Here is a 51026-nt window from a genome sequence, read left to right on the forward strand (position 1 = left end):
GCTCGCCGCACCACTGCTCGCCGGGTGCGGCAGCAAGGGAGCCGCCGCGCCCGCGCAGTTCCGGGGCCTCGGCCGGCTCGTCGCCGCCGAGGGCGGCGACGAGGTCGGGCGGGAGGGGGGCGGCTGGGCCGGGCGTCGGGAGGTCGTAGGCGCTGAGGAAGTCCCCGATGCCGGGGGCCTTGCCGCCGCCGAGGCGGTAGTGCAGGTAGGCGACGGGGGCGCCGTCGGAGGTGTGGGTGTAGACGGCGCCGACCGGGACGTAGTACCGGCCGACGCCGGGGTGCTGGTCGGCGTGGAGGCCGGCCAGGCGTTCGGCGCGGTCGCGGTCGGTCTCGTGGCCGGTGCGGCCGACGGTGAGCGCGTTGACGCCGCGCACCACGAGGGCGGCGGCGACGGACACGCACAGGACCAGCCCGACGGCGACGGTGCGCCGCAGGACCGGACGGCCGTGCAGGGCGGGCCAGGAGTCCGTCACCATGCGCTCGGGCGGGATGCCGTCCACGGTTGCTCGCTCCCCATCGATCAGGACGTTCGATCCGGACATTCGATCAGGACGTCACACTGTGCTCGACGTGGGACCGTATCCGAGAGTTCCTCAGCCCAGGTAGGCGGGGGCCACGGCGGCCTTGGTGACCGTCCGGGGGCTGCCCGAACCGTCCGCCGGGATGGTCCACAGGTCGGCGCCGTAGTCGCCGGGCAGGGCGTAGACCAGGGTGCCGTCGCCGGACCAGAGCGCCTGGTCGTCGATCTCGCGCTGCTCGGCGGTGGCGGTCTCGGTCATGGTGGCGAGGTCGAGCACGTACAGCCGCCACGGTGCGTCGGCGGGGAGGCCGGGGACGCGCTTCTTGTAGGCGATCCGGGTGCCGTCCGGGGAGAGCGAGGGGCACTCGACGTTGTCGTGCAGGGCGGTGAGGGTGCGGGCGGTGAGGTCGCCGCGGACGAGGTGGGTCTGTCCGGCGCTGGCGACGGTGGCGTAGAAGGTGTTGTCGTCGGCGAAGGTGACGCCCCAGATGTTGATGTCGTGGGCCTGGTACGGGTGGCCGTCCAGGATCACCGCGAAGTCCTCCAGGTTCTCCCGGAGGTTCCAGTCCCGGACGTCCACGATCGAGGTGCGGGTGGAGAAGTCGCTGCCCGCGTACGAGTCGCCGCTGACGAAGACCGTCCAGGCGGCGAGGTGCCCGGACGGCGAGACCCGGGAGCGGGTGGGGATGCCGGCGGCCGGGAAGGAGCGCCGTTCGCGCAAGTGGTCGTCGAGGATGACGGCCCGGTAGGTGTCATCCAGCGCACCGTGCTGGGCCTGGAGGCAGATGCCGGTGCCGGCGGCGGCGTGGAAGCGCAGGCACTGGACGCCGGAGGCGGTGCGGGGGCCGTCGGGCCGGTCGGCGGGGACGGCGGTGATCTCGTCCCGGTGCGGGCCCCAGGCCATGTTGCGGAACAGCAGCTGCCGTCCGCTGTCCGGCGTCCGGAGGGACACGGTGCCGGATGCGACGGGGGGCCCGCCGGGCTGGACCTGGTCCCGGCGGGCGGTGCGGTCGGCGGCGTACAGGACGGCACCGGTACCGACCGTGCCGAGCAGCACGACGGCGACCAGCAGGATGATCACCCTGGTCCGGTTCTGCAGGTTCACGGGCTCTCCTCGGCGGCCGCGGGTGCGGCACCGCCCTCGGGGTCGGGTACGGCAAGGGGTGCGGCGCCGGGCACGGCCAGGGGTTCGGACGGGCGCAGCACCGCCGCCGCCCCGAGCACGCACAGCGCCAGCGCCCCGGCCGACCAGCCAAGCGCCGACGGGCCGCCGACCGCGCCCCACAGTGCGCCGAACAGCAGCGAGCAGGCGAACCGGGCCGACGCCTGCCCGGTCCCGACCAGGGCGAGCCCGGCGCCGCGCTGCTCGGCCGGTACGGCGTCGGCGGCCGCGGCGGCGAGCACGCCGTCGGTGGCCGCGTAGAACGCGCCGTGCAGCACCAGCACGCAGACCACCGCCGGCAGCCCGCGCAGCGGCGAGAGCAGCACCCCGTACCCGAGCAGCAGCACGCCGTGCCCGGCGAGGAACAGCCGGTGGCGGCCGATCCGGTCGGCGAGCGCGCCGAGCGGGACGGCGAGCAGCAGGAAGGCGGCGGCCGTGCCGAGGGGCAGCAGCGGGAAGAGGTTCACGGACAGGCCCAGCCGGCGCTGGACGAGCAGGTACAGGAAGGAGTCGCTGACGGTGGTCAGCCCGAGCAGGACGGCGCAGAGGGTGAGCCGCCGGAGTCCGGGCAGGCGCAGCAGGGTGAGGCTGTCGCGCAGCGTGGGGGCGGGAGCGGACGGGTCGTCGGGCCGCTGCCGGTTCGGCACGAACAGCAGCAGGATCAGTACGCCCAAGGCGGCGACGCACGCGCTGACCGTGAACACCGCGTCGTAGCCGTGGTGTTCGCCGCCGTCGGCAAGCATCGGACCGCCCGCCAGGCGCAGCACCAGGAAGGCGGTGAGCGGGCCGAGCAGGGCGCCGGCCGTGTCCATCGCCCGGTGCACGCCGAACGCCCGTCCGCGGTGGGCGGGTTCGGTGGCGAGCGAGATCATCGCGTCCCGGGGGGCGGTGCGCAGGCCCTTGCCGGTGCGGTCGACGGCGATCACCGCGCCGATCAGCGGCACGGTGTGGACGAGCAGCAGCAGCGGCCGGCAGAGCGCGGAGAGCCCGTACCCGACGGCCGCGACGGTCTTGTGCCGGGCGGCGCCGTCGCGGCCGCGCCGGTCGGCGAGGTGGCCTCCGGCCAGGCGCACGAGGGCGCTGAAGCCGTTCTGGATGCCGTCGAGCAGGCCGAATCCGAGCGGGGAGAGGCCGAGCCCGGTGAGCAGGTAGAGGGGGAGGACGGCGGTGACCATCTCGGAGGAGACGTCGGTGACCAGGCTGACGGCGCCGAGGGCGAGCACCGTCCCGGGTACGACGCCCCGCCGCACCGGTCCGGTGACCGGTGCGGCGGGTGGCTTCGATGTGCGGGAGTCCGCGACGTACACGGGCGTCAGTTCCAGATGCCGGTGATGTCGGTGGCGCCGGCCGAGTTGCCCGCGTGGGCGGTCAGGCCGGCCAGGTCCTCCAGGGTGTGCAGCACGTCGTAGTGGTTGTAGCTGGTGGCGGTGCTGCTGCCCGGGGCGACGTGGGCGCCGTAGACCAGGGTCGGGATCCGGTTGCCGGACAGGCTGTCGTCCTCGTCGAAGGTGACGACGAGGAGGCTGTTGTGGCTCTTGGCCCACTGCGCGTAGCCGTCGAGGTTGCTCTGCAGCCAGGAGTCGCCGGTGCCGACGGAGCAGTCGTGCATGTCGTCGCAGAGGTCCGGGGTGACGAAGGAGACCTTGGGCAGGGTGCTGAAGTCGGTCGGGAACGCGTCCATGGTGTTCGCGCTGTCGGTGGGCACGTTGCCGAAGCCGAACCACGGGTTGTGCTTCTGCGCGTAGTTGTCGACGCGGCAGTCGGTGGCGCCCTGGGCGGGCAGGCCCTCGTTGTAGCTGGCCCAGCTCTGGCCGGCGGCGAGCAGTTCGGAGGCCAGGTTGGGCGCCTGCAGCGCGCCGACGTCCACGCAGCTGTCGTCGACGATGCCCTGGGTGCTGCCGGAGAACAGCGCGTAGTAGTTGGGCTGGCTGGGGTGGGTGAGCGCGTGGGACTGGGTCAGGTGCGCGCCGCCGGCCACCAGGGTGCCGTTGATGTACGGGGCGTCGGGGCTGCCGATGACCTGGGAGTAGGCGTGGTTCTCCAGCACGACGACGACCACGTGGTCCGGCGCGGGCAGGCCGCCGGCGGTGTCGGCGGCCGCGTTGCCGCCGGCGGCCCAGAGGCCGAGCGAGCCGGCGACCAGGCCGAGGCCGGTGGCGAGGGCGGTCAGCGGGCGGAGCCTGCGGCGGCGGGCGGGCGCGGGGGTGCGGGTGGCCGGGGCGGGCGTGGAGGCGGGGGTGGGGGCGCCGGGGGTGCGCGGTCGCATGAAGGCCATGGGGTCCTCCGGAGGTCGGGGCTGCCGGGGCGGGAGCGCCGAAAACAGTAGGAGCGCGGCGGTGTCGTGTACGGCACAAGACAAGTGAAGAACAGACGAACAGCTGCCGCGAGCGGGCCATCCGGTTCGTGGACGTGCGGCGTCCCGCTCCCCGGACGCCGCGGTTCCACCGACCCGGCGCCCCGCCCGCACGGCCCGGGCCCGCGCTCGGCCCCCGGCGTCGGACGTCACACCCACCGCGATTGACCCCCTCCGGCCGCCCGTGGTGGGATCGCGGAGGCCCGCTGCAGCAGGGCCGGGAACGGCGAGGAGCGCGGTACGTGATCGGACTGGTGGCCGTCGACGGGCCGGGCCGTCCGCTCGCCGAGGAACTGCACGCGCGCTGGCCGGAGAGCAGCCACGTCCACCGGGCCTCGCGCGGCAACTGCTCGCAGCCCACCGACGTCCTGCACTTCGCCCTCCACCGGTACCGGTCCGTGGTCGCCGTCGCCCCGCTTCCGGCCGTCGTCTCCCTGCTGACCGGCGGCCTCGTCACGCTGCCGCGCGGCACGGCCCTGCTCTGCCTGGACCCGCAGCGGCGCTGGGTGATCCCGATGGCCGGCGGGGACGCCGCGGAGGCACTGTCGGTCGAGGTCGCGGCCGCGCTCGGCGTCACCCCGGTCCCCACCGGCCACGCGCCGGTGCCCGGGCACCCGCCGGGCCCCGGACACCTGCGGCGGGCGGCGGAGTCCGGCACCCCCGAGGACGCCCCGGTGCTGCGGATCACCGACCGGGAGGACCCGGGCCACGGCGACGTGCTGGTGCTCCCGCGCACCCTCGTCGTCGGGATCGGCGCCGCCGGCGGTGCCGGACCGGCCGAGGCGGTGCGACTGCTGGAGGAGACGCTGGAGGAGGCCGGGCTGCCCCGCTCCGCGGTGGCCCGGCTGGCCACCGTGGCCGGCAAGGCGGACCACCCGGCGGTGCGCTGGGCCGCGTTCTGCCTCGGTGGGGTGCCGGTGGACGAGCACCCGGCGCAGGCCCTGGCGGGCGTACCGGTGCCGAACCCGTCCGCGCTGGTCGGGGCGGCCGTCGGCACGGCGAGCGTCGCCGAGGCCGCGGCGCTGACGAGCGCGCCGGACGGTCGGCTCGTGGTCGCCAAGCGCAAGTCGGCGACGGTGACGGTGGCGGTCGCCCGGGCGGCGCTGCGTGGACGGATCACGCTGATCGGCCTCGGCGCCGCCGAGGCCGGCCGGCCGGCGCCGCGCCTACCGGTCGAACTGCGGGATGCCTCCGCCGTGGTGGGCACGCCCGAGGCCCTCGACGCGCTCGACGTCCTCGCCACGGCCGAGACGCTCGACGCCGCCGAGGCGCTCGCAGCGGCCGAGCCGGCCGAGACGGCGGCCGGGCCGCTCCGGCCGACCACGCGGCGGATCGCGGTCGACGTCGCCGCCGGGACGACGACGGACGGCGCCGGAGCACCGCTGGACCCGGTCGGAGCCGCCGCGCACCTCGCCGCCCACGGACACGCCGTCGCCCTGGTCGCCCTCGGCGACGGCGCCGCTCTCGCCGTGCCGCCCGGCCCGTACGAGGTCCACCACGTGTCCGCACCGCCCGCCGCCCATCACCAGGGAGACCCCGCGTGACCACCCCCGAACCCGACCTGCGCCACCACGGCGACGCCGAGGTCCGCGCCGACGGGCTCGGCCTGGTCGACCTCGCCGTCAACGTCCGCACCGGCACTCCGCCGGCCTGGCTGCGGGAGCGCCTCGCGGCCACCCTGGGCGACCTCGCCGCCTACCCCGATCAGGGTGCCGCCCGCGCCGCGGTGGCCGCCCGGCACGCCCGGCCGGTCGAGGAGGTCCTGCTCACCTCGGGTGCGGCAGAGGCCTTCGTCCTGCTCGCCCGCACTCTGACGCCACGTCACATCGTCGTGGTGCACCCGCAGTTCACCGAGCCGGAGGCGGCCCTTCGGGACGCCGGGCACCGGGTGCACCGGGTGCTGCTCGCCCCCGAGGACGGGTTCCGGCTGGGCGCCGTCCCCGAGGAGGCGGACCTGGTCGTCCTCGGCAACCCGACCAACCCCACGTCCGTGCTGCACCCCGCCGAGGCCGTGGCCGCGCTCGCCCGGCCGGGTCGCACCCTGGTGGTGGACGAGGCCTTCATGGACACCGTGCCGGGCGAGCGGGAGTCGCTCGCCTCCGCCCGGGACCTGCCCGGCCGGGTCGTCGTCCTGCGCAGCCTCACCAAGACCTGGGGGCTGGCCGGGCTGCGCATCGGCTACGTGCTCGGCCCCGCACCACTGATCGCCGAACTCTCCGCCGCCCAGCCGCTCTGGCCGGTCTCCACCCCGGCGCTGGCCGCCGCCGAGGCCTGCAGCGGGCCGGCGGCACTCGCCGAGGCGGACCGGGCGGCCGCCGAGATCGCCGCCCGGCGCGCGCACCTGGTCGCGGGCCTGGCGTCCTTCCCGTCGGTGCGGCTGTACGGCGAACCGGCCGCGTCCTTCGTCCTGGTGCGGCTGCCCGGAGCGGCGGTCGTCCGGGAGCGGCTGCGCGAGCACGGCTTCGCCGTCCGGCGCGGGGACACCTTCCCGGGACTGGGTGCGGAGTGGCTGCGGATCGCCGTGCGGGACGAGGAGACCACCGACCGCTTCCTCAAGGCCCTGGAGGCCGTGCTCACCGCACCCTGAGCTCGTCGCCCGTCCGGATCCTCCCGGCCGCCAGCACCTGCGCGTACACGCCCGCACAGGGCAGCGCCGGCATGCCCTCCAGCGGGACCACCCGGTTCCGCTCGGCCGGGATGCGCAGGGCGTCCGGGCGGCGGGGCAACGGGCCGTGCCGCAGGGTGGGGACGGCGCAGCGCGGGGTGGGCGCCACGACCCGCAGGCGCAGCGTGGGGCCGATGGCCAACTCGCGGCCCACCCAGGCGTTCTCGACGAAGCCCTCGCCCTCGGTGCGGATCACCAGGTTCGGCCGGTAGCGCTCGGCCTCGGAGCCGGTGGCGCGCAGCGTCGCGGTGGTGATCAGGTGCAGCGGGGCGTAGTCGAAGAAGCCGCCGTCGGGCGCGGCCCGGCCCAATTCGCTGACGGTGAAGTCGACTTCGGCCGCGATGCCGTGCGCCAGTACCTCCTCCGGCACGGCCCGCTCGACCGTCGCACCGGGCGGGCGCTCGGCGACCAGTACGAGCGTGCGGCCGAGCGCCTCGGACAGCTCCGCCTCGCCCACGTCCCGCCCGTCCGGGCCGGTGATCTCCACGCCGCCGTCCGCCGTGGCCGCCGCCGCGTACCCGAGCAGGCCCGCCCAGAGCCGGGGGTGCTTGGCACTGGCCACCCGCCCGGTCGACAGGTCGAGCAGTGCCCGCGACCGGTCACCGGCCAGTCCCCGACCGGTGACCGCGACCTCGGCCAGTTCCTCCCCCAGCAGGGACTTCACCGGGTAGCGCCGCAGCCGCTCGACCGTACCCGCGCCGGCCCCGTCGTCGGGGGATCCGCCGCCGCCGGCTCCGGGGGCGCTCACCGCTCCTCCTCCGCCCAGTCCCGGAGCGCCTCGAAGTGCAGTTCCCGCAGGCCGAACCGGGGATCGACCCAGAGCGCCACGGCCGGGCCCGGGTGGTTCGCCTCGATCCACTCGATGTCCTGCGGGCCGAGCTCGTCGTCCACCCAGACGAACGGGCGCCCGGCCGCCCAGGCGACCAGGTCCCGGGTCTTCCAGTGCAGCCCCTCGGGGTCGGTGCCGAACACCTCCGTCCAACGGATGTACGGGAGTTCGGGCAGCCCGATGTTCGGACCTATCAAGGCGTTCGCCTCGTCCATCCAGGTGGTCGCCCACACCAGCTCGTACGGCAGCGCCAGCAACCCCGGCCCGTGCGCCGGGTTCAGCCACACCCGCAGCGGCTCCACCTGCTCGCCCGGCTGCGGCGCCTGGCGGGCCACCCACGACTCGGGGAGCAGCCGGTGGGTCCGGTAGCCCTCCGGGCAGCGCGCCCCGGGCGCGGCGTAGGGGTTGAGCGGTCCGTCCACGTCGAGGAGGAGCAGCGGCTGACCGGTCACGCGGCGGCCGCCCATTCCCGCAGGGTCGCGAAGTCGTCCGCCAGCAGGCCTGTTCGGGGATTGACGTGCAGGGTGAGCGCCGGTCCGGGGTGGTTCGCCTCGATCCACTCGGCGTCCTGCGGGCCGAGCTCGTCGTCCACCCAGACGAAGGGCCGACCGGCCGCCCAGGCGACCACGTCGCGGGTCTTCCAGTGCAGCCCGTCCGGGTCGTCGCCGAACATCTCCGTCCAACGGATGTACGGGAGTTCGGGCAGCCCGATGTTCGGACCGATGTGGGTGTTCGCCTCGCTCATCCACCCGGTGGCCCACACCAGCTCGTACGGCAGGGCCAGCAACTCCGGCCCGTGCGCCGGGTTCAGCCACACCCGCAGCGGTTTGACCCGGCCCGCCGGGCGCTTCGCGTGCTTGGCGCGCGTCGCCAGCCTGGCCTGGGCCGCCGCCAGCCGTTCCTGCTTCGCGACCCACCAGGTGGGCAGCAGCCGGTAGGTGCCGTAGCCGTCCGGCCGCCGCTTCGGCGCTGCGTAGGGATTGAGCGGTCCGTCCACGTCGAGGAGGAGCAGGGGCTGCTGGGTCATGCCGTGAATTCTCGTTCCGGCAGGGGCGGTTGACCAGCGAATTGCGGACCACGATCGGACTCCGCAACCGACACCCGACCGCACCTCCACCGCCCGGCCGCCGGCGGCTGCCGACCGGCGCCGCCGTGCAGCAGCCCGACGCCGGCCCACAGCCCGGGTGCACCTCCGGCCGCTGCGTCGAGCCGCCGTGCAGCGCGAGCACCCGCAGCTTCGTCCCGCCGACCGGGCCCGGCGCCGGACCGCCCGCCGGTTCACCCCGGCACCTGGGCCGTTCGGACGCGCACGGTTGTCCGCCGGGGCGCCGCCGCCGAACGTGGAGGCAGGCGGTCCCGCACCGCCCCCACCCCGTGCACCGACCGAGGAAGTCCCATGCGCTTGCGACGGATCCTCGCCCCCGCGGCAGCCGCGGCCCTGGCCCTGGGCGCGGTGGCGCTCACCGCCCCCGCCTCCCACGCCCAGGACGTGGCGGCCTACACGTGCGACGTGTTCCTGCCCCCGAACCTGTACCGGGGCCACTGCGTCGCCTCCGGGGGCGCGCCCGCGCAAGGCCCCTTCACCGATGCCTACGTCGTGGACCGGCGCACCGGCCACAGCGTGTTCTGCGACCGTGGATTCGCGCAGACCCCGGCCCAGGTCAGCTGTTAGCGGCCGGGCGATCCGGCCGGTACCCGAACGCCCGCAGGCCCCTCCCCGGTACGGGAAGGGGCCTGCGGGCGTTGCGCACACACCACGCGGGGCGTCGGATCAGACCTGGCCGGCCTTCTCCAGGGCCTCGCAGCAGGTGTTGATCAGCAGGCGGGTGACGACGTAGGGGTCGATGTTGGCGTTCGGGCGACGGTCCTCGATGTAGCCCTTCTGCTCCACCTCGACCTGCCACGGGATGCGGACGGAGGCACCGCGGTTGGAGACGCCGTAGCTGTAGACGTTCCACGGGGCGGTCTCGTGCTTGCCGGTCAGGCGGGACTGGATGTCGTCGCCGTACTGGCTGACGTGCTCCAGCACCTTCTCCTGGGAGGCACCGAGCGACTCGCAGGCGGTGATGATGGCGTCGTAGCCCTCGCGCATCGCCTTGGTGGAGAAGTTGGTGTGGGCACCCGCGCCGTTCCAGTCGCCCCGGGCCGGCTTGGCGTCCAGGGTGGCGTCGATGCCGAACTCCTCGGCGGTGCGGTAGAGCAGGTAGCGGGCGATCCACATGTCGTCCGAGACGGTCAGCGCGTCGACCGGGCCGATCTGGAACTCCCACTGGCCGGGCATGACCTCGGCGTTGATGCCGCAGATCGCCAGGCCGGCGTCGATGCAGCGGTCCAGGTGCAGCTCGACGATCTCGCGGCCGAAGACCTCCTCGGCACCGACACCGCAGTAGTAGCCGCCCTGCGGGGCCGGGAAGCCGCCCTCGGGGAAGCCGAGCGGGCGGGAGCCCTTGAAGAAGGTGTACTCCTGCTCGATGCCGAAGATCGACTCCTGGGCGGCGTACTTCTCGGCGACCTCACGCAGCAGGGAGCGGGTGTTGGACTCGTGGGGGGTGCCGTTCGTCTCCAGGACCTCGCAGAGGACCAGGATGTTGTCACCGCCGCGGATCGGGTCCGGCGTGACCTTCACCGGCTCCAGCACGCGGTCCGAGGCGTGGCCCTCGGCCTGGTTGGTCGAGGAACCGTCGAAGCCCCAGGTGGGGATCTTGTCAGCGTTGGGCAGGACGCGAGTCTTGGAACGGAGCTTCGCGGTCGGCTTGGTGCCGTCGATCCAGATGTACTCGGCCTTGATTGCCACGGCTTGTCCCTCGCGTTGCTGGGTGGTGGGTGCCCGCGTAGCGTCGCAAGCCGCCGTTTCCCGGTTGTTCCTCTCATGTAACGCGCATGTGAACCAACCGTCCGCATTGGCACGGTCACGGTGCGGGAGTGCCGGGGTCGGCACTCCCGCGTCACGCGGTGCCACCGGTGCGCGCCGGTCGACGCCGGCGGGCGCGCGGCCCGCCGGCACCGGCGGCCGGGTTGCCGCTCAGGACCGACGGGCGTGCGCGGCCCGGCGGCGCCGGGTGGCCCACAGTGCGGCCGCCCCGCCCGCGACGAGGGCGGCGGCGCCGGCGGCCAGCGGCCCGGTGGCGCTGCTGCCGCCGGTGCTGGCGAGCTTCTCCGGCTGCCCGGGCTTGTCCGCCGCGGCCTGCGGGGCGGCGGCACGCGAGGCGGTGGTGTCGGCCACCGGCTGGGCGGCGGGCGCACTGGTGGGAGCGGTGCCCGGGGTGTCCGTCGCGGCCGGGGTGGCCGAGGGCGCGGAGGGCTTCTCGCAGCCCACCGAGGCGACGGTGACCTTGCCGGTGACCTTGGCGACGTTCAGGTTCAGCGGGTTCACCTCCACCTGCACCTCCAGGGCCGAGGCGGCGGCGGTGGTCGTGGTGGTGGTCTTCTTGGAGAACTCCACGGACACGCGGCCGATCAGCGGCACGTCCACCGCGGTCGGCCCGTACAGGTCGACGGTGACCGGCTTGCCGAGCACGGTCAGCTTGGCGGGCGCGACCACGTTCGCGGTGGGCGGCCCGTCCACCGGGCAGGTCACCTCGGCGCTCATCGCCTCCAGGCCGAGCAGCGCGGTGGCGGGCAGGCCGGGGGCGTGCACGTCGGCGTTGACCAGCTTGACGGAGGCGGTGGCGCCCTTGGCGTCGACGCGGGTCACGGACTTGCCGACGTCCGCCTTGACCAGGGTGACCGGGCCCTGCTGGTCGACGCCGTCCACGGTGGCGGTCAGCACCGAGCCTTCCCGCTGCGCGGGCGACTCCACCTTGTTCAGCGCGATGTTCACCGGGACGTCCACGGCGTTGTTCAGCAGCTTGACGTCCAGGGCGAGTTCGGCGGTGACGGCACGCGCCTTGCCCGGCGAGGGCGGGGTCGCCGAGGCCGTCGGGGCCGTCGGGGCCGCCTGGACGGGCCCGGCGGTGAGCGCGGTGCTCACCAGCACGACGGCGACTGCGGAAACGATTCGGCGAGAAGACATGGCGATACCCCCACACAGATGAAACGATGAGCCGCCAGTCTTCTCGAACAATCCGTCACATGAGCACCACGGAACGTCATTTCACTCGTTGGAGTGAGATTGACGTTCCGCGCTGACCTGAACCTGCTAAGGCGGGTCCAGGGGCGGTCCGGGCCCTAGGGGAGCCGCCAGTCCACCGGCTGCGCCCCCTGCCGCACCAGCAGCTCGTTCGCCCGGCTGAACGGCCGCGAGCCGAAGAAGCCGCGGTCGGCCGACATCGGGCTCGGGTGCGCCGACTCGATCGCCGGGACGTCCCCGAGCAGCGGCCGCAGGTTACGGGCGTCGCGGCCCCAGAGGATCGCCACCAGCGGCCCGCCGCGCGCCACCAGCGCCCGGATCGCCTGCTCGGTGACCTCCTCCCAGCCCTTGCTCCGGTGCGCGGCGGGCTTGCCCGGCGCGGTGGTCAGCGCACGGTTGAGCAGCAGCACGCCCTGCCGCGTCCACGGGGTGAGGTCCCCGTTGGAGGGCTGCGGCAGGCCGAGGTCGTTGCCGTACTCCCGGTAGATGTTGATCAGGCTCCCCGGGATCGGCCGGACCTCCGGCGCCACCGAGAAGCTGAGCCCGACGGCGTGGCCGGGGGTCGGGTACGGGTCCTGCCCGACGATCAGCACCCGCACGTCGGCGAGGGGCTGCTGGAAGGCCCGCAGCACGTTCGGGCCGGAGGGCAGGTAGGTACGGCCTGCGGCCAGTTCGGCGCGCAGGAAGTCGCCCATCGCGGCGACCCGTCCGGTGACGGGTTCCAGGGCGGCGGCCCAGCCGGGCTCGACGATCTCGTTCAGTGGACGCGGTGCCATGGTCGCCACCCTATCGGCCTACACCGACAGGCCGTTCAGCGGATGATCATGCGATCGGGGGCCCGGCCGGGGCCGCCCGGTCAACCCCGGATCGGTCGTCCGATCAGCCGACCGGCCGCCCCCGCAGCACCACCAGCCGCGGGTCCGCGAGCACCCGGACGTCCGCCCGCGGGTCCTGCGCGTAGACCACGAAGTCCGCCGGGGCGCCCTCCTCCAGGCCCGGCCGCCCCAGCCACCGCCGCGCGCCCCAGCTCGCCGCCGACAACGCCTCGGCCGGACTCAGCCCCGCCCGCACCAGCTCCGCCACCTCGTCCGCGACCAGCCCGTGCGCGAGCGAACCGCCCGCGTCCGTGCCGACGAACACCGGGATGCCCGCGTCGTGCGCGGCGCCCACGGTGTCGTAGCGGCGCTCGTGCAGCCGCCGCATGTGCGCCGCCCAGGCCGGGAACCTGCCCTCGCCGCCGGCCGCGAGGTCCGGGAAGGTGGCGATGTTGACCAGGGTCGGCACGATGGCCACCCCGCGCTCGGCGAAGGCCGGGATCAGCTCCTCGGTCAGCCCGGTGGCGTGCTCGACGCAGTCGATCCCGGCCGCCAGCAGGTCGGGCAGCGACTCGGCGGCGAAGCAGTGCGCGGTGACCCGGGCGCCCTCCTCGTGCGCCGCCGCGATCGCCTCGGCCAGCGCCTCGCCCGGCCAGCAGGCGGCGAGGTCGCCGCGGTCGCGGTCGATCCAGTCGCCGACCAGCTTCACCCAGCCGTCGCCGCGCCGCGCCTCGGCCCGGACGTACGCAGCCAGGTCGCCCGGCTCGATCTCGTGCGCGTAGTTGCGGATGTAGCGGCGGGTACGGGCGATGTGCCGGCCGGCGCGGATGATCCGGGGCAGGTCCTCGCGCTCGTCGATCCAGCGGGTGTCGGCGGCCGAACCGGCGTCGCGGATCAGCAGCGTGCCGGCGTCGCGGTCGGTGAGCGCCTGCTTCTCGCTGGTCTGCGCGTCCACCGCGCCGTGCGCGTCCAGGCCGACGTGGCAGTGCGCGTCCACCAGGCCGGGCAGCACCCAGCCGGTCACCGTGCGGACGTCCCCGGCCGACGGCGGGCGGGTGAAGCTCACCCGGCCGTCCACCACCCAGAGTTCGTCCCGGACGTCCTCCGGACCGACCAGCACCCGACCCCGCACGTGCAGCACCGCGCCATCGCTCATGGCCGCACTCTACCGACGGGCGCGTTCCGTGGGAGGAGCGAGGATGCGGCAGACTCGTTCCGGCACCCACCACCCCGCCCCCGCCGTCCCGCGTGCGAAAGGCCCCAGAACCGTGAGCCCCTTCCTCGACCTCCCCCCGCTCAGCGCCGCCGAGTTCGCGGCGATCGAGGACCGGGTGGCCGCGCTGCTGCACACCGAGGCCGACGTGATCGTCACCCAGGGCGAGGCGCTGCTCCCCCTGGAGGCCGCGATCCGCGGCGCCGCACACCCCGGTTCGACCGCGCTCAACATCGTCACCGGCCCCTACGGGCAGACCTTCGGCAACTGGCTGCGCTCCTGCGGCGCGACCGTCATCGACCTCGCCGTCCCCTTCGACGGCGCGGTGAGCGCGGAGCAGGTGGCCGACGCCCTCGACGCCGCCCCCGCGGTCGACTTCGTCTCGCTCGTCCACGCCGAGGCCGCCACCGGCAACACCAACCCGGTCGCTGGGATCGGCGCCGTGGTCCGCGAGCACGGCGCCCTGCTGATGCTCGACGCGGTCGCCTCCGTCGCCGCCGAACCGCTGCTCACCGACGAGTGGGGCATCGACCTGTGCGTCATCGGCGGCCAGAAGGCGATGGGCGGCCCGGCCGGCGTCTCCGCCGTCTCGGTCTCCGAGCGCGCCTGGGAGCGGATCGCCGCCAACCCGGCCGCCCCGCGCCGCTCCTACCTGTCGCTGCTCGACTGGAAGGAGCGCTGGACCGACGCCGGCCGCGCCGTGCTCCCGCACGCCCCGGCCCAGTTGGAGATGCTCGCGCTCGGCGCCTGCCTGGACCGGATCGCCGCCGACGGCCTGCCCGCCGTCATCGCCCGCCACCGCGCCGCCGCGGCCGCCACCCGGGCCGGCGTCCGCGCGCTCGGCACCCTGACCCCCTTCGTCACCGAGGACGCCCACGCGGCGCCGGTCGCCACCACCCTGCGCACCCCGGACGGCGTCGACGCCACCGCCCTCGCCGCCCGCCTCGACCCGGCCCTGCCCGTCCAGCCGGGCGGCGGCGCCCTGGCCGCCACCATGCTCCGGGTCAACCACTACGGCCCGGCGGCCGCGCCGGACACCGTCCGCGCCTGCCTCACCGGCCTCGCGGCGGCCACGGGCGCCGACGCCGGGCCGGCCCTGGCCGCCGCCGAGGCCGCCTGGGACACGGCCGTCCTGGCCTGAGCACACAACGAGGCGGCCCCCGGGGGACACTCCCCGGGGGCCGCTCCCGTACGTCCCGCTCAGTGCCCGCCGGCGTCGATCACCTCGACGCCGCGGATGTTCCGCTCGATCTCCTCCGCCGGCAGCGCGACCGCCAGCGCCCAGTAGTAGATCACCAGGGAGAACACCACCACGACGGCGATGTCCCACCACAGCGGCAGGTTCCCCTTCGCGCCCACGCCGAAGGTGCCCTGCCAGGAGGTGAGGCCCATGCCGACCAGGTAGACCGGCAGCCACTGCCCGGCCTTGAAGTCCATCCGAGGCGCGTTCGGCACCCCCTTCGAGACGGCGTAGGCGGAGTAGCCGCCGAGCAGCACGTACCCGATCACGATCGCCAGGCCCAGCCGCCAGAGCGTGTCCCAGCCGGACCAGTAGATGATGAGACTCGCCACCACGAAGGCGATCGGCGAGATGATCGTGCCGCCGGGCAGGTGGTACGAGCGCTCCATCCCGGGCAGCCGCTTGCGCAGTACGCCGAAGGCCAGCGGGGCGCCCGCGTACATCAGCACCACGGCCGAGGTGATGAAGCCGACCAGCCGCTGCCAGCTCGGGAAGGGCAGGAAGCAGATCACGCCGGCCACCCACGCGATGATCAGTCCCAGCCAGGGCACCGAGCGCTTGTCGGTGAACTGCAGGGCCTGCGGCGCGTAGCCGTTGCGGCTGAGGCCGTACGTCACCCGCGAGCTGGAGGTCATGTAGACCAGCCCGGTGCCGGCCGGCGAGATGATCGCGTCGATGAAGAGGATGGTGGCCAGCCAACCCAGGCCGATCAGGGTGGCGAGGCCCGCGAACGGCCCGCTGATGCCCGGGTAGGTGAGCGTGCTCCAGCCGCCGGCGAAGGTCTCCGGCGGCAGGGCTCCGATGAACACCACCTGGAGCATGACGTAGATGACCGTGCCGATCACCACCGACCCCAGGACGGCCCGGGGGATGTCCCGGCGCGGGTTGCGGCTCTCGCCGGCCCACTGGATGGCCTGTTCGAAGCCGAGCAGCGCGAAGATCACCCCGCTGGTGCTGATCGCGGTGAGCACGCCCTTGGAGCCGTCCGGCGCGAAGCCGTGTTCGGTGAAGTTGGAGCTGTGGAAGTCGGTGAACCCGAGGGCGAAGATGGTCAGGATCGGGACGGCGACCTTCCAGACGGTGGCCACGCTGTTGGTGTGCGCGAGGAGCCGGACGCCGAGGAAGTTGATCGCGACGAAGACACCCATCAGCGCGGCCGCGACCACGAACCCGGTGCCGGTGAGCGTCAGGTCCTTGTTCAGCAGGCCGTCCGCCCAGGACCAGTGCTGGGCGTAGTTGATCATCGCCTGCACCTCGATCGGCGCGATCGTCGCCGCCTGCAGCCAGGTGAACCAGCCGAAGGACATCCCCGCGAACCCGCCGAAGGCGTAGTGCGGGTACCGCGCCGTCCCGCCCGCCACCGGGAACAGCCCGCCCAGCTCGGCGTGCACCAGCGCCAGCAGGATGATCGCCACCGCGCCGATCCCCCAGGACAGCAACGCCGCGGGCCCCGCCGCCACCGCCGCCTTCTGCGCACCGAACAGCCACCCGGAGCCGATGATCGCGCCGACCGAGGCCCACAGCAGCCCGGCGACCCCGACCTCGCGCTTGAGCCCGGTGTGCCCCGAGGCAACCGGCCCCGTGTTCGTATCGGAATGAGCCATGCCCGGCCGCCTCTCACATCAGGGGAAATCAACCCCGACAGTGCCGCAGCACCCCGAACTCCCCCGCACCAAAACGCGCTCCGACCCGCCCCTGTCAGCCAGACGGCGGAAGCGGCCGCCGTCGGCGCGGCGGCTCCCGGGAGTCGACCGTCCACGGCACGCGTGCAGGCAGGTCGGTCCACCCGGCACCCGGCGCTTCCGACCGACGTCTCCCGGGATCGTTCCCGCAGCGTTCACCTGCCGGGCACCGGGAACTCACCACCGGCAGGCAGGCTCCAGGATCAGGTGAAGTTGGCTATACAACTTCACCCCGAGATGTCGCCGAAGAGGAGAGTCGGACATGACCGAGCCACCGCCGTACTGGCTGCGCGACAACTGCCCGTGCGCCGAGTGCCGGGATCCGCGCAACGGGCAGAAGCTGTTCCGGATCGACGACCTGCCGGAGGACCTGGCGATCGCGGCGAGCACCGAGTCGGACGGGCGCCTGGAGGTGCTCTGGTCGGACGGGCACCGCTCCCGCTACCCGCTGGCGTGGCTCGACGAGGCGGACCACGGCGACGGCCGCACCGAACAGGGCAAGCGGCTCTGGGCGGCCGCGGACTTCGCCCGGGGGATCCCGGAGGCGGAGTGGGAGGAGTACCTGAAGGACCCCGCCGAGCAGGCCGCGGTCCTCGCCGCCGTCCGCCGCAGCGGGTTCGCGGTGCTGCGCGGGGTGCCGACCGCGGAGCGGCAGGTGCTGCGGGTGGCCGAGAGCTTCGGGTACGTGCGGGTCACCAACTACGGGGAGCTGTTCGACGTCCGGGTCGAACCGGACCCGAACAACCTCGCCTTCACCAGCGCCGCGATCGCGCCGCACACCGACAACCCGTACCGCGACCCGGTACCGACGCTGCAGCTGCTGCACTGCCTGGAGAACTCGGCGACCGGCGGGGACTCCGGGCTGGTGGACGGCTTCGGGGCCGCGGCGCTCCTGCGCGAGGAGTCGCCGGCGGACTTCGAGACGCTGACCCGCACGCCCGTGCCCTTCGTCTTCCGCGACCGCCGCACCGAGCTGCGCGCCGACCGTCCGCTGATCGACGTCGACCCGCTCGGCCGGATCCGGGAGGTGCGGTTCAACAACCGCTCGATCGGCACCCTGCGCGGGAGCGACGCGCAGGTGGGCGCCTTCTACACCGCCTACCGCCGGTTCGCCGCGATCACCCTGCGCCCCGAGCTGCAGCTCACCTTCCGCCTGGGCCCCGGTGACTGCCTGGTCTTCGACAACACCCGCCTCCTGCACGCCCGGACGGCCTTCCGGCAGGACGGCCACCGGCACCTCCAGGGCTGCTACGCCGACCTGGACTCGCTGGCGAGCACCCTCGCCGTGCTGCACGGCCGCGCCGCCGCCCTGGACGCGGTCGCCGGGCTGTTCGCGGGCGAGGGCGCCGCGGAGTACCTGGGCGAGGAGGTCACCATGGCCGAGCACATGCTGCAGGCCGCCGCTGCCGCCGAGGCCGCCGGCGCGCCGGACCACCTGGTCGCCGCCGCCCTGCTGCACGACGTCGGCCACTTCTCCGATGAGCACGGCCGGGGCGCCCTGCACGGACGGGACCTGATGCAGGGGAACGACAACCGGCACAGCGACACCGGCGCCGACCGGCTGGCCCGCTGGTTCGGCCCGGAGGTCACCGAGCCGGTCCGGCTGCACGTCGCCGCCAAGCGCTACCTGTGCGCGGTCGAGCCCGGGTACCGGGACCGGCTCTCCGCGGCCTCCGAGTACACGCTGACCGTCCAGGGCGGCCCGATGTCCGACGCCGAGGCCGCCGCCTTCGCCGAACTCCCCGGCGCGGTCGACGCGGTGGCCGTCCGGCGCTGGGACGAGCAGGCGAAGGTGGCCGGCGCGCCGGTCCCCGGATTCGACCACTACCGGCCGCTGCTCGCCGCCCTCATGCGCTAGCGCACGGGGACGCGCGAGAGCACCCGCACGCGCGGGGGGAGGCTCAGTCCATCTCCCGCGCGTGCCGCGAGAGCGCCGAGGTGGCCAGCGAGTTGTGCACGCTGAAGGCCACCGTGCCGGGCAGGTAGCGGTCCTGGGACCACTCCACCGGGGTGCCCGTCGGGTCGGTGGTGCGCCGCCGCTCGCGCAGCAGCGGGCCGCCCCGGCGACAGCCGAGCAGCCGGGCGTCCTCCGCGTTGGCGGCGACGATGTCGATGGTGTGGTCGGCGTCGGTGAACAGGATGCCGTGCTCGCGCAGCACCTCGGTGTGCGAGACCACGTCCGGCGGCAGCTCGGCGACGATCTCGCCGACCCGCGGCGGGTAGACGGTGCGCTCGACCATCACGGGCGTGCCGGAGAGCGTCCGAAGCCGGACCGTCACGTACACCTCGGCGCCCGGTTCCAGGCGCAGTTGCTCGCGCTCGGCGGCGTCGGCCGGGCGGCGCACCAGCGAGTCCAGGATGCCGCCGGGTTCCTCGCCCATCGAGTACGCCCAGTGCGTGAAGCTGAGCAGTTCGGAGAAGCTCTGCACGCGGGCGCCGCCGAGCACGACCCGGCGGGTGCCGCGGCGGGAGGTGACCAGCCCGTCGGAGCGCAGCACGGCGAGCGCCTGACGGACGGTGCCGCGGGAGACGCCGTACTGCTCGGCCAGCGCGCCCTCGGCGGGCAGCCGGCCGGCCTCGCCGTACGCGCCGGTGGTGATGGCCTCGCGGAGGTCGGCGGCCACCTTCCGGTACAGCGCGCCGGAGCCTCGCTCCTCGGCCGCCGCCGGGCGGTCCACGGCGGCCGGGCGCCCCTGGGCCTCGGGGCGCTGGGGCTCAGTTGCCACGTCAGTCAATGTCCCTCCTGGGGCGGTGTCCTGCGCAGCGGTGACGGCGCGGACTGCCCGACCATATCCCGCTGCGTCTTCGAAGCATCGCACCGAACGGATCACGCTCCGATGGCCGGATTCCACCGTTCCCGCAGCCGACCCCGGTTCTGGGCCGTCCGTTCACCTTCCCGTCACCGGGCTCCGGCGTACTTACCCCCGTCAGCGAAGTTGGCTAGTCAACTCGGACGGTTCCGAACAGCACCGAAGCGTGGACGACTCCGGACCGCCACTCGCCAGATCCCCCGATCGAGACGCCCACTCGCAGTTCCCCCTTCTCAGGAGACTGACCCGTGTCCGTGCACCGCGCCCGTACCGCCGCCTTCGCGGCCGTCCTGACCGCCGCCGCGCTCTCCCTCACCGCCTGCGGTTCCGCCGGCTCCTCCGCGAAGTCCGGCGACGCCGCGGGTGGCAAGAACGCCAAGACCGCCACCTCGGTCGCCGACTTCGGCGGCATGGACGGCCTGGTCGCCGCCGCCAAGAAGGAGGGCAAGCTGCACGTCATCACGCTGCCGCGCGACTGGGCGAACTACGGCAAGCTGATGGACGACTTCAAGGCCAAGTACGGCATCGAGATCGAGGACGAGAACCCGGACGGCTCCAGCCAGGACGAGATCAACGCGGTCACCTCCCGCAAGGGCCAGGACCGCGCCCCCGACGTCGTCGACCTCGGTGGCGCGTTCGCCACCTCCGGTGCCAAGCAGGGCCTGTTCGCCCCGTACAAGGTCGTCGACTTCGCCAAGATCCCGGACACGATGAAGGACGCCGACGGGCTGCGCTACAACGACTACGGCGGCTACATCTCGATCGCCTGCGACGCCAAGAAGGTCTCGGCCTGCCCGAAGACCTTCGCCGACCTGCTGAAGCCCGAGTACAAGGGCATGGTCGCGCTCAACGGCAACCCGACCAAGGCGAACGCCGCGTACAGCGCCGTCATGGCCGCCTCCCTGGCCAACAACGGTTCGCTGGACAACATCCAGCCCGGCATCGACTTCTTCGGCAAGCTGAAGCAGGCCGGCAACTTCAACCCGGTCGAGGTCACCCCGGCGACCATCGAGAAGGGCGAGACCCCGATCAGCATCGACTGGTCCTACCTGAACGCCGGCTACGCCGAGAAGTTCAAGGACAAGGGCATCGACTGGCAGGTCAGCATCCCGTCCGACGGCATCTACGCCAACTTCTACAACCAGGCCATCAACAAGGAAGCGCCGCACCCGGCCGCCGCCCGCCTGTGGGAGGAGTACCTCTACAGCGCGGAGGGCCAGAACGGCTTCCTGGGCGGCTACGCCACCCCGGCCCTGTTCGACGCCATGAAGACCGCCGGCACCCTGGACGCGGCCGCCGCCGCCAAGCTGCCGGCCGTCGAGAAGCCCTTCACCACCTTCCCGACCGACGACCAGACCACGGCGGCCAAGAAGGTCGTGACCGAGAACTGGGCCAAGGCGATCTCGGGCTGATCTGACTCATGACTACGGCTCCCACCCCGGTGCCGGCCAGCGCCTCCGCCGCCCAGAGCGGCGGGGGCGCCCCCGGCCCCGCAACCCCCGCCACGGCCTCGGCCCTCGCCGCCAAGGCCCCCCGCCCCGGCAAGCGCCGGGCCAGCGGCGGCCGCGCCTGGCTCGCCGCCCTCCCCCTGCTGCTGTTCTTCCTGATCGGCTTCGGCCTGCCCGCCGTCGCGATCGCCATCGGCGCGTTCACCACCTCCTCGGACGCGCCCGACGGCGGCGGCACCTTCACCACCGACAACCTCACCGGTTCCCTCCAGGGCGCCTACTGGACGGCCCTGTGGGGCAGCGTGAAGCTCTCGCTGCTGACCGCGCTGATCGCCACCCTGGTCGGCCTGCCGCTGGCCCAGGCCGTGGCGACCTCCCGGTTCCGGGTGTTCCGCGAGGCCGTGATGTCGGCCTCCGGCGTGCTCGCCAACTTCGGCGGCGTACCGCTCGCGTTCATGTTCGTCGCGACCCTCGGCAACTCCGGCGAGGTCACCAAGAAGCTCGGCCTGACCGCGCACGGCTGGAGCCTCTACACCTTCTCCGGCCTCTCGGTGGTCTACCTCTACTTCCTGGTCCCGCTGATGGTCATCACCATCACCCCGGCCCTGGAGGGCCTGCGCGTCCAGTGGCGCGAGGCCGCCTACAACAACGGCGCCACCTCGCTGCAGTACTGGCGGCACGTCGCGCTGCCGGTCCTGCTGCCCTCACTGCTCGGCGGCTTCGTGCTGCTGTTCGGCGCCTCCTTCGCCGCGTACGCCACCGCCGAGGCCATGGTGGGCAGTTCGGTGCCGCTGATCTCGATGCAGATCGGCGACGCGCTGTCCGGCAACGTCCTGGTCGGCCAGGGCAACCTCGCCCTCGCCCTCGGCCTCGACATGATCGTGGTCGCCTGCCTGGTGATGGCCGTCTACCTGCCCCTTCAGCGCCGGAGTGCCAAGTGGCTCGCCTGATCGATCGCATCCGTTTCGGCCGCGGCCTGGTCCTGCTGCTCTGCGGCGTCTACTTCGCCGTGCCGATGGCCGCCTCGCTGTGGTTCAGCGTCGACGACAACAAGGGCGGCACCACCTTCCGCGCCTACACCGAGCTGCTGAACGCCCCCGGCTTCACCGACAGCCTGGTGCTCAGCCTCGAACTGGCCGGCGTCACCGTCGCGGTGCTGCTGCTCCTGCTCGTCCCGGCGATGCTCGCCGCCCGGCTCGGCGCGCCCAGGCTGCGCCCGGTGATCGAGGTGATGTGCTCGATGCCGCTGGTCGTCCCCGTCGTCGCGCTCACCACCGGCATCATCGGCGTGCTGCGCTGGGGCCCGGACTACCTGCAGGACACCCCGCTCTTCCAGACCATCGTGGCGATCCAGGACCCGGCCTTCCCGATCGTCCTGGTCATCGCGTACGTGCTGATGGCGCTCCCCTTCGCCTACCGGGCGATCGACGCCGGACTGCGCGGCGTGGACGTCGTCACCCTGGTCGAGGCCGCCCGCAACTGCGGCGCGGGCTGGCTGCGCGCGGTGTTCACCGTCGTCCTGCCGAACCTGCGCAGCGCGCTGCTGAACGCGGCCGTACTCACCGTCGCCCTGGTGCTCGGCGAGTTCACCACCGCCTCCATCCTCGGCTTCGCCCCCTTCTCGGTGTGGATCAACTCCAACGGCAAGAGCGACGGCCAGATGTCCGTCGCGGTCTCGATGCTCAGCCTGCTGATCGTCTGGCTCGTCCTGCTGCTGATGTCCGCCGTCGGCCGCGGCCGCAAGACCGCGCGCTCCTGAGCGCACCGCCCGTACGGTCCTGAACCACCCCACGCTTTCCAGGAGTCACCAGCCATGACCACGGCCCCCGCCCCCGTCACCGGCGTCGCGCTCGCCCCCGGCAGCGCCACCGTCGAGTTCCGCTCGCTGCGCCGCTCGTTCGGCGCCACCACCGCCCTCGACGGCCTGGACCTCACCGTCCACCCGGGCGAACTGCTCGCCCTGCTCGGCCCGTCCGGCTGCGGCAAGACCACCGCGCTGCGCATCCTGGCCGGCTTCGAGCAGCACGACTCGGGCGAGGTCCTGGTCGACGGCCAGGACATCACCGCGATCCCCGCGCACAAGCGCGACGCCGGCATGGTGTTCCAGTCGTACAGCCTCTTCCCGCACCTGACCGCGCTGGACAACGTCGCCTTCGGGCTGCGGATGCGCGGCACCGGCAAGGCCGACCGCCGCAAGCGCGCCCTGGAACTGCTGGAGCTGGTCGGCCTGCCGCACCGCGCCGAGCACTACCCGCACCAGATGTCCGGCGGCCAGCAGCAGCGCATCGCGCTCGCCCGCGCCCTCGCCCTGCAGCCGCGCGTGCTGCTGCTCGACGAACCGCTGTCGGCGCTGGACGCCAAGGTCCGGCTGCAGCTGCGCGAGGAGATCCGGCGCCTGCAGCAGGAGCTGGGCATCACCACCCTGTTCGTCACCCACGACCAGGAGGAGGCGCTGTCGATGGCCGACCGGGTCGCGGTGCTGCGCGCGGGCCGGCTGGAACAGTGCGCCACCCCGTCCGAGCTGTACGGCCGGCCCGCCACCGCCTTCGTCGCCGAGTTCGTCGGCACCATGAGCCGCATCCCGTGCACCCGCACCCCGGACGGCGTCGAGGTGCTCGGCCGCCGCCACGCCGTGGACGGCGTGATCCCGGCCGACGGCGAACTCCACGTGCTGGTCCGCCCGGAGAACGTCTCGCTGGCGCCGGCCGAGAACGGCCCCGCCCTGGTGGTCTCCGCGTCCTTCCTGGGCGCCGTCACCCGGCTCACCGTCCGCCTCGACGACGGCACCGAGGTCAAGGCCGACCTGCCCACCGAGGCCACCGCCGCGCTGCCGGCCGGCTCGCGCGCCGAGCTCACCCTGCCGGAGCGCCCCGTGCTGGTGGACCGCCGCCCGGCCTGAGAGCCTTGCACGTCCCTGCTCCGACCCTGAGAACCGCCGAAGGTACCGCCATGCCTGAATCCGTACAGCCCGAATCCGTCCCGTCCGAGTCCGGACAGCCCGAGTCCGGACAGCCCGGGACCGCCCTGCCCGCCGCCGTCCTCTTCGACATGGACGGCACCCTGGTCGACACCGAGCAGCTGTGGTGGCAGACCGCCGCCGAGATCGCCGAGGAACTCCACCACCCGCTCACCGACCGGGACGCCCCCGAGGTGCTCGGCCAGGCCGTCGAGCACACCGCCGCCCACCTCCACCGGGTCAGCGGCACCAGCCTCAGCGAGGCCGAACTCGCCGCCCGGCTCGGCGAGTCCTTCGCCGGCAAGGTCGCCGCCGAGACGGTGCCCCGCCCCGGCGCGCTCGCCCTGCTGGCCTCGCTGCGCGACGCCCGGGTGCCCACCGCACTGGTCTCCGCCTCCCCGCGCCGGGTGGTCGACCTCGTGCTGTCCGCCATCGGCCGGGACTGGTTCGCCGTCACCCTCGCCGCCGAGGACACCCCGCGCACCAAGCCCGCCCCCGACCCGTACCTCGCCGCCGCCGAGCTCCTCGGCCTCGACCCGGCGCTCTGCGTCGCCGTCGAGGACACCCCGACCGGGGTCGCCTCCGCCGCCGGGGCCGGCTGCGCCGTGCTCGCCGTGCCGTCCACCGCGACGCCGATGCCGGACGGGGAGCGGATCACCCTGCTCGCCAGCCTGGAGCAGGCCGACCTCGCGCTGCTCGGGAAGCTCACCGCCGCTCCGGCGGTTTGATCCCGACATGCCCTACGTCCTGCTCGCCCTCGCCATCCTGAGCGAGGTCTGCGCCACCAGCTGCCTCAAACTCACCGAGGGGTTCACCCGCCTCTGGCCCAGCATCGGGGTCGGCATCGGCTACGCGCTCTCGTTCTACCTGCTCGGCCGCGCGCTCAAGCACATACCGGTCTCGGTCGCCTACGCGGTCTGGTCGGGGGCCGGCACCGCGGCGGTCGCCGGGATAGGCGTGGTCGCCTTCGGGGAGTCGCTCGGGCGGCTGCAGTGGCTGGGGCTCGCACTGGTGATCGTCGGAGTGGTCGTACTCAACCTCAAGGGCAGCCACTGACCACACCGGCCTGACGAACCGTCAGTTCATGCAACAGCTGCTCAACTCACCTGCCCGGAACGGGACGTCGGACTGGCCGACTTCCCGCTCCGGGCCGTTCGCTACGGTGTCCCCCATGACGGACCCCCGGCCCCACCACTACCGCTTCGTCCACCGCGAGCTCGCCCGCCAGGTCCTGGAGTTCGGCCCGCGCGTGGCCACCCCGGCACCGGACGGCGGCAGCCTGCTGCCCGTCGTCACCCGGATCTGGGACGACCTCGGCCGGACCCTCCCGCCCGAGGAGCGACTGCCCGCCCACGGCCTCGACTGCCGCCACCTGTCGGTCGACGGCCACCCCATGCTGCTGGTCACCCTCCCGACCCCGGTCGGCGCCACCGAGGCCCACTTCGCCGCCGCCGTCCACCCCCGGGGCAGCAGGACCGTCCGCTACGTCACCCTGGAACACGCCTTCAGCCCCTTCGACGGCAGCCCCGGCACCGTCCTCGGCGAGTGGACCGCCGAGAGCCACCTCAACCACGGCCAGGGCCCCTCCCCCGTCCCCGAACTCTTCGCCGCCTCGGTCGCCGGCCTCGTCACCCCGAAGAAGCGCGGCCCCTGGCGCCGCTGACGCCACCACTCACCCCACGACAGGGTCAGGAAACACCCGGAGCCTCCGAGCGGATCACGCCGCACGGAGCGACCCGGAGACGCTGCCGACATACGAGCAGATCCGCGTGATGCCCCCCGACGGCAGCAGCCCGGAGCCGCCTACGAGCGCGCCACCCGGGCCCGCAGGTAGTTGCGCCGGCCGAAGTTGGGCTCGTCGACCGCCGTCAGTTCCTCCACCTGGAAGCGGTACAGCGCGGCCGCGCCGCCGCCGGTGAGGAACTGCCGCCGGACGTCCTCGTCCTGCGCGAAGGTCGGGTAGCGCCCCTGGTACGCGGCCAGCGCCGCCTCGGCCTGCCGGCCCCAGGCTTCGCCCGCGCTGCCGGTCAGTTGCAGGCCGCGCAGTTGTTCGCCGAAGACCGGCGGCGGCAGGAAGACGGTGGCGGCGGCCCGGGCCTCCTCGGCGAGGTGGTGGCTGTGCCGGGTGGAGCGCTCGCTGACGAAGTAGAGGACGAGGTCGTCGTCGTACGCGAAGAAGGCCAGGTTGGCGTGCGGTCCGTGCTCGTGGCCGGCGGTGGCGAGGGTGAGCACCATGGCTTCCGCGAGCAGGCCCTCGACGCCCTTGTGCAGCAGGTCGCCCGGCCAGTCCCCCTGCGTGATGTCGAGTCTGTACGGCATTCGGCACTCCCCTCCGCTGGCACGCCCGGCGCCCTCGCGCCCCGAGCACGACTGAGCCGGGCGGGCGCCTCCTGCGGAGGCCCCACGCCCGGCTCACATGCTCTACCCGACACCCCGGCCGAACAAGGGTTGCGGAACGGGTGGCGCCGACGGCGCCGGTGTCGGTGTCAGCGCTGCTGCGCCTCGTAGCCCGCGTACCCGCGGCTGACCAGCGGCGGTTCGCCCGGCCCGAGCAGCGGCCGCAGCGCGCCGGTCCGCATCCGGTCGACCAGTGGCCCGCAGCGCCCGGCGACCGGCGCGAGCAGCACCGCGGCCAGCAGGCCGACGAGCGCGCCGACGGCCACGTCGTGCGGGTAGTGCACGCCGACCCAGACGCGGGAGGCGGCCATCAGCGCGGCGAAGAGGACGGCCACCAGGCCGAGCCGCCGGTTGACGAACCAGAGCGAGACCGCGGCGGCGAAGGCGATCACCGAGTGGTTGCTCGGGAAGGACCAGTCGCCGGTGCCCGGGCAGGTCTCCAGGGAGACGCTGCCGGGGATCTGCGCGCAGGGCCGGACCTCTTCGACGAGGCCCTTGAACACGGAGTTGAGGCCGTACGCGACGACCACGATCACCGGTGAGGCCAGCACCTTGGCCATCACTGCGGAGTCGGCGCCGCGGGCCCGCCACCACGCCCAGAGCATGAAGACCGCGAACAGCCCGAGGCCGATCGCCGACCACACCTTGATCAGCTCGTCCAGCCAGTGCGGGGCCGACTGCGCCCACCCGTTGACCCGGGTGTAGAGGCTGCCGTCGATGCCGCTGCCGTCGTAGACGGCCAGGGCCCGGGAAGGCATCACGCGTCACCTCCGTGACGTGGCGCCTTACGGGCGCGAAACAGTTCGAGAACAATGGGGAGCACGGAGACAACTACTACCAGACCGATGACGGGCAGCAGATATCGGTCGATCCCGGGTACGGACGATCCGAGCGCGTACCCGGCGAGCACCACGCCGACGGTCCAGAGCGCACCGCCGGCGACCTGCCAGAGGGTGAACGAGCGGACCGGCACCTCCAGCACGCCGCACAGCGGATTCAGCACCGTTCGGACCACGGGGATGAAGCGGGCGAGCACGATCGCCTTGCCGTGGCCGTACTTCGCGAGCAGTTCCTCGGCCCGTTCGGCGCCCTCGAGCAGGCTCTTCCGCTTGGTGCGGCGCAGCAGTGCCCGGCCCCCGCGGCGTCCGATCAGGTAGCCGACCTGGGCTCCGGCCAGGGCTCCGACCAGGGCGGCGGGGATCACCTGCCACAGTTCCAGCTGCGGCCCGCGGGTCGCGCCGGGCACGCAGAGCAGTCCGGCGGTGAACAGCAGCGAGTCGCCGGGCAGGAAGAAGCCCACGAGCAGGCCGGTCTCGGCGAACAGCACCGCGGCGATGCCGAGCGCGCCGAACGCGGCGAGCAGTGAGGATGCGTCCAGCGGGTTCACGGCGAGGTGAACGGCCGGATCGACGGGGAACTGGAGCAAGGCTGGCGGACCTCCCGTACGTTGGAGGGCGGTTCCCGACGGGGCCCGCCCGGACCGGCCGGTGCACGGTGGTCCCCCGGGGCCGGCTGTTCACGGCAGGACCGCCCAGACCGTCTACAGTAACGTAGACGGTCTACATGACTGTAGACGATAACTGGAGGAACCGCCGCCATGTCCGACGTACCGCCCGCCCGCCGGCCCGCCGGGGAGCTGGAGGCCGAGGTGCTGGCCGCCCTCTGGTCGGCCCGGCAGCCGATGACGCCGCAGGACGTCCAGACGGCGCTCGGCGGGGACCTCGCCCGCACCACCATCGCGACGATCCTGGCCCGGCTGCACGACAAGGGGACGGTCGAGCGCACCCGGGCCGGCCGCGCCTACGCCTACACGCCGACCGTCCAGGACACCGCCGGGCTGGCCGCCCGCCGGATGCACACCGAACTGGGCCGCGAGGCCGACCGCTCCACCGTGCTGGCCCGCTTCGTCTCGGACCTCTCCGCCGAGGACGAGCAGCTGCTGCGCGCACTGCTCGGCGACGGCACCGGAGCCCCCGGCGCCCCGGCGGACGGCCCGGGAACCGTCGGCGACGGCCACCCGCAGTCGGGCGCCCGGGGAGCGGCCGGCCGATGATGCTCGCCGTCTGGGCCCCGCTGCTGCTGCCCTTCCTGGCCGCGCCGCTGGCCCGCCGCCTCGCCGAGGCGCTGTCGCCGCGGGCCGCCGCCTGGATGCTGGCCGGCAGTGCCGCCGTCCTGGCCGGCGGCACCCTCTGCTCGCTCGGCCTCCTCGCCGCCGCCGGCCTGCTCCAGCTGCCGCCGGTCGCCGCCCTCGGCCACCTCTCGCTGCGCTGGCTCACCGCGGCCGCGCCGGACGCCCCGCTCGCCGCGGCCGCGGCCGCCCTGGCGCTGGTGGCGCTCACCGCGCTGGCGGTGCGCACGGCCCGTCGCCGCCGGCTGGAGCTGCGCACGGCCCGGGCCGCCCTCCCGCCCGGTGACCAGCATCCGGACATGCGCCCCCTGCACGTCACCATGCGCCGGGCGCGCACCCCGGAGTGCTCCGCCGCCCCGCCCCGGTCCGCCAGGGCCGCGCTCCCCGCCCTCCTGCGGCCCGTCGGCGCCGCGCTCGGGGCCCTCCTGCGCCCCGCCGAACCCCCGCTCGCCGTCCTGGACGACGAGCGTGCCGACGCCTTCGCCCTGCCGGGCCGCCTGCCCCGCCCCGGCCGCCCGGGCGAGCCCGGGCGGATCGTGGTCACCTCCGGCATGCTGCGCGCCCTCAGCGGGCCGGAGCGCTCCGCGCTGCTCGCCCACGAGCGGGCCCACCTGGCCGCCCGCCACCACGTCTTCCTCGCGTTCGCCGAGCACGCCGCCCACGTCCACCCGGCACTGCGCGCACTGCGCACGCCCCTCGGGTACCACCTGGAGCGGTGGGCCGACGAGGTGGCGGCCGCCCGGGTCGGCGACCGCACCGTGACCGCGCGCGCCGTCGGCCGGGCCGCCCTCGCCGCGAGCCGTTCGCCCCGGCCGGACCGGCCCCGGCTGGCCCCCGCCGCCCACTCCGGGCCGGTCCCGCGCCGGGTGGCCGCACTGCTCCAGCCCCGCCCGGCCACCACCCCCGGCACCCGGCTGCGGGCCGTCGCCCTGGCGCTGGCCGTCTGCCTGGCGCTGAGCACCGGCGCCACCCTGGAGGCCACCGCCGACCTGCACCACACCGTCGAGGCCGCCCAGCAGGGCGCGGGAGCGCAGCACTGAGGCCCTCCGCACCCGGGCCGCCCCCATCCGTACCGTCCGGTATGCCGAGTTGGCAGACCCCGTCCCCACGGACCCGGCTCACCCGTACGCTTTCGTCAGCGCGTCGGCCCCGGCGCGACCTCGAACGGCGGCGAGGAGCGGACCGAGTGCGGCAGACCGGACGGCAGTCCCGACGACCAGAGCGCCGCACCCCGCCCACCGCGACGGAGCTGGCCAAGGTCCACGAGCGCACGCTCGCCGACGCCGCCGCCCGGGAGCTGGGCGGGCCCGCCGTCCCCGAGGAGGGCGGCGCCCCCGGCCTGCTCCAGCCGCGCCCCGAGATCGGCGACTCCTGGGCCCGGCTGCGCCGGCTCGGCCTCGACCCGGACACCGGCGCCGCGACCGCCCTGCTCGGCCCGGGCGAAATCGAACAACGCCGTCGCACCAGCGGGCTTGACGCAGTCATGCCAATACTGCGCCAGACCCTGCTGGAACCCACCGACGCGCTCCCGCTGATCCTCGCCATCGCCGACTCCGAGGGCCACGTGCTCTGGCAGGAGGGCGAGCGCGGACTGCGCCGCAGCGCCGACCGGATCGGTTTCATCCCGGGCGCCCGCTGGATCGAGGAGAGCGTCGGCACCAACGGCATCGCCGTCGCCCTGCGCGCCAGACGCCCGATGCACGTCCACTCCGCCGAGCACTACCTGCGCAGCCACCACTCCTGGACCTGCGTGGCCGCCCCCGTGCACGACCCCGGCACCGGACAACTGGTCGGCGCCGTCAACCTCAGCGGCCCCGCGCACAGCATCCGCCCGTACCTGCTCCAGCTGACCGCCACCGCCGCCCGGCTCGCCGAGACCGAGCTGCGCGCCCACCGCCTGGAGGCCCTGCACCAGCTGCGCACCCTGGCCGCCCCGCTGCTCGCCCGGGTCGGCGGCCCGGCCCTGGTGGTGGACGCGGCCGGCTGGACCGCCGCCGCGGCCGGACTGCCGCCGCCCAACCGGCTGCGGGTGCCCAGCGAGGGCTGGGCACCCGCAGCCGTGCACTGGGTGCCCGGCCTCGGCGAGTGCGTCCTGGAACCGCTCGCCGACGGCTGGCTGGTGCGCCCGGTCCGGCCGCCCACGGAGGACGGCTCCGGCACGGTGAGCGCCGAACAGGCCGAGGGCGCCGGGCTCCGGCTCGACCTGCGCCGGGCGGACCGCCCCGAGCTGTCCGTCCGCGGCGCGGCCGGCAGCTGGTCCCACCCGCTCAGTCCGCGCCACGCCGAACTGCTGCTCCTGCTCGCCACCGGACGCGAGGGCAGCACCGCCGCCCAGCTCGCCGAGGCGCTGTTCGGCGACGCGGGCCGGACGGTCACGGTCCGCGCCGAACTGTCCCGGCTGCGCCGTTACCTGGGCGGCCTGCTGGCCCACCGGCCGTACCGGATCGCCGAATCGGTGCTGGTCACCGTGGACGGGCCGGACGACCCGTACGACCTGCTGCCCGCCTCCTCGGCCCCGGCCGTCCGGAGGCTGCGGGCCGCGCTGGCGGCGGGGACGGTGCGACTGCCCGGCGCGGTGCCCGTCCCGCCGCCGCGCACGCCCGGGGAGGCCCCGCGCAGCTGCTGAGGCCCGCCGCCGGTGGCCGGCCGTCAGCCGCCCGCGAGCAGTGCGGCCAGGTCGGCGTCACTGGGGCCGCAGTCGCGCTCCCGCGCCTCGGAGACCAGCGCGTAGGTCCGGTCCAGCCAGGCCTGCACCCGGGGCTTGGGGGCCTCCAGCAGGGCACTGCCGTGGGGCGATTCGAGCGCCAGGTGCAACGTCGAGCCGTGGCACGGGCAGTACGCCGGCCACAGCTTGACGTCACCCTGACCGCTCAACGTGCGCAGGCCGTCGCGCAGCAGCTCGCGCGAGAACACCCAGTCGGCCTCGTCCGGCCGCCCCAGGTGGAACGTCAGCAGCACCTCGTACGGGTGGGCGGCGTCGAACCGGAACCGGGTGCGCACCTCGCCGACCACCTCCTCGCCCAGCGAGATCCGCAGGGTCAGCACCTCCTCCACCGCCGCCGGAGCGGCGGTGGAGCCGTCCCCATCGCCGCCCGTGGGGGTGGCGGCGAGGGGTGCACTGGAGGCTGCGGACAGCGGGTCGGGCGGCATGACGGTCTCTCCGGGACGGCGGGGGATGTCCTCAGCCTGCGCCACGGTGTGCCGGGTGGGCAAGGGTTGCAAGGGGGTTGCAATAACCCCCGTCCGGGACAACCGCCCCTTACCGCGCTTGTCGGACGGAACGTCAGCTTCCGTGCATCGAACGGATGTCCACGAAATGGATGGAAACCGTCCACGGTACGACCCCCCGCTGGTACGCTCTCCCCCTTCCCCGGCGCGGGCCCGCGGCGGAGACCGGCCCCCGGCGGCCGGAGCCGGGCCCGGCGGCAGCGCGTGGGAGAATACGGCGACGCGACGGCGACTTCGGGGAGGGAGGGGTCCGGTGGCTGTGCGCGAGGACACCGCGCTGGACGTTCGGCACGAGCCCGAGCGGCACAACCGGCACGGTCGGCCACGCCCGTTCGGCGGCCGCCTGCGACTCCCCACCCTGCGCTTCTCCGGCGCCGCGATGGCGATGTCCACCGTGGTCGGCATCAGCATCGCCACCACCCTCCTGCTCAACGAACAGCAGGGGATCGGCCGTCGGGCCGGGGTGGCCCGGGTCGGCTCGACCCCGCCGCCCACCCCGGGCGCCACCGACCAGGCCGAGGCGGCCTCCGACCGGACCCCGGCCACCACCCCGGCCTCCGGCGGGCCGTCCACCGCCCGGCAGCCGGCCCACCCGTCGACCCACCCCACCGGGGCCGCGCCGGTCGCGGCCACCCCGCCCGCCGACCACCCGACCCACCCGGGCACCCCCCTCGCGGCCCCGCCCGGTGGCCGGGGCGCGGCGGACCAGGACGCACCGCCCTCCGGCACCCAGCTCGCGGGCACCGAACCGGGCGCACCGGCTCCGGCGGGGCCCTCGCCCGCCGCCCCGACCCCGCCCACCGACCAGCCCACCGGACAGCCCACCGACCAGCCCACCGGCGGCCACTCGCCGAACCTGCCCGGCATCAAGCCCACCGCGCCCACCAGCCCCGTCCCGCCGCCCACCGGGACCGGCCCGGGCACCGGCGGGTCCCCGGACGGCCAGTCCCCGACGGACCCGGACGGCGGCACCGGCACACCCGGCCCCGGCGCGCCCGGCACCGGCACGCCCGACCCCGGCGCGCCCACGGGCACACCCGTCTCCGACCCCGGCACCCCGGACCCGGACACCGACCACGCCCTGTCCGGCGCCGCCCTGGTCGCCCCGCTGGGCCGCGACGGCCTGCGGCACGAACTCGGCCTGACGGTGACCGAGCCGGTCACCGCCCTGCAGACCGAGTTCCGGCTCGTCCCCGGCGACGCGGCGGCCGGTACCGGCACCGCCTGGACCGACCTGCCCGGAGCCGTGGTCACCGTCCTGCAGGAGCGCGGCACGCTGGTGTACCGCTTCACCACGCCGCCGGGCACCGACGTCCGGCCCGGTCACTACACCTTCGGCGTGCGCGGGGCCCGTCCGGCCGCGACCGACCCGTCCGCGGTCCGCAAGTCGGCCGGGGCGGAGAGCTGGAGCGCCTCCGCCTTCGCGCTCGACCGGCCGCGCGCGGTGGCCGCGCTCGGCGGCTTCGGCCCCACCCCGGCGACCGATCCGGTGCCGCCCGCCGCGCCCCGGGACCCCGGCGTCCCGGCGGCCCCCGCGCCCCGCTGAACACCCCGGCCGCCGGGCGGGCACGGCCGCCCTCCGGCGGTATGTCGCGACTACGTTCCGACTGTCCGACGATCCGACAGCTGACGTGCCCGGACGGGCGCATCCCCGCACCCTCGTTCGTTACTGTGGGCAGCACCCGGCCGGGCGCCCCAACGGCCCCTGACCGGGGCTGTCGTTCCGCACCCGAGGAGGAGTCCGTGTCCACCGTCCTGACCCAAGGCGGCAACGCACCGCTGACCGCCGCGCGAGTGACCGTCGAGGTCACCGCGCCCAAGGCGCTGGACGTCTCCGGCCTGCTGCTGACCGACGCCGGGAAGGTGCGCTCGGACGACGACTTCGTCTTCTTCAACGCCCCGAACGGCCCCGGCGTCAGCCACCGCCCGGCCGCCGCCGGCGCTCCCGACGCGATCACCGTCGACACCCGGGCCGTCCCGGCGGACATCACCAAGATCGTGGTCACCGCCAGCCCCGCCGACCAGGTCTCCACCTTCGCCGGGACCGAGCCCACCGCCACCGTCCGCGACGCCGACAGCGGCGAGGTCCTGGCCACCTTCACCCCGCCCCGGCTCGGCCTGGAGACCGCGCTGATCGTGGTCGAGGTCTACCTGCGCAACGGCGCCTGGAAGGTCCGCGCGGTCGGCCAGGGCTACGCCAACGGCCTCGCCGGCATCGCCACCGACTTCGGCGTCAGCGTCGAGGACACCCCGGCCCCGGCCGCCCCGGCCCGGAACGCCCCGCAGGCCCCGGCGGCGGCGCCCACCCCCGTCGCCGCCGCGCCGACCCCGGCTGACCCGACCCTCCAGCTCCCCTCCCCGCCGACCGCTCCGCCGGCGCCCCCCGCGGCCCCGCCCGCCACCACCCCGGTCGACCCGCGGATCGCCCTCGCCACCGGCTCGCACCCGATGCCCCCGGTCCCGCCCGCACCGCCCGCCGCTCCCCCGGCCCCGGCCGCGCCCGCGAAGATCACCCTGGACAAGGGCCGGGTCAGCCTGGTCAAGGGCAGCTCCGTCTCCCTGGTCAAGAACGGCCGCCCCTTCCTCTCCTCCGTCCGGATGGCACTCGGCTGGGAGCCCGCCGCCCGCGGCCGCAGCGTCGACCTGGACGCCTCCTGCCTCGCCTTCGACGCCCGCCACAAGCGGCTGGAGACGGCCTGGTTCATGAAGCTGAACATCTTCAACGGCGCCATCGCCCACTCCGGCGACAGCCTGACCGGCGGCGGCGACGGCGACGACGAACTGATCACCGTCCACCTGGAGGGCCTGCCGGCCGAGGTCCACGGGCTGGTCTTCGTCGTCAACTCCTTCTCCGGCCAGAAGTTCACGGACGTCAAGAACGCCTACTGCCGCCTGCTGGACGCCGGCACCAACGAGGAACTGGTCCGCTTCGACCTGACCCACTCCGAACCGCGCACCGGTGTGGTGATGTGCAAGCTGGTCCGCCGCCCCGGCGGCGAGTGGGAGATGACCGCGCTCGGCGAGTACGTCGACGGCAAGACCGCCCGGGCGATGATCGAGCCCTCCGCCGCGCTGCTGTAGCCCCCCAACCCCCGCCGTCACGCCGGCACCCGCGGATTCACCCTCCTGAGGGATCAAGTCGTCCACACACCGACTCGATTGACTCTCAGGGGGGTGAAACCGCACTCTCCCCCGCACCCGCTGAGGAGAGACCGTGCCCCGCCTCCTGTCCCGCCTCGCCGTCGCCGGCACCGCCGCCGTCCTCGCCGCCGGGCTGACCAGCCCCACCGCCGCGCTTGCCGCCGCCAAGCCCGCCGAACGCGCCCGGGCACTGTCCTGGGTGGCCATGGGCGACTCCTTCACCGCCGGCGTCATCGAGGCCACCGGCGCCGAGACCGAGCCCCGCGACGGCTGCGCCCGGACCGTCGAGTCCTACCCCGAGATCATCCGCCGCGACCTCGGCGCCCTGACCGACCTGCGCAACGTCAGCTGCAGCGGCGCCACCACCGAGAACGTCCGTGCCACCAAGCTCTCCCCGCTCGGCCGCCCGCTCCCGCCGCTCGGCACCGACCCGAACGCCCCCTACCCGCCCGTCCCGCCGCAGATCGACTCCGCCGGCCCGGACACCGACCTGATCACCGTGGGCGTCGGCGGCAACGACCTCGGCTTCGGCCAGATCCTCCTGGACTGCATCGAACTCGGCGCCACCCACCTCGGCCAGGGCGCCCCCTGCAAGGACAAGTACGACACCCAACTGCCCAGCCGGCTCGGCCAGTTGCGCACCGACTACGCCGCCATGCTCACCGCGCTCCAGGCGAAGGCCCCGTCCGCCCGGGTCATCACCGTCGGCTACCCGCACCTGATCCCCGAGGACACCACCCACTGCCAGTACGGCAACCTGCTGCAGTTCGCCACCGTCACCACCGGCGACCTCGCCTGGGCCCGCACCGCCATCCTGGAGCCGCTCAACGCGGTCATCGCCCGGAGCAGCACCGACCACGGCGACACCTTCGTCGACCTCTACCCCGCTTCCGCCGGCCACAGCGTCTGCGACCCCGACCACTGGGTCGACGGCATCCTGACCAGCGTCCTCCCGCTCCGGTACGGACTGGTGCACCCGAACGCCCGGGGCCAGGCCGGCGCCGCCGCCGTGGTCGAGCGCGCCATCCTCGGTGGCTGACCGGAAACCGGTGGCCAGAAGACCGGCGGCCGGAAAAACCGCTGGCCCGCCCGGTCCGCCGCAGGCCATCCTGAGCGGATGATCATCCGCGAAGCCACCCCCGAGGACTGGCCGGCCATCTGGCCGTTCTTCCACGCCATCGTCGCCGCCGGCGAGACCTTCCCCTACCCCCTCGACATGACCTCCGAGCTGGGTATGGAGTGGTGGATGCACGCGGCGCCCGACCGGACGGTGGTCGCCGTCGGCGAGGACGGCACGGTCGTCGGCACCGCCACCATGAACCGCAACCGCCCGGGCAACGGCGGTCACGTCGCCAGCGCCAGCTACATGGTCGACCCGGCCCACCACGGCAAGGGCATCGGGCGGGCCCTGGTCGAGCACACCCTCGACTGGGCCCGCCGGGCGGGCTTCCGCGCCATGCAGTTCAACGCGGTGGTCGCCAACAACCACCACGCCGTGAAGCTCTACGAGTCGCTCGGCTTCGAGGTCGTCGGCACCGTCCCCGAGGCCTTCCACCACCCGGTCGACGGCTACGTCGGCCTGCACGTCATGTACCGGCCCCTGTAAGTCGCCCACCCGGCAGGCCGGTTACTCCTCGATCGCCCCGCCGACCCGTCGCAGGTGCTGCCGGAAGCTGTACGACGGGTCCGCGGCCCGCCGCTCCAGGAACTCCTCGAACCCGGTCTGCTTTCGCAGCGTGTCCCCGGCGGCGATCCGCGCGGCCTGCGCCCGTTCGGTGACGGCGATCCCGGCGGCCGCCGCCAGCACCTCCTCGACCCGGTCGGCGGGCACGAACAGCACTCCGTCCGGGTCGGCGAGGACCACGTCCCCGGCGGTCACCGTGTGCGGCCCGACCCGCGCCGACAGCAGCGCCTCCGACTCCCGCCCGTCCAGCCGCAGCGGCCCCAGCGGCAGCGCACCGTAGCTGAAGACCGGCAGCCCGATCTCCAGCAGCTCAGGGGTGTCCCGGTGCAGCCCCCACACCACGATCCCGGCCACCCCGGCGGCCCGCGCCTCCAGCACCGCGAGGTCCCCGATGCAGGCCTCGTCCGTCCGCCCGCCGTTGTCGATCACCAGCACGTCCCCGTCCCGGGCGGCGCCGTACGCCTCCAGGAACACGTCCACGCTCCCGTAGTGCCGCACCGGCAGCGCCCGCCCGGCCACCCGCGCCCCGGCCACCACCCCGACGACCCCCGTCGGCGCCGCCCGCAGTTCCACCCCGAGCCGCACGCACGCGTCCGCCACCAACGGCGTGGACAGCCCTTCAAAACCCTTCAGCATCCCCAACTCCTTCCGATGAAAGCCCAGTTCAGCCCAGTTCACCAGAACCGAAATCCTATGCCCGGCCCTGAACTCACACCATCGAGTGAAGGTCGGCCGTGTACTGCAGAACCCGTCCCGGCGACGAACAGCGTGACGCCCATCTGAAGGAGGGGCATCACGAGTGCTGTGGCGCATGAGCAACCGATCGCGGACTCCCCGTCGCAGGCCGACATCCTGGTCTCCGGCGGCAAGGGTCTACGTCTGGTCAGCGGCGGGCTCTGTCCGAAGAACCACGTCATCCCGGACGCAACGTTCGCACCCCGAGAACTCCGCCTCTTCCGGGGCGCCCCGCCGTGGATGGAGCCCGACGGCGTCGCCATGGTGGCGGAAGTGACCTCGGCCAAACCCGACCAGGACCGCATCGCCAAGCGGCACTGCTACGCCCGTGCCGGGATCCCGCTCCACCTCCTCATCGACCGGGAGAAGTCGCAGATCAGCCTCTGCGGCAAGCCGCGACGCGACGAGTACACCGAGGTCCACCTCGCCGCCTTCGGCGAGCCCCTCGTTCTCCCCGCCCCCTTCGAGTTCGAGCTGGACACCAAGGACTTCCTCCAGGGAACGCCGAACGGCCCGCACCCCCTCCCACACAGGGGGTACGAGCCGTTGGTCGTGGCGCCGGCGGTGTCAGCCGCGGGTGGCCATGGCCCTCAGGAAGAAGGTCAGGTTGGCCGGGCGCTCGGCGAGGCGGCGCATGAAGTAGCCGTACCACTCCTGGCCGTACGGGAGGTACACGCGCATCGTGTTGCCCTCGCCGGCGAGGCGCAGCTGCTCCTCCGGGCGGATGCCGAACAGCATCTGGTACTCGAAGGAGTCCCGCTTGCGGCCGTTCCACTCGGCCAGCTGGCCGGCGATCTTGATCATGTTGGGGTCGTGCGAGGCGATCATCGGGTAGCCCTCGCCGGCCATCAGGACCTTCAGCGCGCGGACGTACGCGAGGTCGACCTCGTGCTTGCCCTGGAAGGCGACCGACTCGGGCTCCTTGTAGGCGCCCTTGCACAGGCGCACGCGCGAGCCGGGGCCGGAGAACTCGCGGCAGTCGGCCTCGGTGCGGCGCAGGTAGGCCTGGAGCACGACGCCCAGCCAGGGGAAGTCCGCCCGCAGCTCGCGCGCGATGGCGAGGGTGGAGTCGGTGGTGGTGTGGTCCTCCATGTCGAGGGTCACCGTGGTGCCCGCGTCGGCGGCGGCCTCGCAGATGCGGCGGGCGTTCTCCAGCGCGATCTTCTCGCCGTCCACCGGGAGGAACTGGCCGACGGCCGACAGCTTGACCGAGACCTCGGAGCCGGCTGCCAGGCCGGTCTCCTTGAGGGCCTTGAGGAGGTGCTCGTAGGCCTCGGCGGTGCCGGCGGCCTGGGAGGCGTCCTGGGTGTCCTCGCCGAGGTGGTCCAGGGTGACCTTGCGGCCGGTGGCGACCAGGTCGTCGCAGGCGGTGACGGCGTCGTCGAGGGCCTCGCCCGCGACGAAGCGCTCGACTATCGCGTGGGTCGGGGGGAACTTCTCGACCACGGTGCGGACCTGCGGGGACCGGGAGGCCGCGAGAAGGGCGGAACGGAGCATCGTGAACTCCTGGAGCTGATGTTTCCAAGGGTGGCAGAAGGGCCGGGGCGGCGGTACGGGGGTGGCCCGCCGCCCCGGCGGGCGACGCCCGGCTGCGGGGCCGGGCGTCGCGGGTGACCGGTGGCTACTGGAGCGGATCGGTCGGAGGGGCCGGTCAGCCCATGTGCGGGTAGCGGTAGTCCGTCGGCGGGACGAAGGTCTCCTTGACCGAGCGGGTCGAGGTCCACCGCGCCAGGTTCTGCTTGGCACCGGCCTTGTCGTTGGTGCCGGAGGCCCGGCCGCCACCGAAGGGCTGCTGGCCGACGACGGCGCCGGTCGGCTTGTCGTTGATGTAGAAGTTGCCGGCGGCGAAGCGCAGCTTGTGCATCGCGTCCTGGGCCGCCGCGCGGTCCTGGGAGATGACCGCGCCGGTCAGGCCGTACGGGGACACCGACTCCATCTGGGCCAGCATCTCCTCGTACTTCTCGTCCTCGTAGACGTACACGGCGAGGATCGGGCCGAAGTACTCGTCCTTGAAGTACTCGCTCGCCGGGTCCTGGCAGACCAGGACGGTCGGGCGGACGAAGTAGCCGACGGAGTCGTCGTAGGTGCCGCCGGCGAGGACCTCGACGGAGGAGTCGGCCTGCGCGCGGTCGATGGCGGCCTTGTTCTTGGCGAAGGCGCGCTCGTCGATGACGGCCGACATGAAGTTGGACAGGTCGGTGACGTCGCCCATGGTGAGGCCGTCGACCTCGGCCGCGAACTCGTCCTTCAGTCCGGCCCACAGCGAGGCGGGGACGTAGGCGCGGGAGAGCGCCGAGCACTTCTGGCCCTGGAACTCGAAGGCGCCGCGGGTCATGGCGGTCTTGAGGACCTTCGGGTCGGCCGACGGGTGGGCGACCAGGAAGTCCTTGCCGCCGGTCTCGCCGACGATCCGCGGGTAGGTGCGGTAGCCGGCGATGTTGGTGCCGACCTCGCGCCACAGGTGCTGGAAGGTGGCGGTGGAGCCGGTGAAGTGGATGCCGGCCAGCGCCGGGTGCTTCAGCGCGACCTCGGAGACGGCCAGGCCGTCGCCGGTCACCATGTTGATGACGCCCTTGGGCAGGCCGGCCTCCTCCAGCAGCTGCATCAGCAGGTGCGCGGAGAACTGCTGGGTCGGGGACGGCTTCCACAGCACCACGTTGCCCATCAGCGCGGGCGCGGTCGGCAGGTTGCCGGCGATCGCGGTGAAGTTGAACGGGGTGATCGCGTAGACGAAGCCCTCCAGCGGGCGGTGGTCGCTGCGGTTCCACACGCCGTCCGAGGAGATCGGCTGCTCGGCCATGATCTGGCGGGCGAAGTGCACGTTGAAGCGCAGGAAGTCGACCAGCTCGCAGGGGGTGTCGATCTCGGCCTGCTGCGCGGTCTTGGACTGGCCGAGCATGGTGGCGGCGGCCAGGGTCTCGCGCCAGGGGCCGGCCAGCAGGTCGGCGGCCTTGAGGAAGATCGCGGCGCGGGAGTCGAAGGAGAGCGCCTGCCAGGCCGGGGCAGCGGCCAGGGCAGTGTCGATGGCGTCCTGCGCGTCGGCCTGGGTGGCGTTGCGCAGGGTGCCGAGCCGAGCCGCGTGGTTGTGCGGCTGGACGACGTGGAACTCGGTGCCGCCGCCCATCCGGCGCTCACCGTTGATCGTCATGGTCAGCTGGACCGGCTCCTGGCCGCCCAGCTCCTTCAGCTTGGCCTCCAGACGGGCCCGTTCCGGGCTCCCGGGGGCGTAGCTGTGGACCGGCTCGTTCACCGGCGCGGGGACCTGGGTCACAGCGTCCATAGAGCGCACGCTCTCCTTCGTTCAATGCGGGGGGATTGCCGACGTGGGTCGCACGCCGGCCACAGCACGAACGCTATTCCTGGCCGCGGGGCCACTTGATTGGCCTGGCGGCTAAATTCCCCCGTACGGCGTTGTCCGGCCCGACGAAGGGGGTCACGCTGCGGTCACGAACCGCCCTTCACCCCGCAGCGCAGCAGCCGCACCCCCGGCCGCCGCTCTCCCCCCGTCGGGCCTTCGCGCCGCCCGTCACACCCCCGCCCCGGCGCTCGCCTTCCGGTTGTTGACGGCTGCGGCCTTCGCGGCGACCTCCTCCACCACGGGCCGCCGTGCCGCCTCGTAGGCCGCGAGGGCGCCCGGCAGCCCGGGATGCGACTCCAGACAGCGGGCCAGCTCGACCGCGCTCTCGACGGCCAGTGAAACCCCTTGGCCGGAGCTGTTGGACGGGGCGTGCACCGAGTCGCCGACCAGCACCAGCCGGTCCCGGTACCAGTGCGGCACGGACGGCATGATCTCCAGCCGCGGGAAGACCTCGACGGTCGCGGCGTCCGCCTCCGCCAGGACGTCCCGGGCGGGCAGGTCCTCGGCGTGCAGCTTGCGCGCCAGCGCCAACCAGTCCTCCTGCGACACCCTCCGGGCCTGTTCCGACGTCAGCTGCTCGGGCTGCGGGATGTTGCTGAACCAGGCCGTGCCGGCGCCGTCCGGAAGGGCCCAGTAGCCGAAGAACGCCTGCCCGCCCTGCGCGAAGTGCATGGTCTCACCCCGCCCGCGCGCCCCGTCCAGCCGGTGCGCGCTGTAGCCGCCGACGCCGATCAGGCCGGTGTACTGCGGGCCGGGCGCGGCCGGGTCGATCAGCTCGCGGACCACGGAGCGGGTTCCGTCGGTTCCGATCAGCAGGTCGCCGTCGGCGGTGCTGCCGTCGGCGAAGCGGGCGGTGACGCCGGTCGGGCTCTCCTCGACGCCGACCAGTCGCTTGCCGTACCGGACGGACAGGCCCTCCTCGCGCAGCCTCCGCTGGAGCACCTCGTACAGCTCGGCGCGCCGCATCGCCCGGCCGCCCACCGGGAACTCGGCGAAGGTGCCGCCCTTCCCGTCCTCCATGACCATCCGCTCGATCAGCTGGCCGACGCCGTCGACCTGCTCCGCCAGGCCGACGGCGGCCAGCGCGGCCAGCCCGTTGGGGGCGATCATGAAGGTTCCGCCGATGCCCTCGGCGGAGGTCCCGTAGGCTTCGAAGACCTCCGCCTCGATGCCGGCCCTGCGCAGGGCCAGCGCCGTCACCGGTCCGGCGATGCCGCCGCCGATGACCAGGGCCTTCCTGGGTGTACGCGGTGCGCTCATTGCAGACTCCCGAAGTACTCCTGCCAGGTCCGGATGAAGTCCGGCTCCTGGAGCTGTGTGACGAGGCGTTCGACGAAGGCGATCTCGGTCTCCAGTCCGCCGACCCGGTACTCCTCCTCGATCAGGAAGAGCCAGCCGACGCCCTCCTCCGTGGCCTTGCGCAGCGTCGCCCGGATGGCCGCCACCTCGGCGGTCAGGGCGGCCCGCCGCCGCCCCAGGAGCTCCACGGCCTCGGCCGGCGGGAGCACCATGAGCAGCGACAGCGAGACCCCGAAGGCGGGGTACTCGTGCTGCGGTTCGGCGACGAGTTCGCGCATCCAGTCGTAGAGCTCCGCCTTCCCCTCCTCGGTGAGGGCGTAGACGGTGCGCTCGGGCCGCTGGGTGTCGCGGACGGTTTCCTGTTCGGCGACGAACCCGGCCTTCCGCAGCTGCTCCACGACCATGTACAGGGAGCTGCGGTTGTACTTGATGTTGCGGTCCTTGGCGTGCTCCTTGAGCCGGCGCCCCATCTCGTACGGGTGCATCGGCTCGGCCAGGAGTTCGGCCAGGACCGCCAGTGCCAGCGGGTTCGACACCTTGCGTCGCTTCGCCACGAGACATCCTCATCTCTTGGTCAGTACTGACTATCCACTCCTGAATAGTCAGGGTCAACTAATTGCGAGTGGCGAACCAGAACTCTGTCCGCCCGGCTAAAATCAACCACACGGCGTTGTCCGAGCGGATGAAGGAGGCCCGAGTGACCACCCCCGGTCTCCCGCTCCGCCAGCTGCTGATGTCCCTGGGCGAACCGCTGGTCGAACTCCAGGCCGCCCCACAGGGGTTGGACGTCTCCGTCCGCGACGTCGCGATCCTCGACCCGGAGGACCCGCCCACCGCCGCCCCCGGCGAACTCGTCCTCGCGATCGGCGCCCGAGGCCGGGCCGCGCTCCCCGCCCTGCGCGCCGCCGGCCGGGCCGGGGCCGCCGCCGTCGCCGTCAAGCTGGACGCTCCCGGCCAGGCCGACGCCCTGCGCGAGGCCGCCACCGACGCGGGCGTCGCCCTGCTGTCGGTGCGCCGGGAGGCCCGCTGGGAGCACCTGGACTCGCTGGCCCGGGCGATCATCGCCGGCCCGGACGCCCCGGACGCGGCCGGCGCCCCCGAACCCAACGCCGGCGACCTCTTCTCCCTCGCCCAGACCGTCGCGGTGCTCACCAACGGCATCGTCTCGATCGAGGACACCTCCAGCCGGGTGCTCGCCTACTCCCGCTCCTCCGACTCCGACGAGGTCGACGACCTGCGCCGGCTGTCCATCCTCGGCTGGCAGGGCCCGGAGCCGTACCTGTCCAAGCTCCGCGAGTGGGGCATCTTCCAGCACCTGCGCAGTTCGGACGCCCCGATCGCGGTCGAGCCGCACCCCGAGCTCGGTCTGCGCCGCCGCCTGGCCGTCGGCATCCGGGCCGGGGCGCAGCCGCTCGGCACCATCTGGGTCCAGGAGGGCGCGCAGCCGCTGGCGCCGCTCGCCGAGCAGGCGCTGGTCGGCGCCGCCCGTGTCGCGGCCGCCCAGTTGGTGCGCCGCCGCCGGGAACTGTCCGCCGACGTCCGGCTGACCCAGACCCTGCTCACCGGACTGCTGGAGGGCTCCACCGGCCCCCAGTCGCTCGCCACCCACCTCGGTCTGGACCTGCGCCGCCCGGCCACCGTACTGGCGTACGGCGCGCACACCGCGGGGGCGCTGCACCGCTCCGACGTGACCGGTCTGATCTCGGTGCACACCGCCGCCCGGCACCGCACCGCGCTGCTCGCCCCGATCGAGTCCCGGGTGTACGTGCTGCTGCCCGAGCTGCCGCCCGGCCTGCCGATGACCACCGTGCGCGACTGGGCCTCCGAGGTGGTGACGGCCGCCCGGGAGCACCTCGGCGTCCCGCTGCGCGCCGCGATCGGCTCGACCGTCGACGCCCTGGCCCAGGTGCCCGACTCCCGCGCGCAGGCGGACCGCATCCTGGACGCGATGGGCCGCGGCGGGGTGGACCTCGACGTCGCGGCGCTGATCGACGTCCAGGCGGAGGTGCTGGTCAGCGAGATGGTGGCACTGCTGCAGGAGCGCACCGGCCTGCGCGACCCGCGGCTCACCGCGCTCACCGCGTACGACCGCCGGCACGGCACCCGGCTGGCAGAGTCGGTGCTGGCCTGGCTGGACGCGCTCGGCGAGGTCCGGGTGGCCGCGGACGCCCTGCACATCCACCCCAACACCCTGCGCTACCGGGTGCGCCGCGCCGAGCAGTTGACCGGCATCGACCTCGCCCAGCCGCAGCAGCGGCTGCTGGCGATGCTGCAACTGCGGCTGCCCGCGGACGAGTAGTCCGCGGGCAGCCTGGTCGACCGTGGGGTTCAGGCCGGGTTCAGACCGGCTTCAGGCCGACTTCAGACCTGACGATGCGTCACTCGCCGTAACCCTGGCCGCGCTTGTGCTCGTTCAGCCGGCGCCACGGGCCGGTGATGGCCAGCTGGATGCCCGGGGTCTGGATGTTGGCGAACAGGGTCCTGCCGTCGTCCGAGAAGGTCACCCCGGTGAACTCGCTGAACTCGGGCTTCTCGGCGGTGCCGATGTTCAGCTCGTTGCGGGCGATCGGGTAGACCAGCCCGTCCTCGGTGGCGCCGAACAGGTGCGACACGCCCTCGCCGTCCTCGCAGATCACGATGCCGCCGTACGGCGAGACGGTGATGTTGTCCGGGCCGTCGAAGTTGTCGTGGTCGCCCCAGACGTCGGTGTTGACGCCCAGCAGGACCTTCAGGGTGATGGTGCGGCGGGCCGGGCTGTAGAACCACACCTGGCCGTCGTGCTGCAGCGGGCTCTCCGAGCGGGCGTAGCTGGAGACGAAGTAGAACCCGCCGTCACCCCACCACATGCCCTCCAGCTTGCGGGCGCGGGTGACCTCGCCGTCCTTGAACTGCTTGCGGACGGAGACGGTCCTGGCGTCGCGGTCCTGGACCTTGACCCAGTCCACGCCGTAGGTGGTGCCGACCTTGGTGGCGCGGGAGAGGTCGTCGACGAACTTGCCCTGCGCGTCGAAGACCTTGAAGGCCTCCAGCACGCCGGCGTCGGCGGCCAGCTTGCGCAGCTGGTGGCGGCCGTGCCTGTACCCCGCCGGCGGGGTCCAGCGGAACAGCAGGCCGTTCGGGTTCGAGGCGTCCTCGGTCAGGTAGACCTGGCCGCGCTTCGGGTCGACGACCACGGCCTCGTGCGCGTAGCGGCCGAAGGCCTTCACCGGCTGCGGGTCGCGGTTGTAGTCGTCGTCGAAGGGGTCGACCTCGAAGATGTAGCCGTGGTCCTTGGTGAAGCCGTTCTTGCCGGCCTTGTCCTCGGTCTCCTCGCCGGACAGCCAGGTGCCCCACGGGGTCACGCCGCCGGCGCAGTTGGTGGCGGTGCCGGCGATGCCGACCCACTGCTCGACCGAGCCGTCCCGCTTGGCGTGCACGATGGTGCAGCCGCCGGCCGCGCCCGGGTCGTAGACGTGGCCCTCGGTCAGCGGCACCGGGTGCGGCCAGTTGGCGCGGGCACCGGAGAGCTCGTGGTTGACGACCATGTAGTTGCCGCCGCGCTCGTCCTCGAAGGCGGAGGTGCCGTCGTGGTTGCTCGGGGTGAACTCCCCGGTGCGCAGCTTGGTGACGCCGGCCCGGTTGAGGACCTGGTACGAGAAGCCCTTCGGCAGGGACAGCAGCCCGGCCGGGTCCTGGACCAGCGTGCCGTAGCCGACGGCGGTGCCGCCCGCGGCGTTGGTGCCGGCGGCCGCGGCGACCGGCGCCTCACCGCCGACCGGGGCGGCGATCGCGCCGGGGGCGCTGGCCCGCGCCTCGGCGCCGCCGGCGATCAGCACGCCGGCCCCGACGAGGGTGGAACGGTTGACGAAGTCCCGGCGGGACAGCGACATGGCAGCAACTCCTGAGGGGATGAGCGGGCGTCGGGGCGGGATGCCGACGCCCAGCAGGCTCCGCCGGGCGGGTGAACCCGGCATGAAGCCCACCTCACATCGGGGCGGCCATTTGCCGACCGATGACCGACACATGACCTCCGCTTTGCCAAGCCGCCGCCGGCCCTGCCAGAATCCACGACACCGCCGATACCGCAGGCACCGCCGACACCGCCCGCCGGACCTTCGGACCCCGCAAGCCGCCGGACCCCCGGACCGCCGAACCACTCGACCACCGAACCACCGGACCACCGGCTCGTCAGCGCCGCGCCGCCCGCCACTGCTCCCACGCCGCCAGCCACAACTGCTCGGCCAGCCGGTGCTCCTCCCGGACCCCGGCCCCGCCGCCGGGCCGCTCCCGCCACAGCTGTTCCCAGGCCCGCTGCGCCGGCAGGCTCGCCACCTCGCTCGCGAACACCGTGTACCGGACGACCTCCTCCACGGCCGCCGCCCCCTCCGCCGTGCCGACCAGCCACTGCGTCTGCTGGGAGAGCCGGTTGAGGTGGTTGACCATCGAGGTCACCGCCGCCCCGGCCTCCTCCCGGGTCTCGGTGGCCAGCCGTACCTGCTGGCGCACCGCCGCCTCCCAGCGCACCGCGCAGGCGTCCCCGCGCAGTCCGCGCGGCAGTCTCGGGGTGCGCCCGGCCCGGACCTGCGCATCGATCGCGGCAGTCTCCGCGATGCTCTGCGCGACCAGCGACCGGTGCGCCTCCAGCCCGACGGCGGGCGGCAGTTCGCGTTCCTCCACCGGGACGTACCGGGCCTGCCGGGAGGCGAGGTCGCGCAGCAGGTCGGCGCGCCCGCGCAGGTACCGCTCGAAGTCGCCGATCCCGCCGAGCTCCACCCCGTCGGGTGCCACCCCGCGCCCGCAGACCGTCACGGTGAGCCCGCCGATCCGCAGCCGTCCGGCCCACACCGGCTCGGGCCCGACGGCCGCCCCGGCCCCGGGCCGCAGCACCGGCCGGTCCTCGTGCACCTCCACCGCGCGCGGCTCGCCCTCCACCGTGATCCACTCGCGCAGGGCCCGCACCCGGCCCGGCCCGTCGCCCTCGTCGACGCCCAACTGTTCGTAGACGCGGTCCCGTTCGTCCTCGACCACGTCCTCCAGCTCGGGCAGCGGCTCGCAGCTCTCGGCGCCCGGACGGTAGGTGCGCACGGTCACGTACGGGCCGGCCGTCGAGCGCCAGTCGCCGCACTGCACCTCGACCCAGCGCAGCCGGCCGCCGGAGGTCTCGAAGGCGGACAGCGCCTCACCGGTGCGGGCCGGCCCGGCGGCCACGCCGTACACGGGGAAGTCGACCGAGGCGAGGGTCCGGCGGGAGAAGTCCTCCTGGTCGGCGAAACGATCCTCCTGACCCGGCCGGTCCGGGACCGGGAAGCGGCCCGCGGGGCCGGTGTTCCACTCCTGGGGCCTGCCGCCGTTCTCCCGCACCATCCTGTGCCGCACCCCCGACTCCTCGCGCCCGCACCGCTGACGCCACCTTACGTGCCCGCAGCTGCCGGGTCATCAGCCCGGCTGCCGGACGGGGACGGTGGCCGTGTCAGGACGTCCGGTTGTCAGCCGTGCTCCCTAACCTGGCGGCATGACAGCACAGAGCAGCACCACCGAGGCCGGAACCGGGTCGCCGAACGGCGTCCCGGCCCGGATCAGCATCGTCACCCTCGGCGTCTCCGACCTCGACCGCAGCGCCCGCTTCTACGAGGACCTCGGCTGGCGGCGCTCCACCGCCTCCAGCCCGGAGATCGTCTGGTTCCGCACCGCCGACTCGGCGCTCGGCCTCTTCCCCACCGACGAGCTGGCCGCCGACGCGGGCGTTCCCGCCACCGGCGAACCGTCCTTCCGCGGCGTCACCCTCGCGGTGAACCTGGAGTCCCCCGCGCTGGTGGACGCCGCGATGAAGACGGCCGTCGAGGCCGGCGCCGTGATGGTCAAGCCGCCGGTCCCGACGAGCTGGGGCGGCTACTCCGGATACTTCGAGGACCCGGACGGCCACCTCTGGGAGCTGGCCCACAACCCGTTCTTCCGCTTCACCGAGGACGGCTCGCTGGACCTGCCCTGAACCGCCTACTTCTTGGAGCGCGCCTTGAACGCCGCCTTGCGGGCCTCCTTGGCCACCGCGCGGTCCAGGTGCAGCTCCCCGATCGCCTCCAGGACGTCCGCCGTGTACGGGTGGTCGACCCGCCACAGCTCGCCGAACCAGGCCGCCGGATCGCCCTTCACCGGCAGGTCGGTGATCAGTTCGCGGAGCAGCCCGGCGTCGCCGCCGCTGTCCAGCAGCTGGGCGGCGAAGGTGTCGACCACCGTCCACAGCGTCATCGTCCGGTCCGGCGCCGGCACGTCCGTCGCACCCCGCGCGGTCAGCCAGGCCCGCGCGGCGCCGCCCAGCTCCGGGTCGTCCAGCACCTCCCGGACGGCCGGCCCGGCATCCGCCCCCAGCAGGTCGAGCGCCGAGACGCACAGCATCCGCCGCAGCGGCCCGTACGCGTCGCTGCCGCGCGCCGCCGCGAGCAGTTCGCGCGCGGCGGCCACCGGCTCCCGGCCGGTGGTCCACACCCGCAGCTCCTCGTCCGGCAGCACGTTGACCGACTCGCACACCGCGCGCAGCAGCTCGGCCGCGTCGCCCTGGGCCAGCTCGCCGACCAGCGGGGCGTCGTAGCCGTCCTCCAGCAGCCACTGCCGGATGCCGTACTGGCCGAGCGGGGTGAGCCGGACCAGCCCGAAGCGGGCCGACTCCTCCTTGTCCAGCGGCTCCTCGCCGACGACGGCGGGCTCCGTGCCCTCCTCCTCGTCGAACAGCTCCGGGTCGATCGGGCGGTAGTCCAGCAGGCCCAGCTCGGCCAGGTCGCCCAGCATCGGGTCCAGCGACACCATCACGTCGGTGATGTCGCCCAGCAGTTCCTCGCTCGGCTCCTCGCCCTCCGGCACCACCAGCAGCGCGGCCAGCACGCCCAGCGGCACGGTCTCGTTGCCCGGCTCGGCGAACGCGGTGGTCTCGTAGAGCACCTGCAGTGCCTCGTCCAGCAGCTCGGCGGCCTCGTCCCGGGCCTCCTCGACCTCGGAGAGCCCGTCCTCGTCCTCCTCGTCCTCCTCGCCCGGCTCGGCCCCGGCCTCCGCGTCGGCCCCCTCCGCCGACTCCTCCGGCATCGAGTCCGCCTCCACGGCCAGCTCCCGGACGATCCCGGCAGCGGTCAGCCACAGCTCCAGGACGGTCTCCGGATCGCCCTCCTCGGCGGGCTCCAGGTCCGGTCCCGGAACGGCGACATGCTCGCCCTCCGCGGTCGTGCCGAGTTCCACCAGGTCCAGGTCGCAGGCCAGCGACCAGGCCCGCAGCGCCTCGACCTCGGCCTCCTCCGGCACCTCGCCCTCGGCCGGGGCCAGGCCCAGCAGCCGTGCCGCGGGCGCCCGGTCCGCCTCGACGAGGTCGCCGAACTCGTCCACCGCCCGGTGCGGGGCGGCCCAGCGGGCCAGCGCCAGCGCGTACCCGAACATCGGGACGGCCTTCGCCTGGTCGGCCAGCTCCTGCTCGGGCGGCAACTTCACCGGCGGCACCAGGACCGCCGCGTCGTCGAGGTCCTCGTCGTCCAGCCCGTGCGCGGCGAACGCCCCGTAGAGGTCCTGCAGCTCCATGTCCGCGGGCAGCACGGCCTCGGCCGTGCCCTCTCCCGCCGAGGCCCCGGTGTTCTTGCGACGTCGTCCGGCCATCGTTGTGCGCTCTCCCTCAGCCAGCGGTCAGCCCAACAGCGCCGCGTACCGTTCCACCACCTCAGCGTATAGGTGTGGCACCCCCGATGCCCGGCCGCAAGGGGCGCACACAGGGGCGCGCGCCGTATGCGTGCGCCCACCCCTTATCCTTCGCATGGGTACCGCGCACAACCCCGCGCGGGCCCCGGGGCAACGAAGCCCCCTTCTTCAGCTCATCCGCTCCACCTGGGAGCCCCGCACCGCGGCCACCACCACAGCGCCTCAGGACGGGCGCGCCGGCCTACCCCGCCGACCCCGGTGGCGCCCTGCCACAGGAGACCCCTCACATGGCGGACCTCTCCCCCGCCGGCTCCGGCCTGCGCACCGCGCGGCTCGACGGACGCCGACTGTCGGAGGCCCTGCTCCCCCTGGAGCTCGCGCCGCGCGGCCAGCTCCAGCTCGCCGCAATCAGCCGCTGGAACGCGCTGCGCGGCGTCCGCGTCGGCCTGGTGGCCGCCGCCCTGCTGTTCATGCTCATCGGTGCCAACCTGGCGACGCCGATCTACCCGTTGCTGCAGCAGCGCCTCGGGCTCGGCCCCCTCGACACCACGATCCTCTTCACGATCTACGTGTTCGCGCTGGTCCCGGTGCTGGCCATCGTCGGCCACTGGTCCGACCACCTCGGCCGCCGCGCCCTGATCCTGCCCGCCGTCGCCCTGGCCGCCGCGGGCGACGTCGTGTTCGCGACCGCCGGCAGCTTCTGGCAGCTGGCGGCCGGCCGGGCCGTCCAGGGCATCGCCGTCGGCCTGTCCACCGGCGCGGCCGGGGCCGCCCTCGGTGACCTGCTGCCCGACCGTCCGACACTGGCCGCCAAGCTCACCCTGGCCTGTTCCGCCGGTGGCGTCGCGCTCGGCCCGGTGGTCGGCGCCCTGCTGGCCGGCGGCTCGGACCCGCTGATGACGCCCTTCCTGCTGCACGCCATCGCCCTGCTCGCGCTCTGCGTGCCGCTGGCCCTCGTCCACCCGCGGATGCCCGGCCGCAACCGCCCGCCGACCTCCCCGCCCCGGATCACCACCCCGGCCCACCTGCGCCCGCAGCGCCTGCGGCTGCCGCGCACCGGCCGCCGCGAGTTCCTGCTGGCCGCCTCGGCCGGCTTCGTCTCGTACGCGGTCTTCGGCGTCTACCTCAGCCTGGCCCCGGCCTTCGCCGCCAAGCTGCTGCACACCTCCTCGCACCTGACCGGCGCGATCGTGGCCGCCCTGCTGCTCGGTTCCTCGGCCGCCGCCCAGCTGGTCGTCCCGCCGACCTCGGACCGCGTGGTGATCGCCCTCGGCATGACCGGCCTGGCCACCGGCCTCGCCCTGGTCGTCGCCGCCGGGTACACCGGCACCCCGGCGCTGCTGTTCATCGGCAGCGTCCTCGGCGGATCCTGTCAGGGCGTGGCGTTCCGCTCCCTGTTCACCACCGCCGTCGCCGCGTTGGACCCGGAACGCCGGGGCTCCGAACTGTCCGCCCTCTGGGTGATCGTCTACCTCGGCAGCTCCCTGCCCATCGTCGTCGTCGGCGCCCTCGTCCAGGCCTACGGCCTGCTCCCCGCCGTCAGCGGCTTCGCCACCCTCGCGGCGCTCCTCTGCGCCTCCCTGGCGGTGGCCGTCGCCCGCAAGCCCGAGGCGGCCTGACCCCCGGCACCACGCACGAACGC

The 51026-nt window shown here is 74.1% G+C and carries 47 protein-coding genes and 1 pseudogene; 23 read left to right on the plus strand and 25 right to left on the minus strand.

The genetic code is table 11. The features are described from left to right. From ACFV04_RS14250 to ACFV04_RS14265, 4 genes are all read right to left on the minus strand, one after another. The coding region (locus ACFV04_RS14250; RefSeq protein ID WP_380529143.1) for a hypothetical protein at positions 1-502 on the minus strand (502 nt) is incomplete at its 3' end. 93 nt (positions 503-595) lie between these two features. Next, positions 596-1621 (minus strand): TolB family protein, encoded by a 1026-nt coding sequence (locus ACFV04_RS14255; protein ID WP_380529182.1) that lies wholly within the window; start codon positions 1619-1621, stop codon positions 596-598. Between the two features lie 2 nt (positions 1622-1623). Next, entirely contained in the window at positions 1624-2991 is a 1368-nt protein-coding gene (locus ACFV04_RS14260; protein WP_380529145.1) for an MFS transporter, read from the minus strand. A gap of 5 nt (positions 2992-2996) precedes the next feature. Continuing rightward, positions 2997-3950, minus strand: coding sequence for an alkaline phosphatase family protein (locus tag ACFV04_RS14265; RefSeq protein WP_380529184.1), 954 nt, complete (start codon positions 3948-3950; stop codon positions 2997-2999). A 329-nt stretch (positions 3951-4279) separates the two neighbouring features. Between ACFV04_RS14265 and ACFV04_RS14270 the strand changes: the two genes are divergently transcribed. Next, positions 4280-5581, plus strand: coding sequence for a cobalamin biosynthesis protein (locus ACFV04_RS14270; RefSeq protein WP_380529147.1), 1302 nt, complete (start codon positions 4280-4282; stop codon positions 5579-5581). Then, entirely contained in the window at positions 5578-6624 is a 1047-nt protein-coding gene (gene cobC, locus ACFV04_RS14275) for an Rv2231c family pyridoxal phosphate-dependent protein CobC (protein WP_380341986.1), read from the plus strand. Before ACFV04_RS14270 ends, cobC begins: the two co-directional genes overlap by 4 nt. Here cobC and ACFV04_RS14280 read toward each other — a convergent pair. From ACFV04_RS14280 to ACFV04_RS14290, 3 genes are read right to left on the minus strand one after another with little or no spacing between them, the layout of a single operon-like run. Continuing rightward, complete coding sequence (locus ACFV04_RS14280; protein ID WP_380529149.1) at positions 6611-7450, minus strand: MOSC domain-containing protein; 840 nt, start codon at positions 7448-7450, stop codon at positions 6611-6613. The genes cobC and ACFV04_RS14280 overlap by 14 nt on opposite strands. Next, complete coding sequence (locus ACFV04_RS14285) at positions 7447-7998, minus strand: hypothetical protein (protein WP_380529151.1); 552 nt, start codon at positions 7996-7998, stop codon at positions 7447-7449. Before ACFV04_RS14285 ends, ACFV04_RS14280 begins: the two co-directional genes overlap by 4 nt. After that, positions 7980-8558 (minus strand): hypothetical protein, encoded by a 579-nt coding sequence (locus ACFV04_RS14290; protein ID WP_380341977.1) that lies wholly within the window; start codon positions 8556-8558, stop codon positions 7980-7982. The genes ACFV04_RS14285 and ACFV04_RS14290 overlap by 19 nt, the downstream gene beginning before the upstream one ends. Before the next feature lie 369 nt (positions 8559-8927). Here ACFV04_RS14290 and ACFV04_RS14295 point away from each other — a divergent pair, with 369 nt between their 5' ends. Then, positions 8928-9203, plus strand: coding sequence for a hypothetical protein (locus tag ACFV04_RS14295; RefSeq protein WP_380341974.1), 276 nt, complete (start codon positions 8928-8930; stop codon positions 9201-9203). 99 nt (positions 9204-9302) lie between these two features. Here the strand turns inward: ACFV04_RS14295 and glnII are convergent, their stop codons facing one another. The 4 genes from glnII to ACFV04_RS14315 form a co-directional block, all read right to left on the minus strand. Next, the gene (gene glnII / locus ACFV04_RS14300) at positions 9303-10325 is read right to left on the minus strand and encodes a glutamine synthetase GlnII (protein WP_360255767.1); all 1023 of its coding nucleotides are present in this window, start codon (positions 10323-10325) and stop codon (positions 9303-9305) included. A gap of 228 nt (positions 10326-10553) precedes the next feature. After that, complete coding sequence (locus tag ACFV04_RS14305; protein ID WP_380529153.1) at positions 10554-11543, minus strand: SCO1860 family LAETG-anchored protein; 990 nt, start codon at positions 11541-11543, stop codon at positions 10554-10556. A gap of 155 nt (positions 11544-11698) precedes the next feature. Next, positions 11699-12376, minus strand: a complete 678-nt coding sequence (locus tag ACFV04_RS14310; protein ID WP_380529155.1) for a uracil-DNA glycosylase — start codon at positions 12374-12376, stop codon at positions 11699-11701. A 103-nt stretch (positions 12377-12479) separates the two neighbouring features. Further along, positions 12480-13571: an amidohydrolase family protein gene (locus tag ACFV04_RS14315; protein WP_380341965.1), complete on the minus strand. Its 1092-nt coding sequence runs from the start codon at positions 13569-13571 to the stop codon at positions 12480-12482. Between the two features lie 43 nt (positions 13572-13614). Here ACFV04_RS14315 and ACFV04_RS14320 point away from each other — a divergent pair, with 43 nt between their 5' ends. Then, positions 13615-14769 (plus strand): pyridoxal-phosphate-dependent aminotransferase family protein, encoded by a 1155-nt coding sequence (locus ACFV04_RS14320; protein ID WP_380529157.1) that lies wholly within the window; start codon positions 13615-13617, stop codon positions 14767-14769. A 59-nt stretch (positions 14770-14828) separates the two neighbouring features. On the opposite strand, the gene ACFV04_RS14325 is transcribed toward ACFV04_RS14320, so the two are convergent. After that, positions 14829-16472, minus strand: a complete 1644-nt coding sequence (locus ACFV04_RS14325) for an APC family permease (RefSeq protein ID WP_380341960.1) — start codon at positions 16470-16472, stop codon at positions 14829-14831. A gap of 340 nt (positions 16473-16812) precedes the next feature. Between ACFV04_RS14325 and ACFV04_RS14330 the strand changes: the two genes are divergently transcribed. Next, positions 16813-18408 (plus strand): TauD/TfdA family dioxygenase, encoded by a 1596-nt coding sequence (locus ACFV04_RS14330; protein ID WP_380341957.1) that lies wholly within the window; start codon positions 16813-16815, stop codon positions 18406-18408. Between the two features lie 43 nt (positions 18409-18451). Here the strand turns inward: ACFV04_RS14330 and ACFV04_RS14335 are convergent, their stop codons facing one another. Next, the gene (locus ACFV04_RS14335; RefSeq protein WP_380342165.1) at positions 18452-19228 is read right to left on the minus strand and encodes a GntR family transcriptional regulator; all 777 of its coding nucleotides are present in this window, start codon (positions 19226-19228) and stop codon (positions 18452-18454) included. 380 nt (positions 19229-19608) lie between these two features. Here ACFV04_RS14335 and ACFV04_RS14340 point away from each other — a divergent pair, with 380 nt between their 5' ends. The 7 genes from ACFV04_RS14340 (at position 19609) to ACFV04_RS14370 (ending at position 25427) form a co-directional block, all read left to right on the plus strand. Next, the gene (locus tag ACFV04_RS14340) at positions 19609-20772 is read left to right on the plus strand and encodes an ABC transporter substrate-binding protein (protein WP_380341955.1); all 1164 of its coding nucleotides are present in this window, start codon (positions 19609-19611) and stop codon (positions 20770-20772) included. Between the two features lie 8 nt (positions 20773-20780). Continuing rightward, positions 20781-21758 carry an ABC transporter permease gene (locus ACFV04_RS14345; RefSeq protein ID WP_380341953.1) on the plus strand — a complete coding sequence of 326 codons (978 nt, stop codon included), beginning with the start codon at positions 20781-20783 and terminating at the stop codon, positions 21756-21758. Then, entirely contained in the window at positions 21758-22567 is an 810-nt protein-coding gene (locus ACFV04_RS14350; protein WP_380342162.1) for an ABC transporter permease, read from the plus strand. The genes ACFV04_RS14345 and ACFV04_RS14350 overlap by 1 nt, the downstream gene beginning before the upstream one ends. A gap of 54 nt (positions 22568-22621) precedes the next feature. Continuing rightward, positions 22622-23707, plus strand: a complete 1086-nt coding sequence (locus ACFV04_RS14355) for an ABC transporter ATP-binding protein (RefSeq protein ID WP_380341950.1) — start codon at positions 22622-22624, stop codon at positions 23705-23707. 50 nt (positions 23708-23757) lie between these two features. Continuing rightward, entirely contained in the window at positions 23758-24492 is a 735-nt protein-coding gene (locus ACFV04_RS14360; RefSeq protein WP_380529159.1) for an HAD family hydrolase, read from the plus strand. A 7-nt stretch (positions 24493-24499) separates the two neighbouring features. Beyond that, complete coding sequence (locus tag ACFV04_RS14365) at positions 24500-24820, plus strand: multidrug efflux SMR transporter (RefSeq protein ID WP_360255793.1); 321 nt, start codon at positions 24500-24502, stop codon at positions 24818-24820. A 115-nt stretch (positions 24821-24935) separates the two neighbouring features. Further along, a complete protein-coding gene (locus tag ACFV04_RS14370) occupies positions 24936-25427 on the plus strand; it encodes a hypothetical protein (protein WP_380529161.1) in 492 nt (163 codons plus the stop codon). 140 nt (positions 25428-25567) lie between these two features. On the opposite strand, the gene ACFV04_RS14375 is transcribed toward ACFV04_RS14370, so the two are convergent. From ACFV04_RS14375 to ACFV04_RS14385, 3 genes are all read right to left on the minus strand, one after another. Beyond that, complete coding sequence (locus ACFV04_RS14375) at positions 25568-26083, minus strand: pyridoxamine 5'-phosphate oxidase family protein (protein ID WP_380529162.1); 516 nt, start codon at positions 26081-26083, stop codon at positions 25568-25570. A gap of 167 nt (positions 26084-26250) precedes the next feature. Next, on the minus strand, positions 26251-26919 hold the full coding sequence (locus ACFV04_RS14380; RefSeq protein ID WP_380341938.1) for a phosphatase PAP2 family protein: 669 nt from the start codon (positions 26917-26919) through the stop codon (positions 26251-26253). Then, positions 26919-27587 carry a DedA family protein gene (locus ACFV04_RS14385; RefSeq protein ID WP_380341935.1) on the minus strand — a complete coding sequence of 223 codons (669 nt, stop codon included), beginning with the start codon at positions 27585-27587 and terminating at the stop codon, positions 26919-26921. The genes ACFV04_RS14380 and ACFV04_RS14385 overlap by 1 nt, the downstream gene beginning before the upstream one ends. 171 nt (positions 27588-27758) lie before the next feature. Here ACFV04_RS14385 and ACFV04_RS14390 point away from each other — a divergent pair, with 171 nt between their 5' ends. The 3 genes from ACFV04_RS14390 to ACFV04_RS14400 all read left to right on the plus strand — a co-directional run bounded on the left by ACFV04_RS14390 (position 27759) and on the right by ACFV04_RS14400 (position 30915). Beyond that, complete coding sequence (locus tag ACFV04_RS14390) at positions 27759-28214, plus strand: BlaI/MecI/CopY family transcriptional regulator (protein ID WP_380341933.1); 456 nt, start codon at positions 27759-27761, stop codon at positions 28212-28214. Continuing rightward, complete coding sequence (locus ACFV04_RS14395) at positions 28211-29329, plus strand: M56 family metallopeptidase (protein WP_380529164.1); 1119 nt, start codon at positions 28211-28213, stop codon at positions 29327-29329. Before ACFV04_RS14390 ends, ACFV04_RS14395 begins: the two co-directional genes overlap by 4 nt. Before the next feature lie 146 nt (positions 29330-29475). Beyond that, on the plus strand, positions 29476-30915 hold the full coding sequence (locus tag ACFV04_RS14400) for a GAF domain-containing protein (RefSeq protein ID WP_380529165.1): 1440 nt from the start codon (positions 29476-29478) through the stop codon (positions 30913-30915). A gap of 23 nt (positions 30916-30938) precedes the next feature. Here ACFV04_RS14400 and ACFV04_RS14405 read toward each other — a convergent pair whose 3' ends face one another. After that, positions 30939-31484, minus strand: coding sequence for an SsgA family sporulation/cell division regulator (locus tag ACFV04_RS14405; RefSeq protein ID WP_380341924.1), 546 nt, complete (start codon positions 31482-31484; stop codon positions 30939-30941). A 286-nt stretch (positions 31485-31770) separates the two neighbouring features. Between ACFV04_RS14405 and ACFV04_RS14410 the strand changes: the two genes are divergently transcribed. The 4 genes from ACFV04_RS14410 to ACFV04_RS14425 all read left to right on the plus strand — a co-directional run bounded on the left by ACFV04_RS14410 (position 31771) and on the right by ACFV04_RS14425 (position 36264). Next, entirely contained in the window at positions 31771-33063 is a 1293-nt protein-coding gene (locus ACFV04_RS14410) for a hypothetical protein (protein ID WP_380529167.1), read from the plus strand. 209 nt (positions 33064-33272) lie between these two features. Then, entirely contained in the window at positions 33273-34598 is a 1326-nt protein-coding gene (locus tag ACFV04_RS14415; RefSeq protein ID WP_380342159.1) for a TerD family protein, read from the plus strand. A gap of 133 nt (positions 34599-34731) precedes the next feature. Beyond that, positions 34732-35697 (plus strand): SGNH/GDSL hydrolase family protein, encoded by a 966-nt coding sequence (locus tag ACFV04_RS14420; protein ID WP_380529169.1) that lies wholly within the window; start codon positions 34732-34734, stop codon positions 35695-35697. Between the two features lie 78 nt (positions 35698-35775). Next, a complete protein-coding gene (locus ACFV04_RS14425) occupies positions 35776-36264 on the plus strand; it encodes a GNAT family N-acetyltransferase (protein WP_380341918.1) in 489 nt (162 codons plus the stop codon). A 21-nt stretch (positions 36265-36285) separates the two neighbouring features. Here the strand turns inward: ACFV04_RS14425 and ACFV04_RS14430 are convergent, their stop codons facing one another. Continuing rightward, complete coding sequence (locus ACFV04_RS14430; protein ID WP_380529171.1) at positions 36286-36978, minus strand: RraA family protein; 693 nt, start codon at positions 36976-36978, stop codon at positions 36286-36288. A gap of 216 nt (positions 36979-37194) precedes the next feature. Here ACFV04_RS14430 and ACFV04_RS14435 point away from each other — a divergent pair. Continuing rightward, positions 37195-37572: pseudogene (locus ACFV04_RS14435) on the plus strand (Uma2 family endonuclease); the annotation flags it as partial. A gap of 72 nt (positions 37573-37644) precedes the next feature. On the opposite strand, the gene ACFV04_RS14440 reads toward ACFV04_RS14435, so the two are convergent. The 4 genes from ACFV04_RS14440 to ACFV04_RS14455 form a co-directional block, all read right to left on the minus strand. Then, complete coding sequence (locus tag ACFV04_RS14440) at positions 37645-38574, minus strand: proline dehydrogenase family protein (protein WP_380341915.1); 930 nt, start codon at positions 38572-38574, stop codon at positions 37645-37647. A gap of 154 nt (positions 38575-38728) precedes the next feature. After that, positions 38729-40357 carry an L-glutamate gamma-semialdehyde dehydrogenase gene (gene pruA, locus ACFV04_RS14445; RefSeq protein ID WP_380341912.1) on the minus strand — a complete coding sequence of 543 codons (1629 nt, stop codon included), beginning with the start codon at positions 40355-40357 and terminating at the stop codon, positions 38729-38731. Positions 40358-40603: 246 nt separating this feature from the next. Then, entirely contained in the window at positions 40604-41695 is a 1092-nt protein-coding gene (locus tag ACFV04_RS14450; protein ID WP_380341910.1) for an FAD-dependent oxidoreductase, read from the minus strand. Beyond that, positions 41692-42288, minus strand: coding sequence for a PadR family transcriptional regulator (locus ACFV04_RS14455; RefSeq protein ID WP_380529174.1), 597 nt, complete (start codon positions 42286-42288; stop codon positions 41692-41694). The genes ACFV04_RS14450 and ACFV04_RS14455 overlap by 4 nt, the downstream gene beginning before the upstream one ends. A gap of 143 nt (positions 42289-42431) precedes the next feature. On the opposite strand from ACFV04_RS14455, the gene ACFV04_RS14460 reads away from it, so the two are divergent. Then, positions 42432-44033 (plus strand): PucR family transcriptional regulator, encoded by a 1602-nt coding sequence (locus ACFV04_RS14460; RefSeq protein WP_380529176.1) that lies wholly within the window; start codon positions 42432-42434, stop codon positions 44031-44033. A 79-nt stretch (positions 44034-44112) separates the two neighbouring features. Here ACFV04_RS14460 and ACFV04_RS14465 read toward each other — a convergent pair whose 3' ends face one another. After that, on the minus strand, positions 44113-45603 hold the full coding sequence (locus tag ACFV04_RS14465) for an alkaline phosphatase PhoX (protein WP_380529178.1): 1491 nt from the start codon (positions 45601-45603) through the stop codon (positions 44113-44115). A 298-nt stretch (positions 45604-45901) separates the two neighbouring features. Then, the gene (locus ACFV04_RS14470; RefSeq protein ID WP_360255839.1) at positions 45902-47089 is read right to left on the minus strand and encodes a hypothetical protein; all 1188 of its coding nucleotides are present in this window, start codon (positions 47087-47089) and stop codon (positions 45902-45904) included. A 136-nt stretch (positions 47090-47225) separates the two neighbouring features. On the opposite strand from ACFV04_RS14470, the gene ACFV04_RS14475 reads away from it, so the two are divergent. Further along, positions 47226-47702: a VOC family protein gene (locus ACFV04_RS14475; RefSeq protein ID WP_380341899.1), complete on the plus strand. Its 477-nt coding sequence runs from the start codon at positions 47226-47228 to the stop codon at positions 47700-47702. Positions 47703-47707: 5 nt separating this feature from the next. Here the strand turns inward: ACFV04_RS14475 and ACFV04_RS14480 are convergent, their stop codons facing one another. Further along, positions 47708-49345: a hypothetical protein gene (locus tag ACFV04_RS14480; protein WP_380529180.1), complete on the minus strand. Its 1638-nt coding sequence runs from the start codon at positions 49343-49345 to the stop codon at positions 47708-47710. Between the two features lie 326 nt (positions 49346-49671). On the opposite strand from ACFV04_RS14480, the gene ACFV04_RS14485 reads away from it, so the two are divergent. Further along, complete coding sequence (locus ACFV04_RS14485) at positions 49672-51003, plus strand: MFS transporter (RefSeq protein ID WP_380341893.1); 1332 nt, start codon at positions 49672-49674, stop codon at positions 51001-51003. Positions 51004-51026 lie beyond the last annotated feature (23 nt).

Origin of the sequence: Kitasatospora sp. NPDC059599 (assembly GCF_042735125.1) — a bacterium.
GTDB lineage: Bacteria > Actinomycetota > Actinomycetes > Streptomycetales > Streptomycetaceae > Kitasatospora.

Coding starts and splice junctions, on each gene's coding strand:
- ACFV04_RS14425 (WP_380341918.1), top strand. CDS start 35,776: ATGATCATCCGCGAAGCCACCCCCGAGGACTGGCCGGCCATCTGGCCG.
- ACFV04_RS14310 (WP_380529155.1), bottom strand. CDS start 12,376: ATGGCACCGCGTCCACTGAACGAGATCGTCGAGCCCGGCTGGGCCGCC.
- ACFV04_RS14480 (WP_380529180.1), bottom strand. CDS start 49,345: ATGGCCGGACGACGTCGCAAGAACACCGGGGCCTCGGCGGGAGAGGGC.
- ACFV04_RS14265 (WP_380529184.1), bottom strand. CDS start 3,950: ATGCGACCGCGCACCCCCGGCGCCCCCACCCCCGCCTCCACGCCCGCC.
- ACFV04_RS14325 (WP_380341960.1), bottom strand. CDS start 16,472: ATGGCTCATTCCGATACGAACACGGGGCCGGTTGCCTCGGGGCACACC.
- ACFV04_RS14485 (WP_380341893.1), top strand. CDS start 49,672: ATGGCGGACCTCTCCCCCGCCGGCTCCGGCCTGCGCACCGCGCGGCTC.
- ACFV04_RS14365 (WP_360255793.1), top strand. CDS start 24,500: ATGCCCTACGTCCTGCTCGCCCTCGCCATCCTGAGCGAGGTCTGCGCC.
- ACFV04_RS14430 (WP_380529171.1), bottom strand. CDS start 36,978: ATGCTGAAGGGTTTTGAAGGGCTGTCCACGCCGTTGGTGGCGGACGCG.
- ACFV04_RS14450 (WP_380341910.1), bottom strand. CDS start 41,695: ATGAGCGCACCGCGTACACCCAGGAAGGCCCTGGTCATCGGCGGCGGC.
- ACFV04_RS14305 (WP_380529153.1), bottom strand. CDS start 11,543: ATGTCTTCTCGCCGAATCGTTTCCGCAGTCGCCGTCGTGCTGGTGAGC.
- ACFV04_RS14315 (WP_380341965.1), bottom strand. CDS start 13,571: ATGAGCGATGGCGCGGTGCTGCACGTGCGGGGTCGGGTGCTGGTCGGT.
- ACFV04_RS14370 (WP_380529161.1), top strand. CDS start 24,936: ATGACGGACCCCCGGCCCCACCACTACCGCTTCGTCCACCGCGAGCTC.
- ACFV04_RS14290 (WP_380341977.1), bottom strand. CDS start 8,558: ATGACCCAGCAGCCCCTGCTCCTCCTCGACGTGGACGGACCGCTCAAT.
- ACFV04_RS14360 (WP_380529159.1), top strand. CDS start 23,758: ATGCCTGAATCCGTACAGCCCGAATCCGTCCCGTCCGAGTCCGGACAG.
- ACFV04_RS14465 (WP_380529178.1), bottom strand. CDS start 45,603: ATGTCGCTGTCCCGCCGGGACTTCGTCAACCGTTCCACCCTCGTCGGG.
- ACFV04_RS14330 (WP_380341957.1), top strand. CDS start 16,813: ATGACCGAGCCACCGCCGTACTGGCTGCGCGACAACTGCCCGTGCGCC.
- ACFV04_RS14395 (WP_380529164.1), top strand. CDS start 28,211: ATGATGCTCGCCGTCTGGGCCCCGCTGCTGCTGCCCTTCCTGGCCGCG.
- ACFV04_RS14355 (WP_380341950.1), top strand. CDS start 22,622: ATGACCACGGCCCCCGCCCCCGTCACCGGCGTCGCGCTCGCCCCCGGC.
- ACFV04_RS14390 (WP_380341933.1), top strand. CDS start 27,759: ATGTCCGACGTACCGCCCGCCCGCCGGCCCGCCGGGGAGCTGGAGGCC.
- pruA (WP_380341912.1), bottom strand. CDS start 40,357: ATGGACGCTGTGACCCAGGTCCCCGCGCCGGTGAACGAGCCGGTCCAC.
- ACFV04_RS14285 (WP_380529151.1), bottom strand. CDS start 7,998: ATGGGCGGCCGCCGCGTGACCGGTCAGCCGCTGCTCCTCCTCGACGTG.
- ACFV04_RS14440 (WP_380341915.1), bottom strand. CDS start 38,574: ATGCTCCGTTCCGCCCTTCTCGCGGCCTCCCGGTCCCCGCAGGTCCGC.
- ACFV04_RS14320 (WP_380529157.1), top strand. CDS start 13,615: ATGCGGCAGACTCGTTCCGGCACCCACCACCCCGCCCCCGCCGTCCCG.
- ACFV04_RS14380 (WP_380341938.1), bottom strand. CDS start 26,919: ATGCCTTCCCGGGCCCTGGCCGTCTACGACGGCAGCGGCATCGACGGC.
- ACFV04_RS14475 (WP_380341899.1), top strand. CDS start 47,226: ATGACAGCACAGAGCAGCACCACCGAGGCCGGAACCGGGTCGCCGAAC.
- ACFV04_RS14295 (WP_380341974.1), top strand. CDS start 8,928: ATGCGCTTGCGACGGATCCTCGCCCCCGCGGCAGCCGCGGCCCTGGCC.
- ACFV04_RS14375 (WP_380529162.1), bottom strand. CDS start 26,083: ATGCCGTACAGACTCGACATCACGCAGGGGGACTGGCCGGGCGACCTG.
- ACFV04_RS14345 (WP_380341953.1), top strand. CDS start 20,781: ATGACTACGGCTCCCACCCCGGTGCCGGCCAGCGCCTCCGCCGCCCAG.